This is a genomic window from Aeromonas sp. BIGb0405 (genome assembly GCF_024807335.1).
In the GTDB taxonomy this organism is placed as follows: Bacteria; Pseudomonadota; Gammaproteobacteria; order Enterobacterales; family Aeromonadaceae; genus Aeromonas; species Aeromonas rivuli.
The window spans coordinates 1-57,671 of sequence record NZ_JANUEP010000012.1 but is presented as its reverse complement, the minus strand read 5'-3'; the positions used below and the strand labels follow the sequence as shown (position 1 = coordinate 57,671).

General features: G+C 59.1%; 49 protein-coding genes, 1 tRNA gene and 2 pseudogenes (1 of these 52 running past the window's edge). 23 read left to right on the top strand and 29 right to left on the bottom strand.

The window, feature by feature from the left end; genetic code table 11:
• From M2366_RS17890 to M2366_RS17870, 5 genes are all read left to right on the top strand, one after another.
• A protein-coding gene (locus M2366_RS17890) for a porin (protein WP_259237780.1) crosses the window boundary here: on the top strand, positions 1 to 638 show its 3' portion. Its footprint begins 421 nt before the window's first position; only the last 638 of its 1,059 coding nucleotides appear in the window; its start codon lies off the left edge, out of view; the stop codon is at positions 636 to 638.
• Between the two features lie 298 nt (positions 639 to 936).
• Positions 937 to 1,455, top strand: a complete 519-nt coding sequence (gene hcp1, locus M2366_RS17885; protein WP_042040039.1) for a type VI secretion system effector Hcp1 — start codon at positions 937 to 939, stop codon at positions 1,453 to 1,455.
• Positions 1,456 to 1,630: 175 nt separating this feature from the next.
• Entirely contained in the window at positions 1,631 to 3,676 is a 2,046-nt protein-coding gene (tssI, locus tag M2366_RS17880) for a type VI secretion system tip protein TssI/VgrG (RefSeq protein ID WP_259270312.1), read from the top strand.
• Between the two features lie 14 nt (positions 3,677 to 3,690).
• On the top strand, positions 3,691 to 6,261 hold the full coding sequence (locus M2366_RS17875; protein ID WP_259270311.1) for a hypothetical protein: 2,571 nt from the start codon (positions 3,691 to 3,693) through the stop codon (positions 6,259 to 6,261).
• Positions 6,233 to 7,162: a M48 family metallopeptidase gene (locus M2366_RS17870; RefSeq protein ID WP_259270310.1), complete on the top strand. Its 930-nt coding sequence runs from the start codon at positions 6,233 to 6,235 to the stop codon at positions 7,160 to 7,162. The genes M2366_RS17875 and M2366_RS17870 overlap by 29 nt, the downstream gene beginning before the upstream one ends.
• Before the next feature lie 87 nt (positions 7,163 to 7,249).
• Here the strand turns inward: M2366_RS17870 and M2366_RS17865 are convergent.
• A pseudogene (locus M2366_RS17865) lies at positions 7,250 to 7,363 on the bottom strand (IS481 family transposase); the annotation flags it as partial.
• Between the two features lie 81 nt (positions 7,364 to 7,444).
• Here M2366_RS17865 and M2366_RS17860 point away from each other — a divergent pair.
• The 5 genes and pseudogenes from M2366_RS17860 to M2366_RS17840 all read left to right on the top strand — a co-directional run bounded on the left by M2366_RS17860 (position 7,445) and on the right by M2366_RS17840 (position 12,490).
• Positions 7,445 to 8,381, top strand: a pseudogene (locus M2366_RS17860) (transposase).
• Positions 8,382 to 8,725: 344 nt separating this feature from the next.
• On the top strand, positions 8,726 to 9,190 hold the full coding sequence (locus M2366_RS17855; protein ID WP_259270309.1) for a hypothetical protein: 465 nt from the start codon (positions 8,726 to 8,728) through the stop codon (positions 9,188 to 9,190).
• A gap of 33 nt (positions 9,191 to 9,223) precedes the next feature.
• The gene (locus tag M2366_RS17850) at positions 9,224 to 10,318 is read left to right on the top strand and encodes a hypothetical protein (protein WP_259270308.1); all 1,095 of its coding nucleotides are present in this window, start codon (positions 9,224 to 9,226) and stop codon (positions 10,316 to 10,318) included.
• Entirely contained in the window at positions 10,311 to 11,123 is an 813-nt protein-coding gene (locus M2366_RS17845) for a hypothetical protein (protein ID WP_259270307.1), read from the top strand. The genes M2366_RS17850 and M2366_RS17845 overlap by 8 nt, the downstream gene beginning before the upstream one ends.
• A gap of 269 nt (positions 11,124 to 11,392) precedes the next feature.
• Complete coding sequence (locus tag M2366_RS17840) at positions 11,393 to 12,490, top strand: calcium:proton antiporter (RefSeq protein WP_224431797.1); 1,098 nt, start codon at positions 11,393 to 11,395, stop codon at positions 12,488 to 12,490.
• A gap of 86 nt (positions 12,491 to 12,576) precedes the next feature.
• Here M2366_RS17840 and hutH read toward each other — a convergent pair whose 3' ends face one another.
• From hutH to ftsY, 11 genes are all read right to left on the bottom strand, one after another.
• Positions 12,577 to 14,109, bottom strand: coding sequence for a histidine ammonia-lyase (gene hutH / locus M2366_RS17835; protein WP_259270306.1), 1,533 nt, complete (start codon positions 14,107 to 14,109; stop codon positions 12,577 to 12,579).
• Between the two features lies 1 nt (position 14,110).
• On the bottom strand, positions 14,111 to 15,847 hold the full coding sequence (hutU, locus tag M2366_RS17830; RefSeq protein WP_224431795.1) for a urocanate hydratase: 1,737 nt from the start codon (positions 15,845 to 15,847) through the stop codon (positions 14,111 to 14,113).
• Between the two features lie 35 nt (positions 15,848 to 15,882).
• Complete coding sequence (gene hutG / locus M2366_RS17825; protein ID WP_224431794.1) at positions 15,883 to 16,806, bottom strand: formimidoylglutamase; 924 nt, start codon at positions 16,804 to 16,806, stop codon at positions 15,883 to 15,885.
• The gene (gene hutI, locus M2366_RS17820) at positions 16,799 to 18,034 is read right to left on the bottom strand and encodes an imidazolonepropionase (protein WP_224431793.1); all 1,236 of its coding nucleotides are present in this window, start codon (positions 18,032 to 18,034) and stop codon (positions 16,799 to 16,801) included. The genes hutG and hutI overlap by 8 nt, the downstream gene beginning before the upstream one ends.
• Positions 18,035 to 18,197: 163 nt before the next feature.
• Entirely contained in the window at positions 18,198 to 19,520 is a 1,323-nt protein-coding gene (locus M2366_RS17815; protein ID WP_224431792.1) for a YjiH family protein, read from the bottom strand.
• A 219-nt stretch (positions 19,521 to 19,739) separates the two neighbouring features.
• On the bottom strand, positions 19,740 to 20,444 hold the full coding sequence (hutC, locus tag M2366_RS17810) for a histidine utilization repressor (protein ID WP_042040051.1): 705 nt from the start codon (positions 20,442 to 20,444) through the stop codon (positions 19,740 to 19,742).
• 11 nt (positions 20,445 to 20,455) lie between these two features.
• Entirely contained in the window at positions 20,456 to 21,115 is a 660-nt protein-coding gene (gene can, locus M2366_RS17805; RefSeq protein ID WP_259270305.1) for a carbonate dehydratase, read from the bottom strand.
• A gap of 272 nt (positions 21,116 to 21,387) precedes the next feature.
• Entirely contained in the window at positions 21,388 to 22,242 is an 855-nt protein-coding gene (rpoH, locus tag M2366_RS17800) for an RNA polymerase sigma factor RpoH (RefSeq protein ID WP_224431790.1), read from the bottom strand.
• A gap of 443 nt (positions 22,243 to 22,685) precedes the next feature.
• Positions 22,686 to 23,639 carry a permease-like cell division protein FtsX gene (ftsX, locus tag M2366_RS17795; protein ID WP_259270304.1) on the bottom strand — a complete coding sequence of 318 codons (954 nt, stop codon included), beginning with the start codon at positions 23,637 to 23,639 and terminating at the stop codon, positions 22,686 to 22,688.
• A complete protein-coding gene (gene ftsE / locus M2366_RS17790; protein WP_005892754.1) occupies positions 23,639 to 24,307 on the bottom strand; it encodes a cell division ATP-binding protein FtsE in 669 nt (222 codons plus the stop codon). The genes ftsX and ftsE overlap by 1 nt, the downstream gene beginning before the upstream one ends.
• Before the next feature lie 80 nt (positions 24,308 to 24,387).
• A complete protein-coding gene (gene ftsY, locus M2366_RS17785; RefSeq protein ID WP_259270303.1) occupies positions 24,388 to 26,271 on the bottom strand; it encodes a signal recognition particle-docking protein FtsY in 1,884 nt (627 codons plus the stop codon).
• 112 nt (positions 26,272 to 26,383) lie between these two features.
• Between ftsY and rsmD the strand changes: the two genes are divergently transcribed.
• Both rsmD and M2366_RS17775 read left to right on the top strand, forming a co-directional pair.
• A complete protein-coding gene (gene rsmD / locus M2366_RS17780; RefSeq protein WP_259237804.1) occupies positions 26,384 to 27,010 on the top strand; it encodes a 16S rRNA (guanine(966)-N(2))-methyltransferase RsmD in 627 nt (208 codons plus the stop codon).
• A 97-nt stretch (positions 27,011 to 27,107) separates the two neighbouring features.
• A complete protein-coding gene (locus tag M2366_RS17775; RefSeq protein ID WP_259237806.1) occupies positions 27,108 to 27,407 on the top strand; it encodes a DUF1145 domain-containing protein in 300 nt (99 codons plus the stop codon).
• 48 nt (positions 27,408 to 27,455) lie between these two features.
• On the opposite strand, the gene M2366_RS17770 is transcribed toward M2366_RS17775, so the two are convergent.
• Complete coding sequence (locus tag M2366_RS17770) at positions 27,456 to 27,821, bottom strand: YijD family membrane protein (protein WP_042040062.1); 366 nt, start codon at positions 27,819 to 27,821, stop codon at positions 27,456 to 27,458.
• A 32-nt stretch (positions 27,822 to 27,853) separates the two neighbouring features.
• The gene (gene fabR, locus M2366_RS17765) at positions 27,854 to 28,474 is read right to left on the bottom strand and encodes an HTH-type transcriptional repressor FabR (RefSeq protein WP_042040063.1); all 621 of its coding nucleotides are present in this window, start codon (positions 28,472 to 28,474) and stop codon (positions 27,854 to 27,856) included.
• 136 nt (positions 28,475 to 28,610) lie between these two features.
• Between fabR and M2366_RS17760 the strand changes: the two genes are divergently transcribed.
• Positions 28,611 to 29,729: a fatty acid desaturase gene (locus tag M2366_RS17760; RefSeq protein ID WP_259270302.1), complete on the top strand. Its 1,119-nt coding sequence runs from the start codon at positions 28,611 to 28,613 to the stop codon at positions 29,727 to 29,729.
• A gap of 542 nt (positions 29,730 to 30,271) precedes the next feature.
• Here M2366_RS17760 and M2366_RS17755 read toward each other — a convergent pair.
• From M2366_RS17755 to M2366_RS17745, 3 genes are all read right to left on the bottom strand, one after another.
• The gene (locus M2366_RS17755; RefSeq protein WP_259270301.1) at positions 30,272 to 31,522 is read right to left on the bottom strand and encodes a phospholipase D family protein; all 1,251 of its coding nucleotides are present in this window, start codon (positions 31,520 to 31,522) and stop codon (positions 30,272 to 30,274) included.
• A 192-nt stretch (positions 31,523 to 31,714) separates the two neighbouring features.
• Complete coding sequence (locus tag M2366_RS17750) at positions 31,715 to 33,142, bottom strand: lytic transglycosylase F (protein ID WP_224431783.1); 1,428 nt, start codon at positions 33,140 to 33,142, stop codon at positions 31,715 to 31,717.
• Positions 33,143 to 33,261: 119 nt separating this feature from the next.
• Complete coding sequence (locus tag M2366_RS17745) at positions 33,262 to 33,558, bottom strand: YfcZ/YiiS family protein (protein WP_042040071.1); 297 nt, start codon at positions 33,556 to 33,558, stop codon at positions 33,262 to 33,264.
• A 298-nt stretch (positions 33,559 to 33,856) separates the two neighbouring features.
• Here M2366_RS17745 and M2366_RS17740 point away from each other — a divergent pair, with 298 nt between their 5' ends.
• Entirely contained in the window at positions 33,857 to 34,816 is a 960-nt protein-coding gene (locus M2366_RS17740) for a LysR family transcriptional regulator (protein ID WP_224431782.1), read from the top strand.
• 113 nt (positions 34,817 to 34,929) lie between these two features.
• On the opposite strand, the gene M2366_RS17735 is transcribed toward M2366_RS17740, so the two are convergent.
• Together M2366_RS17735 and M2366_RS17730 are read right to left on the bottom strand one after the other, a co-directional pair.
• Complete coding sequence (locus tag M2366_RS17735; RefSeq protein WP_042040073.1) at positions 34,930 to 35,523, bottom strand: YhgN family NAAT transporter; 594 nt, start codon at positions 35,521 to 35,523, stop codon at positions 34,930 to 34,932.
• A 109-nt stretch (positions 35,524 to 35,632) separates the two neighbouring features.
• A complete protein-coding gene (locus tag M2366_RS17730; RefSeq protein ID WP_042040074.1) occupies positions 35,633 to 35,878 on the bottom strand; it encodes a YecH family metal-binding protein in 246 nt (81 codons plus the stop codon).
• Between the two features lie 205 nt (positions 35,879 to 36,083).
• Between M2366_RS17730 and M2366_RS17725 the strand changes: the two genes are divergently transcribed.
• Positions 36,084 to 37,367 carry a dicarboxylate/amino acid:cation symporter gene (locus M2366_RS17725; RefSeq protein WP_042040076.1) on the top strand — a complete coding sequence of 428 codons (1,284 nt, stop codon included), beginning with the start codon at positions 36,084 to 36,086 and terminating at the stop codon, positions 37,365 to 37,367.
• A gap of 69 nt (positions 37,368 to 37,436) precedes the next feature.
• Here the strand turns inward: M2366_RS17725 and M2366_RS17720 are convergent, their stop codons facing one another.
• Together M2366_RS17720 and M2366_RS17715 are read right to left on the bottom strand one after the other, a co-directional pair.
• Positions 37,437 to 37,751, bottom strand: a complete 315-nt coding sequence (locus tag M2366_RS17720) for a DUF2007 domain-containing protein (protein WP_042040077.1) — start codon at positions 37,749 to 37,751, stop codon at positions 37,437 to 37,439.
• Positions 37,752 to 37,760: 9 nt separating this feature from the next.
• Complete coding sequence (locus M2366_RS17715) at positions 37,761 to 38,663, bottom strand: LysR family transcriptional regulator (RefSeq protein WP_259270300.1); 903 nt, start codon at positions 38,661 to 38,663, stop codon at positions 37,761 to 37,763.
• Positions 38,664 to 38,759: 96 nt separating this feature from the next.
• Here M2366_RS17715 and M2366_RS17710 point away from each other — a divergent pair, with 96 nt between their 5' ends.
• Both M2366_RS17710 and M2366_RS17705 read left to right on the top strand, forming a co-directional pair.
• Positions 38,760 to 39,821, top strand: coding sequence for an HlyD family secretion protein (locus M2366_RS17710; protein ID WP_259270299.1), 1,062 nt, complete (start codon positions 38,760 to 38,762; stop codon positions 39,819 to 39,821).
• Positions 39,821 to 41,377, top strand: coding sequence for a DHA2 family efflux MFS transporter permease subunit (locus M2366_RS17705; protein WP_224431780.1), 1,557 nt, complete (start codon positions 39,821 to 39,823; stop codon positions 41,375 to 41,377). Before M2366_RS17710 ends, M2366_RS17705 begins: the two co-directional genes overlap by 1 nt.
• Positions 41,378 to 41,500: 123 nt before the next feature.
• Here the strand turns inward: M2366_RS17705 and M2366_RS17700 are convergent, their stop codons facing one another.
• Positions 41,501 to 42,127 (bottom strand): lysoplasmalogenase, encoded by a 627-nt coding sequence (locus M2366_RS17700; RefSeq protein ID WP_042040083.1) that lies wholly within the window; start codon positions 42,125 to 42,127, stop codon positions 41,501 to 41,503.
• Between the two features lie 192 nt (positions 42,128 to 42,319).
• Here M2366_RS17700 and M2366_RS17695 point away from each other — a divergent pair, with 192 nt between their 5' ends.
• Positions 42,320 to 42,460 (top strand): hypothetical protein, encoded by a 141-nt coding sequence (locus M2366_RS17695; protein WP_198135217.1) that lies wholly within the window; start codon positions 42,320 to 42,322, stop codon positions 42,458 to 42,460.
• Positions 42,461 to 42,685: 225 nt separating this feature from the next.
• Here the strand turns inward: M2366_RS17695 and M2366_RS17690 are convergent, their stop codons facing one another.
• From M2366_RS17690 to M2366_RS17665, 6 genes are all read right to left on the bottom strand, one after another.
• Complete coding sequence (locus tag M2366_RS17690; protein WP_259237833.1) at positions 42,686 to 45,238, bottom strand: TRAP transporter permease; 2,553 nt, start codon at positions 45,236 to 45,238, stop codon at positions 42,686 to 42,688.
• 121 nt (positions 45,239 to 45,359) lie between these two features.
• Complete coding sequence (locus M2366_RS17685) at positions 45,360 to 46,331, bottom strand: TAXI family TRAP transporter solute-binding subunit (RefSeq protein WP_259237835.1); 972 nt, start codon at positions 46,329 to 46,331, stop codon at positions 45,360 to 45,362.
• Positions 46,332 to 46,739: 408 nt separating this feature from the next.
• Positions 46,740 to 48,905, bottom strand: a complete 2,166-nt coding sequence (locus M2366_RS17680; protein ID WP_259270298.1) for a S9 family peptidase — start codon at positions 48,903 to 48,905, stop codon at positions 46,740 to 46,742.
• Positions 48,906 to 49,112: 207 nt separating this feature from the next.
• Positions 49,113 to 49,556 carry a DUF411 domain-containing protein gene (locus M2366_RS17675; RefSeq protein WP_259237838.1) on the bottom strand — a complete coding sequence of 148 codons (444 nt, stop codon included), beginning with the start codon at positions 49,554 to 49,556 and terminating at the stop codon, positions 49,113 to 49,115.
• 66 nt (positions 49,557 to 49,622) lie between these two features.
• Positions 49,623 to 49,946 (bottom strand): hypothetical protein, encoded by a 324-nt coding sequence (locus tag M2366_RS17670; RefSeq protein WP_224432918.1) that lies wholly within the window; start codon positions 49,944 to 49,946, stop codon positions 49,623 to 49,625.
• A 176-nt stretch (positions 49,947 to 50,122) separates the two neighbouring features.
• Positions 50,123 to 50,845 carry an SDR family oxidoreductase gene (locus tag M2366_RS17665; RefSeq protein WP_042040092.1) on the bottom strand — a complete coding sequence of 241 codons (723 nt, stop codon included), beginning with the start codon at positions 50,843 to 50,845 and terminating at the stop codon, positions 50,123 to 50,125.
• A 129-nt stretch (positions 50,846 to 50,974) separates the two neighbouring features.
• Here M2366_RS17665 and M2366_RS17660 point away from each other — a divergent pair, with 129 nt between their 5' ends.
• The 5 genes from M2366_RS17660 to M2366_RS17640 all read left to right on the top strand — a co-directional run bounded on the left by M2366_RS17660 (position 50,975) and on the right by M2366_RS17640 (position 56,004).
• On the top strand, positions 50,975 to 51,817 hold the full coding sequence (locus M2366_RS17660) for a LysR family transcriptional regulator (RefSeq protein WP_259270297.1): 843 nt from the start codon (positions 50,975 to 50,977) through the stop codon (positions 51,815 to 51,817).
• A 39-nt stretch (positions 51,818 to 51,856) separates the two neighbouring features.
• Positions 51,857 to 52,453, top strand: coding sequence for an NAD(P)H-dependent oxidoreductase (locus tag M2366_RS17655; protein WP_259237844.1), 597 nt, complete (start codon positions 51,857 to 51,859; stop codon positions 52,451 to 52,453).
• On the top strand, positions 52,453 to 54,309 hold the full coding sequence (locus M2366_RS17650; protein ID WP_259237846.1) for a monovalent cation:proton antiporter-2 (CPA2) family protein: 1,857 nt from the start codon (positions 52,453 to 52,455) through the stop codon (positions 54,307 to 54,309). The genes M2366_RS17655 and M2366_RS17650 overlap by 1 nt, the downstream gene beginning before the upstream one ends.
• Positions 54,306 to 54,692 carry a SirB2 family protein gene (locus M2366_RS17645; RefSeq protein ID WP_259270296.1) on the top strand — a complete coding sequence of 129 codons (387 nt, stop codon included), beginning with the start codon at positions 54,306 to 54,308 and terminating at the stop codon, positions 54,690 to 54,692. The genes M2366_RS17650 and M2366_RS17645 overlap by 4 nt, the downstream gene beginning before the upstream one ends.
• A gap of 331 nt (positions 54,693 to 55,023) precedes the next feature.
• The gene (locus M2366_RS17640; protein ID WP_259270295.1) at positions 55,024 to 56,004 is read left to right on the top strand and encodes a YafY family protein; all 981 of its coding nucleotides are present in this window, start codon (positions 55,024 to 55,026) and stop codon (positions 56,002 to 56,004) included.
• Between the two features lie 1,581 nt (positions 56,005 to 57,585).
• On the opposite strand, the gene M2366_RS17635 is transcribed toward M2366_RS17640, so the two are convergent.
• Positions 57,586 to 57,662: transfer RNA gene (locus M2366_RS17635), tRNA-Asp, on the bottom strand.
• Between the last annotated feature and the right edge of the window lie 9 nt (positions 57,663 to 57,671).

Here is a 57,671-nt window from a genome sequence, read left to right as displayed (position 1 = left end):
ACGTCTCCCTCTCCGATGGCTATGGCAACGAGGCCCTCGGCGCCACCACCGATAACTTCGCCGTCAACCGCGCCGGTTCCGTGCTCAAATACTCTGGCCTGTTCAACGGCTTCCAGGTCGACACCAGCTACAAGTTCGATGGCGGTGACACCGAAGAGACCACCAACAAGAACAGTGATGCCGCCTACGGCGCCGCCGTGGCCTATACCTTCCCGTTCAACCTCTCCCTGGGTACCGCTTACAACGTGGGCCTGCGTGACAAGAGCGGTGAAGCCGACGCCAAACTGTGGCTGCTCTCTGCCAAATATGATGACAAGAGCATCTACGCGGCCCTGAGTTACGCCGATGGCAACGACTTCCTGGCTACCGACAAGGATCACAACGGTTGGGAAGCCGCGCTGGGTTACAACTTCAGCAACGGCATCGGCCTGATGGCCTTGTGGAACAAGCAGGAGGTCCAGCAGAAAGGCAAGGATGACGTCGACTCCATCGACTACTACACCCTGGGCGCCCAGTACAAGTTCAACAGCAACTTCCGGGTGATAGGTGAATACCGTATCAACAATCTGGATAGCCAGCCGGATCAGGCCGTCGCCAACCAGGATGACTTCCAGCTGGCCGCTCGCTACGACTTCTAAGTAGCCCCTCCCCAGCGACCCAACAGGCGATGAGCGATCATCGCCTGTTTTATTTTCTGGCAACCAAATAGGGGATGCATCTACCTCAGGCAAGTTTTTGCGCCATTTGATAGCAATAAACGCTGCCATGGCAATGATTTGCAGACCAATCGGGTGGCGGTGCGCAACTTATTGCTCAACCGGTTCCATTTATAACGACAGCCGCAGGTAAGACATTGAAAAATAACTAATTTAACTTATGGCACGCTCCCTGCTATCTCTTGCTGAATCTTACTACTATTCGCAAAGGAGCATTTCCATGCCAACACCGTGTTATATCAGCATTGAAGGTAAAACCCAGGGCAACATCACCGCCGGTGCCTTCACCTCCGACTCCGTCGGCAACATCTTCGTGCAGGGTCATGAAGACGAGATGCTGGTACAAGAGTTCCAACACATCGTCACAGTCCCGACCGATCCGCAATCCGGTCAGCCTGCGGGCCAGCGTGTCCACAAGCCGTTCAAGTTCACCGTGGCCCTGAACAAGGCCGTACCGCTGATGTACAACTCCCTGGCCTCCGGCGAGATGCTGCCGAAAGTGACCCTGAAGTGGTACCGCACCTCGGTGGAGGGCAAGCAGGAGCACTTCTTCTCTACCGTGCTGACCGATGCCACCGTCGTCGACATCGACTGCCAGATGCCCCACTGTCAGGATCCGGCAAAATCCGACTTCACCCAGCTGATCCAGGTCTCTCTGGCCTACCGCAAGATCGACTGGGAGCACACCGTCGCTGGTACCTCAGGTGCTGACGACTGGCGCGCCCCGATCGAAGCTTAATCTCTTCGATGTCCTTTCTTATCCGCCTGCGTGGCAACAGGCTTTGGATTTCGTGTTGAGATCTGTGCAGTTTACCCCGGCTCTTCCCGTAAGGGATGGCGCCGGGGCTTTTGTGTTTTCTCATCCGGCCTGGCGACAGGCCCGATCATAAAATACAAGGGGAGTCTAAGTTCCTATGGCCAATCAGACCGGATTACAGTTCACCGCCCGGGTGGGGGCCTTGCCCGAATCCACCTTCGCCCTGGTCGAGTTCAACCTCGATGAGCAGCTGAGTCGCCCCTTCAGCCTGCGGCTCGATCTCGCCAGCCATCAGGCCGATCTCCCCTTCGCCGACCTGCTCGACCAGCCCTGCGAGCTGCTGGTCTGGTACAACGGCGAGTTGCAACGCCGGGTCAGCGGCGTGGTCAGCGACGCAGCCCAGGGAGACAGCGGCTTTCGCCGCACTCGCTACCAGCTGGAGGTCAAACCGGCCCTGTGGCGCCTGGGCCTTCGTCGCAACGCCCGCATCTTCCAGGCGCAAAAACCCGATGAAATCATCAGCATCTTGCTGCAGGAGGCGGGCATCACCGACTACGCCTTCGCCCTGAAAAACGACCATGGCCAGCGGGAATACTGCGTCCAGTACCGGGAATCCGACCTCGACTTCGTCAACCGCCTCGCCGCCGAAGAGGGCATCTTCTACTTCCACGAGTTCGAGCAGGGCAAGCACCGCATCGTCTTCGCCGACGATGCCGCCGCCCTTGTGGCGGGCCCCGAGCTGTTCTTCAATCTCGGCAACCGCTCCCTGGAGCAGGGCCCCTATGTGCGCCAGTTCCACTACCGCGAATCGGTGCGCACCAGCGATGTGGAGCTCAAGGACTACAGCTTCCAGACCCCGGCCTATGGCCTCTCCCATCAGGCGGTGGGCAGCGCCCTCGACCATCAACGGGATGCCTATCAGCATTTTGACTACCCAGGCCGCTTCAAGGCCGACCCCAGCGGCAAGGCGTTCAGCCAGTACCGGCTCGATGCCCTGCGCAATGACGCCGCCATCAGCACGGGCCAATCCAACTGCGCCGCCTTGCAGCCGGGCCAGCGCTTCGCCTTGAGCGAGCACCCCAACGCGGCTCTCAACGACGACTGGCAACTGGTCAGCATCCAGCACACCGGCAAGCAGCCCCAGGCCCTGGAAGAGGAGGGGGGCAGCGAGCCCACCGTCTATTACAACCAGTTTGCCGTGGTGCACGCCAAGCAGAGCTGGCGCCCGGCGATACCGCACAAGCCGATGGTCGATGGCCCGCAAATCGCCTTCGTGGTGGGGCCGGCAGGCGAGGAGATCTATTGCGATGAACATGGCCGGGTGAAATTGCAGTTCCCCTGGGACCGCTATGGCAGTTCCAACGACATGAGCTCCTGCTGGGTGCGGGTCAGCCAGGGCTGGGCCGGTGGCCAGTACGGCATGATGGCCATCCCCCGTATCGGCCACGAAGTCATCGTCAGCTTTTTGGAAGGGGACCCGGATCAGCCCATCGTCACCGGCCGCACCTTTCACGCCACCAATAGGCCCCCTTACGAGCTGCCTGCCCACAAGACCCGCACCGTGCTGCGCACCGAGACCCATCAGGGCGAGGGGTTCAACGAGCTGCGCTTCGAAGACCAGGCCGGGCAGGAAGAGATCTACATTCACGGTCAGAAAGACCTCAATGTGCTGATAGAGAACGATGCGGCCTGGCACATCAAGCACGACCAGCACAGCGACATCGACAATGAGCGGGTGACCCGCATCAAGGCCAATGACCATCTCACTGTGAATGGTGAGAAGCGCGATCACATCAAGGGCGATCTGTCGCTCAGCGTGGATGGCGCCATGCATCAGAAGCTGGGGCAATCCCTGCTGGTGGAGGCAGGCTCCGAGGTACATATCAAGGTCGGCGACAAGCTGGTGCTGGAGGCGGGCAGCGAGATCACCCTCAAAGGGGGCGGCAGCTTCATCAAGGTGGATCCCAGTGCCGTGACCCTCTCAGGCCCCGGCATCAAGCTCAATGCCGGTGGCAGTCCCGGATCAGGTTCTGGCTGGGCGGGCAAGACTCCCGTGGTGCCCAAGCCGGTTGCCGCTGTTCCCGCACCTGCGGAAGCCGAGTTTACCCCCCCTCCTCCCAGTCAGCTTGGCATGGAAGCCCTGCTCAAGGAGCAGGAGCTGGTTCCACCTAAGCCCAAGGCTTTCTTCTTGTTTTCTGAATAGTGGAGCTCGCCCCCATGAAGTACGCATTTCCCATACTGACCCAGGACGGCAAGGAGTTTGCCGATAGCAAGGCGCTCAATGGCCTGCTCAAGGGTGAATCGGGTGGTCACTATCTGCTGGGTGGCCACAGCAAATGGCATGGCGGCATTCACATCAGTGAACAGACGGCGCCCTGGTGCAAGGACAAACATCCGGTGCGCTGCATCGCCGATGGCAGGGTCGTCGCCTTTCGCATGATGCCGGACTACCTCAGCTCCACCTTTCAGGATCAGACGCTCAAATATTCCAACTGTTTCTGTCTAGTCGAGCACGCTTATTGTGAAACCAACCCTGATACGAAGGAGAAAAACGAATTTACGTTTTACTCCCTCTATATGCATCTGTTGCCCTGGGATCACCATCAGCAAGGGGACAAGCTGGTCCTGAAAGTGGGGCGTAATGTGCGCAATTCTGTGCCTCATCTGCATCCAACGCCAGAGGAGCTGTTGTCTGACGAGCATCTGCCCTCCCTGACCCTGCCCGCAGGTACAGAATTCGAACGGGTGGCAGGCACGCCAACCAAACGGGGAACCCTGGGAAAAACGGATTACGACTTTGTCCTGGTCAAGGTGCTGAGCCCGGGCAGGCAGAGTCAGCAGATGTTGGCGGCTCAGGGTGATAATGTCTGGCTTGCCATGGATGAGAAGGCGGTGGCAACCATCAAACCTCAGCTACCCAACTGGCTCTATGACCAGGTGGAGGCCGAGCTGGCCACCGCCATGGCAGGTCGCGCCGATCCCATACCGGGTGAAGCTGGCGAGTTGCCCAAGTCAGGGGCACACTCCGTCTCTCTGCCCGCTGGCACCCGCATCCGCTTCGATGCGCATCAACAGGAGTTCCAGCAGAGCAACGGCAAATCACGCAAGATGGCGCGCTGCTCCTTCGAGACCCCAGCGATTCAAGGCGGCTCAGCCGCTCTGTGCGGCATGGCTTGGGTCTGCGTCGAAGATGAATATATCAAGGTGCAAAACAAGTCGGCCAGCCACCTGGGTGAGCTCTATGTGCTGCCCAGTCCGCAGCCCATAGCGGCTGGTGACACCATTGGCTATCTGGGTCTGGTCGAGACCCCAACCAGCCTGGTAGAAAGAGATGCAAAAAAGAGCATCCATCAGCTGCATCTGGAAGTCTTCAGCCAGGATCCCAAGCTGGCCGATGTACTCGCCAACAAGGCCCAGACCAAAGGTGGCACCAGTTATGCCAAGGTGCCCGCAGGCCTCACTCTCGCCAAAAAATCGCAGCAAGCCAATGCTATCAGCTTCACCCCGACCGAGACCCTGAGTCAGGAAGTTCTGCTCGACTCCCCCAAGCAAGCAAAAGATAATGCCGATATCGACTGGATAGAGGTGACGACAGGGCTATTTGTGCAACAGAGCAAGGTGGAGATGCTGAGTCAGCATGACTGGCTCAAAATTGGTTTTCAGCAGGTTGATGGCAGCGGCTCGGACGGCCACCTGGATCCTGAAGCCCCCTCCCCCTTTTTCCTGACACTGGCAAAGGCGATTGATCCCAAGCGCGAGGGAGAATGGACTAGCGCCGATGTCCATAAGATCCTGCAAGACAAGGCCAAGGCGGAGACTATCCAGAAGCTGATCGTCAAACATCCGAGCGAGTGGTACGAGAAATCAGCCTCGCCCAGCTACCAGTGGCTGGATAAATTGATGGCGGAAGTGGGTCTGCCGGAATTCGACAAGCTGGTTGATCATGAGAAACAACGCATCGACAGCCTGGAATGGATGCAGAGTGCCGCCAAATTACAGCTCGGCCCGGATCTGTGGCATATTTATCCGTTGTCTATTATTCCTGTTACGAGTAATGCATGTGCATGCGATAGGAATTTATCAGTTAAAGAATTGACTGATATTGTAAGAAAACTTCGTGAAGCTGATAGCATTCCATCGAGAGAGCTATTCAGTGATTCTAGATGCACACTCAATAGTTCCGAGCGAACATATGAGAGCTTGACCGATGAGTTGAACTCTACATTCAAAAAGTACAACATATCCACTTGCATAAGAAAGATACATTTCATAGCTCAAGCTTTCCATGAAACGGACCGATTTAGAACAACAACTGAATATAATGCTTCGCATAAGCCTTATGCCCCATATATTGGACGAGGGTTAATGCAGCTAACACATAAAAGTAATTATAAGATATATGATACCTATAGTAATTCAGGTTGCCTAGATGATGTAAATATCGTTAGCGATAGCCTGAAAATAAGTGTTGACTCTGCTGGCTGGTTTTGGCGAAAAGGAAAGGTATTCAGTACATCTGCTACATGGAGACCATTGTCATCTTCAATTGTATCTCAGTTTCATGATGAAATATTGATTGAGAAGGAGCTGGTGACTGTTACTTTCCCCAATGGGGACCAAGTGAAGTATGGAACTTTCGATTTAGGGATCCTTGCTGATGGTGATTATACTGATGTGATTAGCTATCTGGTTAATGGCGGTTCAAATGGGTTACAAGAAAGAAGAGATTACGTAAAGAACCTCAAGGCGGCATTTAATTATGATTACTGTAAAAGCAACAAAAAGTAACACTTTATTATATTTCATGATGTTACTTATAACACCACAATTTGCTTTATCTAACACGCTAATGCCAATAGCATCCGATGCTAGAACATATGCTATAGACATAGACAATAATGGTGTAGCGGAAAAAATAATCACTGAAGAGAATGGAGAAAAACTCTATATCACTAACAACGCAGGTGAAGTAATACTCACAGGCTCTAACTTGACCGTGGATGGGTATTCTGTTCTAGATGAGATAATTAAACCACCAAACAATGAAAAAGGCTTCATTATAATAAATAAAGGAAGCAACTTTGGTGCATATATTAAAAATACTATATCCATATACAACAATGAGCTATTTCTAACCAAAGTCACCGCTACATCTGAAAATAACATTGATGGTGTCTTATATAACAAGATAAATTGCAGCCTGAATCTACACGTTTTATTCAGAAATATTTCTTCTGATGACGTACAGCAAACTCTATTATCACCTGATGATGAAAACTTTCCTGATCAATGCAATAAAGAGGAGCTGTCTTACTTTAAATTCACAGAGTTGGAAGCCTTAACAAAATCGGGAAAAATATCATGGACAATCCAATCAGCTGATTATTTTTTAAAAAACAACCCAATAAATAAAGGGAATGTTACAGCATACAATAATATTGCATACTATATTTTAAAATTCTCTCCAGATAATCCTGCGTCATTATACTTTTTAAATGAAATATTATCCAAGTACCCTGAACGTGCCGTCGCTAATCTAAATGCAGCAGATTATTTATGGGCAAATTCGAAATGCAGCGAAGCGAAAGAACTCTATAAAAAATACATTCAATTAATGAAACGAGATGGAAAAGAAAAAATGATCCCTACAAAAGTCTTTGATTTCCAATCTATGGGTACTTGTGAATAACCGGTTAATTAATTACTGTATGTACAGATCTAGTTATTTGTACAGATCTAGTTATCACCTGACACCGGCCTCAAACCGGTGTCTTGTTTACGCTACGTTATCGCGTACTTCCTTCGGTATCAATTTCAGTCCCTTCTTGAACATGCTGTAGGGCGTCTGCCCTTCCATCATTCGGCCCTGATGAGGCCGCTTGGTGTTGTACCAGGATTCTGGGACACCCATCATTTTGACTGAGTGGTTGCGGTCTGCTTGGCTTGAAGCATCACTGCCGAGGAACTTGCCATGACTATCGCCCGTTCACGTCAAATCAGTTTGCAGGATACGCCTTATTACCATGTGGTCAGCCGCTGCCTGCGGCGGGCCTTCCTGTGCGGGGAAGATGTCTATTCGGGACAGAGCTACGAACATCGCCGTCAGTGGGTGGTCGACAGGCTGGGCCAGTTGTCGCGGCTCTTTGCCATCGGTATCTGCGCCTATGCGGTGATGAGCAACCACTACCACCTGGTGCTCAAAGTCGGCTCAGTGCAAGCACAGGGCTGGAGTGAGCGGGAGGTAGCCGAGCGCTGGGCCGGGCTGTTTCAGTGGCCGCTGCTGGTGCGACGCTGGTATCAGGGGGGTGTCCTGATTGAGCCAGAGCTGGCCGTGGTACAAGAGTTGATAGAAGAGTGGCGCGGGCGGCTCTACTCCATCAGCTGGCTCGTGCACCTGCTCAACGAAGGGCTGGCTCGCCAAGCCAATCAGGAAGGCAGCTGCAAGGGTCACTTCTGGGAGGGACGCTTCAAGAGCCAGGCCCTGCTGACGGAGTCGGCGCTGCTCGCCTGCATGGCTTATGTGGAGCTCAATCCCATTCGTGCCAAGCTGGCCGACCGGCCCGAGGAGAGCGATTACACCAGCATCAGCCAGCGCCTTGGAAGAGCCCAAGCCACTGAGCTGCTGCTCCTGTTTGCTCAGAAGAATGGGCCTAATGCGTTGCCTTACATCTTTGCCGACTATCTGACTCTGGTCGACTGGACCGGCCGCGCTATTCGCAATGACAAGCAGGGACATATTCCCGAGTCACTTTCCCCCATCCTGGCGCGGTTGCAACTCGACAGGGATGACTGGCTCAAGCAGGTGGGACTGTTCAAACGAAGCGGGATCCGGGCTATCGGCCAGCGCGGCTCGAGAACGCTATGCCTACCACTGCGGACAGCGACGGTGTCACCAGCCTGCTGACTGAATTCGCCTCGATAAGGTGTTTGCGCAAGGTGTTTACGTTCGCCAGGATATTGGCTTTGTTCAAACCAGCATGTTATGAGAAATCAACTCCATTCGATCCATATTCTTGATTGTTTTGAGCGCGATTAACTCAAACAACCTTGGTTGGATGAGCCAGAGAACGGCCTTACCAAAATAGTGGGCGTCCATATTTTTTCTATGGTTCTGGCTAAAGTACAAGGTATATTTACGTGATAATGGTAAGGGACTTTCTGATGTGCCTGGTGTAACCCAAAGAGTCAATGGCGGCGATATGGGTTTATCTGAAAGAAAAGAAGCATATAAATCAATTGAGAAGATTTTAAAATGAAAAAAACTCACATTTTGATACTTGCATCGTCTGTATTATTATCTTCGCATGTAAATGGTACAGAGGCTAATCTGTGTTCCTCCGACGAAACTGAAATTGCTGCATGTCAATTAAATGAACCCAAGAAAAGATTGTTTTCGTTTTGTACTAAAAGAAATAGCGATGTTGTATCCTACAGGTTAGGAACAGCAAGAAGTATTGAACTAGAGATTGATTTCAATAAAGAGAATAGAGTCCAACGTTGGACGGACTTGGCTACTTATACTGTGTACCTTGGTTTTAAGCGTGGCGATTACGCATATTCGTTTGGGATTCCACAAGAAACATTGAATGCAAAGGCATTTCTTATAGTAAAAAAAGGAAACGAACAAATAGGTCATGACAAAACATGTACAAGCAATTCTTTTGGGGAAAAAATATACCTAGCAATGCCATTTTGGATGTTAATGATGAAGCAATAAGGAATAACCGATTTAATTTCCCATATTGATGGTATGTGCAGGTCTAGTTATCACCTGACACTGGCAAAGGCGATTGATCCCAAGCACGAGGGAGAATGGACTAGCGCCGATGTCCATAAGATCCTGCAAGACAAGGCCAAGGCGGAGACTATCCAGAAGCTGATCGTCAAACATCCGAGCGAGTGGTACGAGAAATCAGCCTCGCCCAGCTACCAGTGGCTGGATAAATTGATGGCGGAAGTGGGTCTGCCGGAATTCGACAAGCTGGTTGATCATGAGAAACAACGCATCGACAGCCTGGAATGGATGCAGAGTGCCGCCAAATTAAAGCTCGGCCCGGATCTGTGGCACTTTCACTCACTAACATTCTCTCCTCAGAAAGGCAATCAGTGTTTGTGTGGACGAGATATTGAGCTGAAACACCTGGAAATTGCAATCGAAGGAAAAGCTTCAGTGAAAAACTTGTTTTCCAGGTCAGGATATACAGGTGTCACTGGTATTTCTGCAAAAATCCTTCTCAAAGAACTTAATTCTGCAATGAATTTCTTTGGTGTCTCTACATGTCTTGATAAAATACATTTCTTGGCTCAACGCCTTGTCGAGACTGACTTTTTCAAAACCACAGAAGAATATAAAAACAGAGATGGATCTACACCTTCTAATTGGAATGACTATGGCGGCGGAAGCTTTTACCATGGCCGAGGGTTAATACAGATAACTCATAATAAAAACTACAAAAAATATTTATCGTCAATTAATCAGCTGCCTATTGATAATGAGAAAGTGGAGATGCTTGCAAAGAAAGTCCATCATGCCGTTTATTCTGCAGTGTGGTATTGGGTCTCTGGTTCTGCATGGGGAGACATAAGGAACTTCACTAAAAGTAACGACTTCTTGAAAGTAACTATTACTGTAAATGGCGGTTTTAATCATGTAAAAGAGAGAAATGAGTCACTACTGAGACTAAGCAAGAGCATCAACTGTAGCAATGTTGATTTTTCAAAAATAAAATTTTCAAAGTTTGATTTCTCTCAGAGTGCACTTAAAAATTCGAAATGGTATGACTTAAATAAAGATGGTTCAATTGTTAGGAAAGCAAAAAAAGATCTGGAGTCAGTTGATGAATAACTTATCGAAGTGTTTTCTGTTGGCGTTTTATGGTCTCGTACCTGCATGGGCATATGCTGATGAGGTATGTCTGAGTGAGCTTTCTCATCAAGTTGACACCAAGTTAGAAAATGGTGAACCCATTAGTGTTCTTTCAATAAAATATCACAGTAGTAAGCTGGCGCTGACAGTTCCGTTTAGCGCAGAGAACAGCTCATGCAAGAGAATAAACAATAAGGGGCTTATCAAGATAACTGTCCCTGCCGATAGACCAAGACTAAAAGCAATCTACTATTTCAAAAGCGGTGATGAATTCCGTTACATTGGTAATGCATCTATTACAACAAGCTCTGGTGAGGAGAGAGTAAGTGGTGTAGGTGAAATTAATAAAGGTGATAAACTTTCCAACATAAATTTGGAAGGGGTAGCAAGTGAGGACGCCGCAGTAATAAGCAGAATAATCAATCTTCTTTTTAATGTTGCAAGTGATAATGTGCCAGATTTATATCATGATATGAGATACATCGAAATTGATGCACTATCAGAGAGTACTGGAAACAAAATTTGTGATAGTACAGAAAGTGTATTCTATTATTGCAAAACAAAATCAGGAAAAAACCTTAATTTATGTTACTCCCCTTTTTCAGGGGATATAACATATAATTATGGAAGACAGGGGCGGGAACTATCTATTAATAACTTTTCATTGATGGGCGATATATTTAGCTTTAAAAATAAAAATACGACATACAATGTATCGCCTAGTAAAGGTGAGATATCAGTCATTCAGAATGGTAAACAATTATCTGTCATTTCATGCACATGAAACGACTCTTTTTGTACAGATTTCGCTATTCCCCGACACCGGCATCAGCCGGTGCATTTCTTAAACCTCCCCCACGTCATAGCGCCACGCTGACTAGGGGTTGTCTGAAGGTACTCCACATCGTCACGTGCCATCTCTCCGCTGATGGATAGCAGCCAAATGATTTTCCCCGAATCAGGCACCAGCCTTTATCATTGACCAATCCGCCATGGCCCATGGCGGATTGGTCCCCGTCGGCAAACGCCGCCCTGAGATGAGAATTACCGCCTATGAAGTCATTTATCCGACAAGAGATTGCCCTGCCCGCTGGTCTGCTCACCCTGGTTTTCTTCAAGACGTTAGGCAGCGACCTGCTGACAGAAGCGACTCCGCTCGCGATCTACCTGCCGGTGTCACTAGCCCTGCTCGCCATCGTCACCTGGGCCATCTTCTCGGTGGTGCGCCACTCGGATGCCCTGGCCATCAAGCTGGGTGAGCCCTTCGGCACCCTGATCCTGACCCTGTCGGTCATCTCTCTGGAAGTGGTGATGATCTCCTCCGTGATGCTGACCGGCGATCCCAACCCTGTGATGGCCCGCGACACCATGTTTGCCGTGGTGATGCTGGTGATAAACGGCCTGGTGGGCTTCACCCTGCTGTTTGGCGGCTGGCGCTATCACACCCAGAATTTCAATCTGGATGGAGTGAAATCCTATCTGGTCGCCATCATACCGCTGGCGCTCCTCTGTCTGGTGCTGCCCAACTTTACCCAAGGCGGCACCCAAGGCAGCATGTCCAGCGCCATGTCCTGGATGCTGATCATCATCTCCATCCTGCTCTACGGCGTCTTCCTGCTGATCCAGACCCGCAGCCATAGCCACTTCTTCGTCGACAGCGATCATGAAGATCATGAGGAGCACCACGGCATACTGCGCAGCAACGTCTATCACACCCTGCTGCTGCTCGCCTACCTGGTGGTGGTGATCCTGCTGGCCAAGACCCTGGCCATTCCCATCAACCATGGGGTACAGGTGATGTCGGCTCCGCCCGCCCTCGGCGGTTTTATCGTCGCCTGTATCGTGCTCTCCCCCGAGGCGGTCGGTGCCATCAAGGCGGCCTTCAACAACCAGCTGCAACGCGCCATGAACCTCTACTTCGGATCCGTGCTGGCCACCATCGCCCTGACGGTACCCGCCGTACTGTTTATCGGCGCCCTGATGGGGCAGGAGGTGCGCCTGGGCCTCTCCGGCGCCAACATGGTGCTGCTCGCCACCACGCTCATGGTCTGCAAAGTGACCTTCAGCAGCGGTCGCACCAATGTGTTGCACGGTGCCACCCATCTGGTGTTGTTCGTGGTCTATCTGTTCCTGATGTTCGAGCCCTCCTGACAGGCACTGTTCTTGAGACGAAAAAAGAGCGCCTGGTGGCGCTCTTTTTGCTTTCTTGACGAAAGTTCTCTCGCGGGAATAGCCGCTTACAGGCTCGGCAAGATACCGGCCGGGATCAGATCGTTGTAGCTGGCGGCCCCCAGCAGGGCGGCGGCGGCTTCGATGTCCGGCGAGAAGTATCTGTCCTTGTCGTAGAAGCTGACCTCTTCACGCAGTCGTCCCTTGGCCAGCTCGATGAGTTCGGTGCTGCGCAGGGGGGCGCGAAAATCCAGCCCCTGGGCCGCAGCCAGCAACTCGACCGCCAGGATACCGCGGGTGTTCTCCGCCATGTCGGTCAGGCGACGCGCGGCGAAGGTGGCCATGGAGACGTGATCTTCCTGGTTGGCGGAAGTGGGCAGGCTGTCCACCGAGGCAGGATGAGCCAGGCTCTTGTTCTCGGAGGCGAGCGCCGCCGAGGTGACCTGGGCGATCATGAAGCCGGAGTTGACGCCGCCGTTGTTGACCAAAAACGCCGGCAGACCCGACATCCGCGAATCGATCAGCAGCGCCATGCGACGCTCTGACAGGGAGCCGATTTCGGCGATGGCCAGCGCCAGGTTGTCGGCGGCGAAGGCCACCGGCTCGGCGTGGAAGTTACCACCCGACAGGATCTCCTCATCCTCGGCGAACACCAGTGGGTTGTCGGAGACCGCATTGGCCTCGCACACCAGAACCTCGGCGGCCTGACGGATCTGGGTCAGGCAGGCGCCCATCACCTGGGGCTGACAGCGCAGGGAGTAAGGATCCTGCACCTTCTCGCAGTTGTGATGGGACATGCCGATCTCGCTGCCCTCCACCAGCAGCTGGCGATAACAGCTGGCCGCATCGATCTGGCCGCGCTGACCGCGCACCGCATGGATGCGGGCATCGAACGGGCGACGGCTACCGAGCGCCGCTTCGACGCTCATGGCGCCGATAGTGATGGCACCGGCAAACAGATCCTCGGCGTGGAACAGTCCCTCCAGCGCGAAGGCCGTGCTGGCCTGGGTGCCGTTGAGCAGCGCCAGCCCCTCTTTTGGCGCCAATGAAATAGGCTCGAGACCGGCAATGTTCAGGGCCGTGGCGGCATCCATCAGCTCACCTTTGTGACGGGCCTTGCCCTCACCGATGAGCAAGCAGCTCATGTGGGCCAGGGGTGCCAGATCGCCGGAGGCGCCGACGGAGCCTTTTTTGGGCACCACAGGATAGACTTCGGCATTGATCAAGGTGATCAGGGCATTGAGCACCTCCAGCCGGATGCCGGAGAAGCCGCGGGCCAGGGAGTTCACCTTGAGCACCATCATCAATCGCACCGTGGCGTCATCCATGTAGGTGCCGATACCGGCGGCATGGGAGAGCACGATGGAGCGTTGCAGCTCGTCGAGCTGCTCCACCGGAATGCGGGTATTGGCCAGCAGGCCAAAGCCGGTGTTGATGCCGTAGACGACGCGGTTTTGCTCTATCACTCGGGTCACCACCTCGGCGGAGGCGCGAATGCCAGGAATGGCGCTCTCGTCCAACGAGAGGCACACCGGCTCGCGGCTGACGCGGCGCAGGGTGGCGAGATCCAGTTCGCCCGGTTTCACAGTCAATGCAAACATCTTATTTCACCTCACCAGTGTGGGAACCCTGCGACTCGAGCATGGGCAGATCCAGTTTCGCATCGAAGGCACAATCGATGGCAATCTCGTAGCCCGCGTCCGCATGACGCATCACGCCGGTGGCCGGGTCGTTGCGCAGCACGCGGCCAACCCGCTTGGCGGCATCATCCGTGCCATCACAGACGATGACCACCCCGGAGTGCTGGGAGAAGCCCATGCCGACCCCGCCACCGTGGTGCAGGGAGACCCAGGTCGCGCCGCCGGCGGTGTTGAGCAGGGCGTTGAGCAGCGGCCAGTCGGAGACGGCGTCCGAGCCATCCATCATGGATTCGGTCTCCCGGTTCGGGCTCGCCACCGAGCCGGAGTCCAGGTGATCGCGACCGATGACGATGGGGGCTTTCAGCTCACCATTTTTCACCATCTCGTTGAAGGCCAGGCCGAGCCGCACCCGATCCTTGACCCCGACCCAGCAGATCCGCGCCGGCAGGCCCTGGAAGGCGATGCGCTCACGGGCCATGTCGAGCCAGTTGTGCAGGTGTGCATCGTCCGGGATCAACTCTTTGACCTTCTGGTCGGTTTTGTAGATGTCCTCCGGATCGCCAGACAGCGCCACCCAGCGGAAGGGGCCTATGCCCTGGCAGAACAGCGGGCGAATGTAAGCTGGCACGAAGCCGGGGAAGTCGAAGGCGCTCGACACCCCCTCATCCAGCGCCACCTGGCGGATGTTATTCCCGTAATCGAGGGTGGCTGCGCCACGACTTTGCAGGGTCAGCATGGCCTCCACCTGTCGCGCCATGGAGTGACGAGCCGCCTGGTTCACCTCCTGGGGGGCGGATTTTTGCAGCTCACGCCACTGGGCAACGCTCCACCCTTGCGGCAAATAGCCGTGGATGGGGTCATGGGCCGAGGTCTGGTCGGTCACCACATCCGGGGTGATGCCACGGGCCACCAGCTCGGCGAACACATCGGCGGCGTTGCCGAGCAGGCCGACGGAGACGGCGGTGCCGCTCTGCTTGGCTTCCTCGACCATGGCCAGCGCCTCATCCAGGCTGTGGGCCTTCTTGTCGACGTAGCGGGTCTTCAAGCGGAAATCGATGCGGGTCTCGTCGCACTCCACGGCGATCATCGAGAAGCCGGCCATGGTGGCGGCCAGGGGCTGGGCGCCACCCATGCCACCCAGACCACCGGTCAGGATCCAGCGCCCCGCAGGCTCGCCGTTGAAGTGCTGATTGGCCACCGCGAAGAAGGTCTCGTAGGTGCCCTGCACTATCCCCTGGGTGCCGATGTAGATCCAGGAACCGGCCGTCATCTGGCCGTACATCATCAGCCCCTTCCTATCGAGCTCGTTGAAGTGCTCCCAGTTGGCCCAGTGTGGCACCAGGTTGGAGTTGGCGATCAGCACCCGGGGCGCATCCTTGTGGGTCTGGAACACCCCGACCGGCTTGCCCGATTGCACCAGCAGCGTTTGATCGTCCTCGAGCCGGGTCAGCACCTCGACAATCTTGTCGTAGCAGGCCCAGTTGCGGGCGGCGCGGCCGATACCACCATAGACCACCAGGGACTGGGGGTGCTCGGCCACTTCCGGATCCAGGTTGTTCATCAGCATCCGCAGGGGCGCCTCGGTCAACCAGCTCTTGGCGGTCAACTGGGTACCACGGGCGGCGCGGATGACCCGGCTGGGATCATGGCGGGGATCCTGCTTCTGCTGCGGTTCTTGCTGCTGATTGTGCTCAGACATTTGACTCTCCTTGTTCACTGTGGGGCTCGGCCCGCTTATCTTGTTAATTGGTGAATGAGACGGGCGGCCACACGGGCGCTGATGCCGTCCCTATCCAGACTCGGGTTCAGTTCGGCCAGATCGGCGAGACGCAGCTTGCCGCTGGCACGGATCTCGGCGATCAGGGGTTCTATCAGATTCAGGGCCACCCCATGGGCGGCCGGGGCACTGACCCCAGGCATCTGGCCTGCGGGCAGCACGTCGAGATCTATGGTCAGGTAGAGGTGATCCACCTCGGCGATAAAGGCCTCCAGGCCCAGGATCACGCCAGGTAGCTCCCGCTCCGTCATCTCTTCATCCTTGACGATCCAGACATTCAAATCGTCGGCGCGGGCGAACAGCGCCTGGGTGTTGGCCGTCTCGGCCACACCCAGGCAGGCATAGCGAAATGCCGTGCCCTGCAGTTGGCACTGCTCGGCGATCTGGAAGAAGGGGGTGCCTGAGCTCGCCTGAGGCGCCTTGCGGCGCAAGTCCAGGTGAGCATCGAAGTTGATGATGCCGACGCGGCCACGGCCAGCCAGATGGCGGTTGAGGCCACTCCAGCTGCCGAACGCCACTTCATGCCCGCCGCCCAGTACCAGGGGGAATTGGCCATCGGCCAGCAAGGCCGCCACCCGTTCGGCCAACTGCTCGTGGGCCAGCTCAAGCTCGCCATCCAGACACGCGACATCCCCCGCATCCCAGGCCGGGCGGCGACCATGCCAGGCGGTATTGGCCAGCGCCTTGCGGATATGCAGGGGCCCCTCGGCGGCGCCGACGCGGCCCTTGTTGCGGCGCACCCCCTCGTCACAGGCAAAGCCGATCAACGCGACGCCCTTGGGGGATCCTGGCTGCCAGGGTTGGACCCGGTCGTGCCAACGCAGGGCCAGCTCACCATCTTCCGGATCCTGACGACCCTGCCAGACGCTCATATCAACCATGAATAGTCTCCTTGCCATTGACGACGCGGCACACCGGCTGCTCGACACCGACCAGATAACTGAGCTCGGCGGGATGGGTGCAGCTCCAGACCACGAAGTCCGCCAGCATGCCGACCCGCAACTGACCGAGCCGCTCCTGCTCCCCCAGGGCACGGGCGGCGTGACGGGTCACTCCGGCCAGGGCCTCGGGGGGGGTCAGGCCAAACAGGGTGCAGGCCATGTTCATGGCCATGCGAAGGGAAACAATCGGAGCCGTACCCGGATTGATGTCGGAGGAGACCGCCATGGGCACATGGGCGCGGCGCAGCGCCTCGACCGGCGGCAGCTTGGTCTCCTTGAGGAAGTAGAAAGCGGTGGGCAGCAGGGTGGCGACCACGCCACGATGGGCCAGGGCATGGATGCCGTCGGCATCCAGATATTCGAGATGATCCACCGACAGGGCGCCGAAGTTGGCGGCCAGGGTGCTGCCCCCCAGGTTGGAGAGCTGATCCATGTGCCCCTTCACCGGCAGGCCATACTGGGCAGCGGCGAGGTAGACCTGCTCGGTCTGGGCCAGGGAGAAGCCGATGTGCTCGCAGAACACATCCACCGCATCGGCCAGTCCGGCCTCGGCGGCGGCCGGAATGATCTCCTGGCAGATGGTCTCGACCCAGGAGTCAGGATCATCCTTGCATTCGGGGGGCACGGCATGGGCCGCCAGCAGTGTGGTCTTGACCCGGATAGGCAGAGACTGACCGAGGCGGCGGGCGACCCGCAGCATCTTGAGTTCATCCACCAGAGTCAGGCCATAGCCGGATTTGATCTCGACCGTGGTCACCCCTTCACGCATCAGCGCCTTCACCCGTGGCAGGGCGAGATCGTAGAGCTGATCCTCGCTAGCGGCACGGGTCGCCTTGACGGTGGAGAGGATACCGCCGCCACGCTTGGCGATCTCGGCATAGGGCACCCCTTTGAGGCGCTGTTCGAACTCTTCGGCCCGGCTGCCGGCGAACACCAGGTGGGTATGGCAATCGATGAGGCCCGGCGTCACCAGCTTGCCCTTCATGTCCTGCCAGTGAGCGGGGAAACTGCCCTTGAGTTCATGCATGGGCACCAGCGCCTGGATGACGCCATCCCGCACGCCGATGGCATGAGGCTCCAGCAGGCCATAATCGGCCAGATCGGGCCGCATGGTGGCTGGTAATACGTTGAGCCAGACCCGCTCGCAGTTCAACAGTTCCTTGTTCATATCGCCCCCACAAATGTATATACAATACGTTATAGCCGATCTCTGACAGAAAATACAGCGACGAGATCACATCTTGATAACAGTGGATTTACTTGAGTATAGCCATGAAAAAGCCCACCTGAGGGTGGGCTGATATCACACAGATATGTATATACAATTAAAATCAGGCGAGCCAACCCATGGCGATGGCCAGATGGCCCACGCCCCCGGCCAGCAGCAGGCCCAGCAAGGTACGAATGAGCCAGATCGCCAGCAACTGACCCACCCCGAGCGGGATCTTGGTGGCGAGGATGCAAGGGATGGAGGCAGACAGGAACAGCACTGAGCTGACCGACACCACGGCCGCCACGAAGCGCACCAGCAGATCCGCATCCTTGAGCAGGATGGCAGGCAGGAACATCTCCGCCAGCCCAGCAGCCAGGGATCGCGCCGCCACCATGGGTTCATTCATGTCGAGCAGCCAGGTGATGGGCAGGAAGATCCAGCCGATCACATCGAACAAGGGGGTGTGCTGAGCCAGCAACAGCCCCATCAGCCCCACCGAAAGGATGGAGGGCACCACGGCCGCCGCCATCTGCACCCCATCACGCAGGTTATCCAGCAACTGTCGCCAGGTGGCTGGCGCTTGCCGGGACTGGTTCAGACCCGCGGCCATGGCCGCCTGCCAGCGATTCATGCCGACGGGCAGAGGATCGTCCTGGCTACCGGCATCATCGAGGCGCGAGATGGGGGGAATGCGGGCCGTGATGGCGGTGATCAGGAAGGTGATGACCAGGGTCGACCAGAAGTAGAAGTTCCAGTAGGGCATCAGGTTGAGGGTCTTGGCGACGATGATCATGAAGGCCGCCGACACCGTCGAGAAGCCGGTCGCGATGATGGCCGCTTCGCGCAGGCTGTACTTGCCCGCCAGATAGACCCGGTTGGTGATGAGCAGACCGACCGAGTAACTGCCGACGAAGGATGCAACCGCATCGATGGCGGAGTGACCGGGGGTGCGCCAGAGGGGACGCATGATGGGCTGCATCAGGACGCCAATCAGCTCCAGCAGACCGAAGCCAAGCAGGAAGGTGAGCGCCAGGGCACCGATGGGGACGATCAATCCCACCGTCATCGCCAGCTTGTCGAACAGGAAGGGCAGACGATCCGGGGTCATCAGCCAGGCCGGGCCCACCCCGGTCAGGTAGACCACCGCCAGTCCCAATCCAAGCAGCTTGAAGACGGTCAGCACCCTGTCGATGGGACGGGCACGCCAGCTGCCATTAAACAGAGGCGCGCAGGCACCGTAGAGGATAAGCGCCATCACCAGGCTGACCGCCAGGGTGCGCTGCGCCACGAGCTGACTCGCCAGATGATCCACCAATATGGTGCTCTTGCCCCCCAGCTCGAAGGGCACGAAGAAGCTGCCGATGCCGATGATAGCGGTGATGATCAGCTTGAGGGCCGCACCGGCCCCCGTGCTGGGTGCCATGACCTGTTCCCTTTCCATCTTGTCTCTCCCTGTTGTCTTGACTCAGTGTTGACTCACCCTGGTGGGTCGTCTGCGTGGACGACCTTAAATGTATATACATATCTACACCAGTTCACCGAGAAGGACAAAACAAAAAATTAACAGGTTTGAAACATTGGGATCCCCGTTGGATCCCGGCAGGATCCCAGGCCAAAAACAACAAAGGCCCACGAGGGGCCTTGTTGTCGAGCCTTGGGCTCAGGACATGCGGGTCTGGGATCTCAGCTTGTAACGGGATCCCGGCGACAGCAACCGGGCGTAGGAGACCAGTGCCCCTTCCGACCAGGTGCGTCTGTGGAGCAGCAGACAGGGAATATCGACCCGGATCTGCAAGAGCCCCGCCTCCCCCGCACTCGGCAACACTGCCTCGACCACGTGCTCCATCTCGGAGAGCGGGCAGACCTCCATCAGGTAACGGTTCGGGGTCTGGCGCGTGAAGTCCTGCTCCCCGTAACCGGGCAACTGCCGGGCATCGACGAAACGCTCCTCAAGCTGCAGCGGCTCCCCATCGGCCTGATGGACGATCAGGCTGTGAAAAATGGGGGCACCGACTCGCAGACCCAGCTGCACCGCCACCTTCTCATCAGCGGCCTGACGTTCGAGGCGGATCACCCTGGCGCTGTACTCGGCACCCTGCTCCGCTATCTCGTCCGCTATGTTGCGAATGGCGAGCAGGGTCGACTCGGTGCGCCTGTCTGCCACGAAGCTGCCGGAGCCGGCGGTGCGGTTGAGCCAACCCTCGGCCACCAGTTCGCGCAGCGCCTTGTTGACCGTCATCCGGCTCACGGCAAACTGCTCGCACAAGGCGGCCTCGGTCGGGATCCTGTCTCCCGCCTCGTAGTGGCGCGAGCGAATGCCGTCGAGCACGTGTTGCTTGATCTGCAAATAGAGCGCGGGGGCCAACGGCAGCGTCCTCAGCGACGGCGATGGGGCGGACGCTTGTCCGGCCAGGCGCGATAGACATCGGGGATCTGATCCGGCCCGCTGATGCAGAGATCGAGATCGTGCAGCAGACCATCCTTGATGCCGTAGATCCAGCCATGCACCGCCAGCTCCTGACCCTTGCGCCAGCCGTTCTGGATGATGGTGGTGTAGCAGACGTTGGCAACCTGCTCGGCCACGTTCAGCTCGCACAGGTAGTCGAACCGCTCGTGCTCATCCTCGATGGCCTCGAGCTCTTCGCCGTACTTGAAGTAGACGTCTTTGATGTTGCGCAGCCAGTTGTCGATGAGCCCCAGCTCCTGGTTCTGCATCGCCGCCTTGACGCCGCCGCAGCCATAGTGGCCGCAGATGATGATGTGCTTCACCTTGAGCACCTCGACCGCATATTGCAGCACCGAGAGGCAATTGAAGTCGGTGTGCACCACCAGGTTGGCGACGTTGCGGTGGACGAAGACGTCTCCTGGCAGCAGTCCCATCAGCTGGTTGGCGGGTACCCGGCTGTCGGAGCAGCCGATCCAGAGGTATTCGGGGGCCTGCTGGGCGGAGAGGGTAGCGAAGAAATTCGGATCCTCGGCCTTGATCCGCTCCGCCCACTCGCGGTTGTTGGTAAACAGGTCGTTCAACAGTTTCACTATCTGCTCTCCCTACTGTGGCAATGGCGGCAACATAACATACACAAGGGTAACCAAGGCAAGGCCGACCAGATGCTCTCGAAACAAAAACAGGGCCATCAGGCCCTGTTTTGTCGATGAAGCATCACGCCACCATGGCGTCTTTCAGCTTCTTGAGGTCGTTCTTCTCAAGCTGACGGATCCGTTCGGCGAATTCCATCAGGCATCCATGGCGTCTTTCAGCTTCTTGAGGGTATTTTTCTCAAGCTGGCGGATCCGCTCGGCGAATTCCATCAGGCATCCATGGCGTCTTTCAGCTTCTTGAGGGCGTTCTTCTCAAGCTGACGGATCCGCTCGGCGGAAACACCATAGCTGTCGGCCAGCTCCTGCAGCGTGGTCTTGTTGTCATCATCCAGCCAGCGTGCACGAATGATGTGCTGGCTACGCTCGTCCAGGGTCGCCATGGCCGCACTCAGACGACGGGTGGCATGTTTGTCCCAGTTGTCGTTCTCTATGGTCGCGGCCAAGTCGGAGGACTTGTCTTCCAGATAGTGAACGGGGGCGAAGCCAGCTTCGTCATCTTCGTCACCGACCAGGTCAAACGCCTGATCGTAGTTGCTCATCCGCGCTTCCATCTCGGTCACGTCGCTGACCGAGACACCCAGCTCATCGGCGACAACCCGCGCCTCATCATGACTGAACCAGCCCAGACGCTTCTTGGATTTGCGCAGGTTGAAGAACAGCTTGCGCTGGGCCTTGGTGGTGGCCACCTTGACCATGCGCCAGTTACGCAGCACGTATTCGTGAATTTCGGCCTTGATCCAATGCACGGCGAAAGAGACCAGGCGCACGCCGACACTGGGGTCGAAGCGCTTGACCGCCTTCATCAGACCTATGTTGCCTTCCTGTACCAGGTCTGCCTGGGGCAGACCGTAGCCGGCATAACTCTTGGCAACGTGAACAACAAAGCGCAGATGCGACATGACCAGCTGACGGGCAGCCTCGAGATCGCCACCCTGCTGCAACCGCATCGCCAGCTCACGCTCCTCTTCCGCGCTGAGCACGGGGATAGCGTTAACGGCCTGGACATAACCTTCCAGACTGCCTTGGGGGATAAGGGCCATAGTGCGTTGCAATGAAGTTCCCATCTTTTACCTCTTACTCTTCAGTCGCGCCAGTCTAGCATCCTCACCGAGGCTGTCTAGAAAGCGACGACTATTCTGCGGCCTGAATCAAGTACTGAACCAAGTCAGAACCCGACACATATTAGGAATGCGGGATGAATCAAAAATGAACAGCCAAAAAAAGGGGGTCACAGTGAAGGACCCCCGAAAAGTAGCATGCTAAGTCCATTGTTGCGGAGCTCGCAACCTTCACATGCTTGCCAAGTCTGACGAGCGGGGGTCTTACGCCACACCCGTATAAGTTCGATTTTAAGACTGCGTCACTTCAAAAAGGTTCCACGGATCTTGAGAAGATCCTGGCGATCATTGACGTCCAGATTACTCGCTGAACGCCTCCTGTGCCAGAAAGGGTCACTTTTTTACTTGATCCAGCTCGCAAAATCCAGCGAGTCTTGTCTAAAAATGGGTCAAGAAGGCTCGATATCACGAATGTGACGGTGGACCGAAAACCAGGAAGCGATGAGTCCAAGCAGTGCCCCGAGCAGTATCAGGTTGATACCGTCTATCCCGCCCATGCCAACCAGGCGGAAATGGCTGTTGTAGAGACCGGCCAGCTCCTTGACCACCCCCTCGCTCCAGATCACCATCACCTCGGTCAGCCACCAGGCCAGCATGCCGCCGATGACGCCGTACCAGATGCCGGTATAGAGGAAGGGTCTGTGGATGAAGGCATCGGTCGCCCCCACCAGCTTGAGCACTTCGATCTCGGATCGCTGGTTGAGGATATTCAACCGCAAGGTGTTGCCGACGATGAGCAGCACGGCGGAGAGCAGCAGCACCGCAATGCCGGTGATGGTGTGGCGCAGCAGGTTCATGATGCCCTGCAAGCGGGTCAGCCACTGCAGGTCCAGCTTGCCCTGTTCGATACCGGGTTCATTCTCCAGCTTGGCGAGCAGCTCGGCCGCCCCGTCCGGGTTCTGCCAGCGCGGATCCGGGATCACGCTCAAGACAGGTGGCAGCGGGTTGCTGTCCAGATAGTCGAGGGCATCGCCAAAGCCCGAGATCTCGCGAAACTCCTTGAGCGCCTCATCCCGGTTCATGTAGGTCACCGACTCCACCTCGGGGTAGAGCTGAATGCGCTGCTTGAGCTCCTGAATGTTCTGCTCCGGCAACTCTTTGCGCAGGTAAAGGGAGATCTGCGAGCTGTTCTGCCAATTGCCCTCCACCAGCTCGGCATTCTTGAGCAGCACATGGAAGCAGGAGGGCAGCGCCAGGCTCACACCAAGCACGGCCAGGGTCATCAGGGAGGCGAGCGGGTTACGCCACAGCTCGCCCAGACTCGCGAACGCCTGGCGCAGGTGATCGACCCAATACATGACGAAGCGGCGCAGCAGGGGCTGCTTGTGACGCACGATAGCCATCAGTAATCCTCCTGCTGGGAGTGCATTCGTCCCGCCTTGAGCGTGAAGGTGCGATAACGCATGCGGGCGATGAGCCCGAGATCATGGGTGGCGATGAGCACAGAGACCCCGAAGCTGTTGAACTCCTCGAACAGGCGCATGATGTCCATGGAGAGTTGCGGATCCAGGTTGCCGGTCGGTTCATCGGCCAGCAGCAGCGGTGGTTTGTTGACGATGGCGCGAGCGATACCGACCCGTTGCTGCTCCCCCCCGGAGAGCATGCGCGGCTGGTAGCGCTCCTTGCCGAGCAGCCCCACCTTGTCCAGGGCCGCCGCGACCCGCTTGTTGATGTCCCCATGGCTGTAGCCATCGATCACCAGCGGCAGCGCCACGTTGTCGAACACGGTTCTGTCCATCAGCAGTCGGTGATCCTGGAAGATCATGCCTATTTGACGGCGCACATAGGGGATCTGGCGGCGCTGGATCCGGCTCACATCCTCCCCATGAAAGAAGACGCGGCCATCTGTGGGCCGCTCCATCACGCTGATGAGTTTGAGCAAGGTGCTCTTGCCTGCCCCGGAGTGACCGGTCAGAAAGCCCATCTCCCCCTTGCGCAGGTGAAAGTTCACCTTCTGCAGCGCCTGATGGCCACCGCTGTATACCTTGCTGACCTGATCAAAACGAATCATCTCTGGCCCCTGAAGCTGAACGGGCCCCTTCTGCGGGGCACTGGAGAGAGCAAGAGGCCGCCCAAGGCGGCCCGGCTTGCTTATTCGTCGCGGCTAAACAGCGCCTCGATGAAGTCATTGGCAACGAAGGGACGCAGATCGTCTATCCCCTCACCCACTCCGATGAAACGGATAGGGATCTGGAACTTGTCCGCCACCGCGAAGATGACGCCACCCTTGGCGGTACCATCGAGCTTGGTGAGGGTGATACCGGTCAAACCCACCGCCTCTTTGAACAGCTTGGCCTGGCTCAGGGCGTTCTGGCCCGTGCCCGCGTCCAGGGTCAGCATGATCTCGTGAGGGGCCTCCTCGTCGAGCTTCTTCATGACCCGCACCACCTTCTTGAGCTCCTCCATCAGGTTGCTCTTGTTCTGCAGGCGACCGGCGGTGTCGGCGATCAACACATCGGCGCCACGGGAACGGGCGGCCTCGATGGCATCATAGATGACGGAGGCAGAGTCTGCGCCGGTGTGCTGGGCGATGACCGGCAGGTTGTTGCGCTGGCCCCACACCTGCAACTGCTCGACGGCGGCGGCGCGGAAGGTATCACCGGCGGCCAGCATGACGCTCTTGCCCTCGGCTTGCAGCTGCTTGGCAAGCTTGCCGATGGTGGTGGTCTTGCCCACCCCATTCACGCCCACCATGAGGATCACATAAGGCTTCTTGCTGGTATCGATCACCAAGGGCTGCTCGACCTTGGCCAGCATCTCGCCCATGTCCTGCTTGAGCAGGCCATAGAGGGCTTCGCCATCCTTGAGCTGCTTGCGGCTGGCGTGCTGGGTCAGGCTGTTGATGATGCGGGTAGTGGTATCGACCCCGAGATCCGCGGTAAGCAACTGGGTCTCCAGCTCCTCGAACAGCTCATCATCTATCTGCTTGCCACTGAACAGGCTGAAGAAACCAGAGCCTATGTTCTCCCTGGTACGCACCAGGCTGCGCTTGAGACGGGCAAAGAAGCCCTCCCGCTGCGGCTTGGCCTGAGTATCATCGGCCACATCCGCCGCCAGAGGGAGCGCGGCCAGGGCGGCAGCTTCCTGCTCGGCGGCAACGCGGGCAGCCTCCTGCTCGGCGGCAATGCGGGCAACTTCCTGCTCGGCGACAACGCGAGCCGCTTCCTGCTCGGCGGCAACCCGGGCAGCTTCCTGCTCGGCGGCAACACGGGCGGCCTCCTGCTCGGCGGCAATGCGAGCGACTTCCTGCTCGGCGGCAACGCGAGCGGCCTCCTGCTCGGCGGCAACCCGAGCGGCCTCCTGCTCGGCGGCAACGCGAGCGGCCTCCTGCTCGGCGGCAATGCGAGCAGCCTCCTGCTCGGCGGCAATGCGAGCGGCCTCCTGCTCGGCGCCAATGCGGGCAGCCTCCTGCTCGGCGGCAACGCGAGCGGCCTCCTGCTCGGCAGCAACGCGAGCGACTTCCTGCTCGGCGGCAACGCGAGCCGCTTCCTGTTCGGCGGCAACGCGGGCGGCCTCCTGCTCGGCGGCAACGCGAGCGACTTCCTGCTCGGCGGCAACCCGGGCGACTTCCTGCTCGGCGCCAATGCGGGCAGCCTCCTGCTCGGCGGCAACACGAGCCGCTTCCTGCTCGGCGGCAATGCGAGCAGCCTCCTGCTCGGCGGCAACCTTGGCCGCGTCTTCCTCCGGGCTCAGCAGCTCAGGATTGACGATGACGGGCTCCAGGGAGCTGGCGCACTCTTCGATCACCAGGGGCGCTGTGTTGAGATCCTCAGCCAAAGGATCGAGCAGGGGGTCTGCGTGCGGCAGGGAAGTCTCGCCGGACTCAGCGGAGATGACGTCGGTCGATGGGGAAGACGTGGCGCTGGCGCCATCTTGGGTGCTGACAGTCTCGGATTGGGGTGTCTGTGGTTGGACAACCTCAGCCTCTTCTTTCTTGCGGCCGAACCCCAGCCAGGAAAACAAACCTTTTGCCATTTTTAAAAATACTCACTTCGTTGGCTGACTGCTAAGATAGCCGTCCCTCGGTGGGTCGGCATAAAAATGAACCGCCTTATACTATCACTTTATTTTCTGACGACGAAACGCGATGCCCAGAGTGAAATCCAGTCAAAACAGCCCGGCCCAGCGCCCGGGAGCCAAGGGTAAATCCGGCTTTGTCCGTATCATCAGTGGCCAGTGGCGTGGTCGCAAGCTGCCGGTGCAGGATGTGGAGGGACTCAGACCCACCACGGACAGAGTCAAGGAGACCATCTTCAACTGGTTGGCCGCCCATGTCCGCGGCAGCCGCTGTCTCGACCTGTTCGCCGGTAGCGGGGGTCTGGGCCTGGAGGCGCTGTCGCGCTACGCCGAGCAGGTCACGCTGGTCGAGATGGACAAGGGTGCCGCCGATCAGCTCAAGAAGAACCTGGCGGCGCTGGGCAGCAGCCAGGGTGCGGTGATCCAGTCCGACGCCATCCACTGGCTGCAAGGCCCCGTCACCCCTTTCAATCTGGTGTTTCTCGATCCGCCCTTTCGCCGTGAGCTGCTGCCGCAAGTGTGCGAGCTGCTGGAGCAACGGGGTTGGCTGGCAGCGGATGCGCTCATCTATCTGGAGCGGGAGAAGGAGTTCGACGATCTGGTGCTGCCCGGCAACTGGCAATGTCTCAAGGACAAGCAGGCCGGTCAGGTCTGCTATCAGCTCTATGCAAGGAGCACCCCGGAGGCCTCTGCCTAAACGGTGTCTCATTTGGCGCGAGTGACTATGGTTGAACCACTGGGCCGCCTCTGCGTAAGATCTGTTCGATATTGGTGCTATTCAAGGGAGTTATACGATGGGACGTCTGCTTAATCTGCTGGCCATGGGCCTCACCCTCTTCTTCTGGTTTGGAGTCATCGTCAGCCTGGTGGTGACCCTGCCCGGCAAGCTGAGCAGCTTCTTGCCCATCTGCGGCGTCATAGTGGCGCTGATGCACTGGGTACAGGCCAGCATGATCCGCGCCGCCTGCAAGCCCCACTTCTTCGTGACCAACGGTGAATTTGTGCAGGTGCTGATCTTCGGCGTCTTCGGCATGCGCGACATCCGCGCTCGGCTCAAGGCCATTGTGGAGGCGGGCAGCAAACCGCAGTCATAAAAAAACCGGGTTGCCCCGGTCATCAATCTTGTCTGGAAGGCCTGCTTGTCAGGCCTTCTCTTTTTTACCGACGCTGAGACCCAGCTTGATGGAGAGCGCGGCCAGCAACAGCAGCATCATGATCAGCGAGAAGAAGTTGCTGCCAAGCTCGGGGTACTGCACTTTTTGCAGCGCCGCATGACCAAAACCGCCGATAAAGAAGCTGAGCCAGACGCAGACCGGCGTATTGCCTTCCATGGGTTCGCTCACATAGCAGCGATAGAGCTGATGGGCCGCCAGCAGGAAGGCGATGATGGGGAAGAAGGAGAAGGGCACGGGATCCGATACCAGCACAGCGAGGCTGGCGTCACCACAGATGCCGACCAGAAGGGCCAGCAGCAGGGGGCGTTTGGGAATGGTGTTGATGTCATGCATGGGGAAACTCCTGTTGGCTCCTGACGGTTGACTCAAGACATGGCCTCGCGGCGGCGCTGATGCTGCAGCTCGGCGCCCATGGCGATCATCCGCAGCTGGCGCACGGTGCGATCGGCCAGGGCCCGGCACTCTTCACTGCTCATATCCAACGCATCGGCACCGGCGCTGAAGACGATGGTCACCATGGCCTCGGCCTGGATATAGGCCTCCTCCCGTGGCGCCCCCGACGTGGCTTCCAGATAGTCGGTCAGCTCGGCGATGAAGTGCTGTATCTCCCGGGCGACCGCCTGACGAAAGGCAGCCGACGTGCCGGAGCGCTCGCGCAGCAGCAATCGGAAGATATTGGGATTGTTTTCGACAAATTCCATGAAGGTCGAGACAGAGGTGATGATCACGCCACCGCCACCGGCGATCCGTTGTCGCGCCTGACGCATCAGTTGGCGCAGGGTCAAGCCCCCCTCATCGACCAGGGTCAGCCCCAGCTCTTCCATGTCACGGAAGTGGCGATAGAAGGAGGTTGGCGCTATGCCTGCCTCCCGCGCGACTTCTCGCAGACTCAGGTTGGAGAAGCTGCGGTTGGCACACAGCTGGCTGAACGCAGCGTCGATCAGCGTACGCCGGGTCTTTTCTTTTTGCTCTGCGCGAATACCCACGAAAACAGTCACCTTCCACGTATCGAGGCCAAATGATAACCCGAAGGCGGGTCAGGCTGTCACTTTTTTACCATTGACCCGCCGCCGGGTTGCACAGAGAATAGCGCACAGCTGTTAGCTGAAAAGGACACTCCGAATGGAACGCCCACCCATTATCATCTCCAACACCCTGCTGTTTGCCCTGACCGGGCTGACGGCTCTGATTGCCGTGCCCTGGTACGGTCTGACCCATGGCTTCGATGGCTGGCAATGGGCCAGCTTCCTGGTGCTGTTTTGCTATTGCGGCATCTCAATCACCGCGGGCTATCACAGACTCTGGTCCCACAAGACCTACAAGGCGCACCCGGCGCTGCAGTGGCTGTTCGCCATCGGCGGCGCCCTCGCCCTGCAGAACTCGGCCCTGCACTGGTCCTCGGATCACCGCCGCCATCACCGCAACGTAGATGACGATCATCAGGATCCCTACTCCGCCAGCCGCGGCTTCTGGTACTCCCACATCGGCTGGATGCTGCGGGAATACCAGGGGGATCGCTATCACGACTACAGCAATGTGCGGGATCTGCAGAACAACCCCGTCGTTGCCTGGCAGCACAAACACTATCTGGCGCTGACCCTGGCCACCAACATCGGCATCCCGCTGCTGCTGGGGCTTATCCACGGCGATCTGCTCGGCATGTTGTTGCTGGCCGGGGTGCTGCGCATGGTGATGACCCACCACACCACCTTCTTCATCAACTCCCTGGCCCACATCTGGGGCAGCCAGCCGTTCACGGATCGCAACAGCGCCCGCGACAACGGCATCCTCGCCTTCTTCACCTTCGGTGAGGGCTATCACAACTACCACCACCTGTTCGAGAACGACTACCGCAACGGCATCCACTGGTGGCAGTTCGATCCGACCAAGTGGTTGATCCGCTGCTCCGCCTGGCTGGGGCTGGCCAGGGATCTGCGTACCTGCCCGGAGGAGCGCATCGAGCAGGCACGGCTGCAGATGCAGCTCAAACGCGCCCATGCCAAGCTGCAAAAACGCGACGACATGGAGATGTGGCAGACGCTGCTGCAGGAGGAGTACGACAAGCTGAGCCAGCAGTTGCAGCACTACTACGCCAGCCGCAAGCGCCTGCTCGAAGAGCGTAAACGCAAGGCTCTGGCCCGCTACGATGCCCTCAAGCTGCAGCTCGAATACCGCAGCCTCAAGGGCGGCTTCCGGGTCAGTCGCCGCAACTGGAATCGCCTGCTGGCCAACCTGGCCTGAGCGCGCAATCGACAATAAAAAGAGCAGGCCCCAACACGGGGCCTGCTCTTTTTCATGGCATGGATGACTGCCGGGCACCCTGGTCCCAGCTATCGACGAGAGGCTCAGCTCGGGTCAATGGCCAACGGTGGCGGGAAAATCCCATAAAAAATGGGGCGACATCTGCATGTCACCCCCTCGCAAATAGCATGTTCCATATTGGAATCCAATTCATCAATCACGCACCTGACTCCCGGGTTTCCGCTCCCTCGAGACGAGTGCCCACAGGAGCGATCCCATGGGGTTGAATTGACGTTTCTTCTTCCACAACCCGGCGAACCGGGCTGTTTGTCCTTGCGATTGAAATCTTACTCAGTTCGTCATCGAAAAAACGTTTCGCCAGCGTCCCGCCCCCCCGCATATCCCCACACTCATCCGCTCCATGTTTTTATTTATGTTTAAAAACAGATGGTTGAAATCTAGCCTATGGCATTATTGCTGCCTGCCTCGCCAAATGGCTTACAAGGCTTTGCGAGATCTCGCACAAGGGAGGGGCGAAAGCGCTACAGCCAGGGACGCAGCGGCAGCCAATGGCTCAGGCGGGCGATCAGGCGCCGCCACCAGGGGGAGGCGGGATCGGGCTCGGCGGTCACCCCTTGCCAATGGGTCAGCCAGGCCTGCAGCTCGGCGCAGAGCGGCCCGCTATTGAGGCGCAGCATCAGTTCGGTGTTGAGGTGAAAGGAGCGCGGATCCAGATTGAAGCTGCCGAGCAGGGCCTCCCGCTCCCCCAGCAAGATCAGCTTGGCATGCAGGCTGAGGCCGCTGCTGGCCGGCAGCTCGGCCAGTCCGATACCCTGGCGCAACAACCAGGGTCTGTGGCGATAATAGGCACCATGCACCAGGGGCACGTCCGTGCTGGCCAGGGAGTTGGTGAGCAGCCTGATGGCGATCCCCTGTCGGCGCAGACGCTGCAATTCACGGCGCAGGCCCCGGGTCAGGATGAGGTAGGGGCTCACCAGTTGCAGCATGCCCTGACACTCCCCCAGCCGTCGCCACAGGTAGCGGGCCGTGCCAGGCCGGGAGACCAGCCCCTTGCCAGGCCGGTCGAACAGCACCTCGGCCCGGCCCGGATGCCAGGTCAGCGGAGCCGGCGCCTCAAACAGATCAGCGGGCAGGTCGTAGATGGCAGCAACGGTGGGCTCGGTGAGGCTGAGCAGGAAATCGTTGATCACTCCCGCCACCATCCGACCGGGACGACGGCGCAGCAAGCGGCGAACAGGTTGGCTCCAGCGGCTACACCAGAACTGATCGAATCCCTGCTCCAGGGACTGGCAGAGGGGGCCCCGGCAGCCAATGTCCAGATCGAGGAAGTGGGGGCCGGCGCCCAGGCCGAAGTAGGCATCGCCGATGTTGCGCCCCCCCAGAATGCCGGTATTGCCATCCACCAGCAGCAGCTTGTTGTGCATGCGGTGGTTGAGGCGACGGAAGCTGAAACAGGCCTCCAGCAGCAGCGCCAATGGCCGCCAGCCCCTCAACCAGAACGGATTGAACAGCCGCACCTCGATGCCGGGCTCGCAGGCCACCATCTCCAGGAAGCGATTCTCCCCGGCGTAGAGATCGTCGATGAGCAGCTGCACGCGCACCCCGCGCCGGGCGGCGCACAGCAACTCGGCCAGCAGCAGCTTGCCGCTGCCATCCTCGGCCCAGCTGTAATACTGGGCCTGGACTCGGCTACGGGCGGCGCGGATCAGGGCCAGACGCTGTTTCAGGGCCAATGACGGCTCGGCCAATAGCACGAATTCCCCTTCCTTCACCCTGCCCCCTCGTCATCGCCTTGTCATGGTCATGGCCCATATAGTGACAGAACTGGTCGCCATAAGGAGCCCCCATGAACCTCAGCCAGCAGGCGTCACATCTTCCCGCTTGTCCGCCCCGCCATCAGCCTGAATGGCCATTGCCTCCCTGGTTCCTCCACCATCCGGACCCGGACCTCAGAGAGACCCGCATCAGTGCTGAGCGGTGGTGGCTTCAATCGCTGCGGCCTTGCCCTCTATCTGGGGCAGGCTGAACCGGTAGGCGACATAGTATTTGTAGATGGTGCCCACATAGTTGATGGGGCCCTGTCCCACCTCCTTGGCCACCAGCTGTTCGACGTTGCCAAACCAGACATCGGGATCCAGTCCCTGGCCTGCGGCCTTGTCCCGCAAACTCTGCAACCGGTTAGGTCCGGCGTTGTAGGCGGCCAGCGCCAGCAGGTGACGGTTGAGCACATCTATCTTGGGATCCTGGAAATAGGTGTCGAGCAGGAAGCGCAGATAACGGCAGGCTGCCTCCACATTGCCCTCCAGGGTGGCCAGCCTGGCGCCATTGATGCCCACCTCTGCGCCAGCCACGGGCCGCAGTTGCATCAGGCCTATGGCCCCTCCCGGGGAACGGGCGCCGGGATCCAGGCCAGACTCCTTATAGGCCAGCGCCGCCAGCATCAGCCAGTCCAGCTGATACTGCTTGGCATACTTCTCCAGCACGGTACGAATGCGGGTCAGACGGGAGAGCCGTTCGGTGGCAAGCAGGTTGCTCATGGGATCGCTCTGACTCAGCAGGCGCCGCAGCATGAGATCGCTGTAGAGGCGCCGGCTGTCGGTCTTTGCCAGGTAGCGGTTGGCGGCATCCAGCAGCCCGGTGCTGTGCTTGGGCAGCGCCCAGGCACTCTTGCCGTTGTCACGCAGGGGCACCAGCTTGTGCGCCTTGAGGCCGGGCAACATGTCGAGCCAGATCCGCCCCTTGAAGCTGTCGGTCACCGTCAGCGGCACCAGACCGGCGGCCACCATCTCCAGCAGATCGCCATCCTGCAGGTATTCGGGCACGGTCTCGATATAGACGGGGGGCAGGCCCAGCTCCCGCAGCAGACGATTGAGATGCTGCAGGCTCTCGTAATAGCTTGAGCTTTCGCGCACCCAGATGCGTCTGCCGGAGAGTTGGGTGATGCGGTTGAAGGCGGGCAGATCTTTCTGACTCACCACCCACTCCTCGATGGGCGCTATCACCGGCTGGGTAAAGCTGACCTGTTCCAGGCGCCCCTGGGTCACGGTGAGGTTGGCCGCCACCATGTCGCCACGCCCCTCGGCCAGATAATCGAGCAGCTTGTCCTGGCGCACCGGCACGTAGACCACCTTGAGCTTGATGGGATCCTTGGCCAGATAGGTTTGATTGAGCCAGCGTTCGAAGCCTTGCAGCTGATTGACCAGCACCCCGCGCTCCAGCCCCTTGTCAAAGAAGAAGAAGCCGCGCTCATAGACCACCAGGGCCCGCAACTCCTTGCGCTGCAAGATATTGTCGAGATCCCCTGGCTGAGGGAGCAGGTGCGGCTTGAGATCCGCCGCCAACAGGGGGAGAGAGAATAACCAGGCCAGCAGAGCCCATAACCATAGCCGCATCTATTCGCCTTCCTTGACCGGTGCACGCCGGATGGCCCCAATAATGATGAAAGATAGAACGAGACCCGGGGCAGAGGGGCCGACACGGCAGCATCCCGCTGCCGTGATCGAGGGGCACCCTAGAGTGAACGGGCCCGCAACTCGAAGATCAGCTTCTCGGCGGTGCAGGTAAATTGCAGACGCACCTTGAGCTCGACCCCGTCAGCCACCTGGCTCAGCTCGCAGCTCACGTCCGCCGCTTCGCTCACCTGCCTGGCAAGGGTCTCATAGCTGACCAGCTTGGCACGAGCAGCCTGCTCGGTCGGCGCCGCTATCACCAGATCCAGCACATCATCGCCTTCGCCAATGATGGTACCTATCTCGGCAAAACAGCCGCAGCTGTCACAGGTCTCTTGCACTTTATCTTCTACCGACATGATGACACTCCTACTTCAATAAGATGATTTCAAGCCCGAGGTATCGGGATGTCAGTTGTAACAGACGAGAGGGGATGACGGGTTGGGCGAAATCAAGAGTGAGCCAAATAAGGCGGCAACACCACCAAAAAATACGGCGACCCAGGGCCGCCGTATCAAGTTGGTGCTACTCGTCCCCTCAACCGTCACCTCCTGTGACAGCTAGCCTTCGGCCAGAGACGGGACTCAGGATAGGGGGATGGAGATATGAATACAAATGGTATAAATTCATCTTAGAATTGAGGGAGATTCATAATACATGTTTCTGGAACAGCTGGTCCGCACCGATCTCAACCTGCTCATCATCTTGCAAGTGCTGCTGGAGGAGCGCAACGGCAGCCGCGCCGCCCGTCGCCTGCACCTCAGCCAATCCGCTGTCAGCAAAGCCCTTGGCCGGTTGCGGGACGCCTTCGCCGATCCGCTGTTTATCCGATCCGCCTATGGTCTTGAGCCCACGCCGCGCGCCCTGGCCTTGCAGCAACAGTTACAGCCAATACTGCTCAGTCTGGACACCTTGCTGCAACCGCCCGCGTTCGACCCCTCGAGCTCGGAGCGCGAGTTCGTCATCGCCAGCATGGACAGCGCCTTCACCCTGTTTGCACCTCTCTACCTGCGCGAGCTCAAGCGTCGCGCGCCCAGGGTGCGGTTGCGCTACGAGGAGTGGACGGAGCACAGCCTGACCGAGATGGGTCAGGGCCAGGTCGATCTTGCCATCACGGTACGGGAGAACTGCCTCACCTCCGACTTTCGCCAGGACACCCTGCCCGGCACCATCTGCCAGCGGCTGCTCGCCATCGACAACCTCACCTGCCTGGTGCGGCTCGATCACCAGGCCCTGACCGAGCCCGACTGGGATCTGGCCCGCTACCTCACCTATCCCCATGTGCAAACCTATTGCGAGGGACGGGATCGCTGGATGCTGGATCACAAGCTGGCGGAGCAGGCGTTGCAACGCCGCATAGAGGCCACGGTGCCCTCCTTCGAAGCGGCCCTGCGCATGAGCATGCACTCGGACATGATAGTGACCCTGTCACGCCTCTATGCCCGCCACGCCACCCAGGTCTACCCCTTGACCCAGCTGCCGCTGCCCATCGCCCTGGACAGCATCTCCCATCTGCTGATCTGGCATCAGAGCCACGAGGCCGACCCTGGCCATCGCTGGCTGCGGGAGACCCTGCTCGAGCTGATCCTCGCCGGGTTGGCGGAGGAAGCGGCCTGAGCGCTGGCGAATAATGAGCAAGCCCCTCTCAGCCCGCCACAAACAAGGAGCCCGGCACTGGGCCGGGCTCCGTCTATCGTCCATGGGGTGACGTACCCGGGCTTAGCTCACCCTTAGCCCACGACCAGCAAGTAGTGATGCACCCCATCGAGCAGCATCTGCACCGCGATCATCACCAGCAGCATGCCCATCAGCCGCTCCACCGCCGTGAGTCCTCGCTCACCCAGCAGCTTGTTGAATACCTCGTAGAACATCAGGATGACGGCGCTCGCCCCCCAGGCCATCAGCAGCGCCAGCGACCAGTCGGTCATGCGACCCGGCGCCTGGTTGGCAAGCAGCAGCAGGGAGGCCAGGATGGATGGCCCCGCAATCATGGGGATCGCCATGGGGACCAGGAAGGGCTCCTCCCCCGCGGCCAGCCCGGTCACCCCGCCGGGGCCCGGGAAGATCATCTTGATGGCGATGAGGAAGAGGATGATGCCCCCCGCGATGCTCACCGCCTCCTGACGCAGATTGAGGAAGCTCAGGATCTGCTGACCGGCAAACAGGAAGCCCATCATGATGGCCAGGGAGAACAGCAGCTCGCGCATCATCACCTTGCGGCGCCGCTTGGGGTCGATATGGCGCAGGATCGAGAGGAACACCGGCAGATTGCCGAGGGGATCCATGATCAGAAACAGCATGACGGCGGCGGAAAAAGTATCCATAGCGCTTCCAGGGGAACAAGAACGAAGAGAGGGGCGAATATAGCAAAGGGAGGGGGTCTCTGCGAGCCCATGAGCGGGCTCGCAGTCACGCAATCATCGAAGCAGGTTGCTAGCCGTGGCGGCAGATCTTGTCGGCACGGGTCTGAAAACCCTGCTCACTGTCGATGAACTTGCCTCGCTCGCGCAGGAAAGCGATGAGACCATCGGCATCCAGGTCGCTCATGCGGCACGTGTGGTAACGGGCATCGACACCAAAGTGACTGGCCATTGCCTGCTTGAGGCTCCCTTCGCTAAACGGACCCCCCTCGGACAGCATCATCTCCATCACCGCATGACCATGGATAGACTCGGACATCTTTCACCTCCAAATGACCCTCATGAGCATCCATTACAACCTGCCCCAGGCGGGGACTCCTTGATATATGCCAATAAATGCGCAATTAACCGCACGTCAGGCTGGCCCCGATGGTCTCTTTGTCGATAATGTGGCAACCGGATGAGGGGATGGCTACACTGGCGCCCTTTTCGCCACCACGACTGAAAATAAGGACATTGGCGTCATGCTGTTCCATGGACGGGCCTTCAAGCCCTGGCGGATCTGGACCCGCCGCCCCCTCTGGCTGAAGACCTTGATCGGCATGCTGACTGGCATCGCCATCGGTCTGGGCTGGAGTGAGCAAGCACTCCTGCTCAAACCCATAGGCACTCTGTTCGTCAACACCATACAGATGCTGATGGTGCCCCTCATTTTCTGCTCCATCATCGCCGGCCTCACCGGCCTGCTCAAGGGCCAGACCCTCGACCGCGTCGGGATGCGCGCCATCGGCTACTACCTCTGCTCCACCGCCCTGGCCATCTGTATCGGCCTGATGATGGGCTGGCTGCTCGAGCCCGGGGTCGGCGCCGATATGGGCCCCTACCAGCGGCCAGCGGCGATCCAGGATCTGACCCTGGCCACGGCGCTGACCCAGCTGGTGCCGCGCAACCCCATCCAGGCCATCGTCGATGGCAAAATACTGCAGGTCATCGTCTTTGCGGTGGCCCTGGCTCTGGCGCTCAATGCCAGCGGTCGCCGTGGTCGTCCGGCCATACGTGCCTTCACCTCCCTGGCCGATGGCATGTTCACCCTGACCCAGATGGTGATGTCCCTCGCCCCTTATGGGGTCTGCGCCCTGATGGCCTGGATGACGGGCAAGTATGGCGGGGCCATCATGCTGCCCCTGTTCAAGGTGATTGGCGCCGTCTATCTCGGCTGCCTGCTGCATGTGCTCGGTGTCTACAGCAGCCTGTTACTGCTGCTGGCACGGCTCAACCCGCTGCACTACTTCAAGAGCATCATCGATGCCCAGGCGGTGGCCTTTACCAGCAGTTCGAGCGAGATCACTCTGCCCATCAGCCAGAGCTGTGCCGAGCGCAGGCTGGGGGTGTCGCCCCGTATCGCCGCCAAGGTGCTGCCCATAGGCGCCACCATCAACATGGATGGCACCGCCCTCTATCAGGGGGTCACGGCCCTGTTCGTCGCCCAGGCCTTTGGGGTGGATCTGCACCTGTTCGACTATCTAATCATTATCAGTATCGTCACCCTGGCCAGCATAGGCACCGCCGGCACCCCGGGCACGGGTCTGATGCTGCTGACCCTGACCCTGACTGCGGTGGGCTTGCCTCTGGAAGGGGTGGCGCTGATCGCCGGCATAGATCGCATCCTCGACATGGCCCGTACCACGGTCAACGTCTCGGGCGATCTGCTGGTCTCAGTGTTGATCGGCCGCCGTGAAGATGAGCTGGATCTGGCGATCTACCAGGATCCCAGGGCCGGGGAAGAGAGTGATTTCAGCGCCCGCTGAACCCGGCGCCGGATACCGCCAACCAACAGGGGCCCAATCAAGGGCCCCTGTTTATTGATGGATGCCTCGTCAGGCATCGTGGGGATCATGGTGGCAACGCCAGCAGATCTCGAAGTTGGCCTCGTTTTCCTCCCCGCACTGGCCACAGAGCCAGCCATTGCCCTGCCGCTGCTGGTAGCGCTCTATCACCCGCCCGGCCCGGCTGCGATCCTGCTCGCGCACCAGCAAGGTTACCTGCAACAAGTCCACCGGCAGCTCACCGATGGCCCCGGCCAGCCCCTCACCGCTGAGCCTGACCGGGATCCCTTCCACTTCCAGCGCCCCCTTGAGGGCATGGGCCTCCAGAGTGTGAGAGGCGCGATACAGATTGAACCAGTTATCCATCTTGCTCCTTCATAACAGCTTGTCGATACCGAATTCTTCCCCGTGTTGCACCATGAAGTCGATGAAGACGCGCAACTTGCGCGGCATCAGCTGACGCTCAGGAAACAGCAGGTAGAGCGAAACTCTGGGTTGGCGCCACTCGGGCAACAGCGACACCAGACTGCCGGCCGCCAGTTCATCCTGACAGAGCATGGCGGGCAGAGAGGCCAGACCGAGCCCCACCTTGGCCGCCTCCCTGGCACAGGTAATATTGTTGACCACGAAGCGGGAGGGCGGATCCACCAGCACCTCCTCCTCCCCACGCTCGAAACTCCAATGGTTGGTGAGAAATCCGCTGCTGACCTTGATCCGCTCATGGCTCGCCAGATCCTCGGGCCGCAGAATGGCCCCATGACTCGCCAGATAAGCGGGACTGGCACAGAGGATCCGCTCCGTGCCCCACAGCCGGCGAGCTGCCAGATTGGAGTCTATCATGTCGCCGACCCGCACCACGGCATCCAGCCCCTCACTGATGGGATCCACCACCCGGTTGGTCAGCTCCAGCTCGACCTTGAGCGCGGGATAAGCCTGCAGAAAGCGGGCAACCATGCGGGCCACCACCATCTGCCCCGTCTCGATGGGCACCGCCAGCTTGAGCACTCCCGTCACCGCCTGCTGGCTGGCACTGAGCATCAGCTCGGCCTGGGCCAGCTCGTTCACCGCCTTGCTGCAGCGCAGGTAATACGCCTCCCCCGCCTCGGTCAGGGTGAGCTGACGGGTAGAGCGATAGAGCAATCGCACCCCGAGTCGCAGCTCCAGCTCGGCGATGCGACGACTGACGGTCGCCTTGGTCATGCCCAGCTCTTGCGCGGCCGCGGTGAAGGAGCCCTTGTCGACGATCCGCACCAGAATGAGGGCTGCGTTCAAGTCCATTGTTGCACCAGTGAAACTGTATTTCTCATGGAACGATACTAATCGAAACAGTGACAGGATGTTAGCCTGTTCACCTTAAGTTCAGGAATAGACCTCATGAGTCAACAAAAGAAGATCCCCCTGCTGGTCGCCATGATGCTGCTGCTCCTTGGCCTGCTGTTCGCCCTGTATTGGTACGGTTACGCCCGCTACTTCGAGCGCACCGACAACGCCTATCTGCAGAGCGAGATGACGGGCATTGCCACCAAGCTGCCCGGCTACATCAGCGAGGTGCTGGTCACCGACAACCAGACCGTCAAGGCGGGCCAGCTGATTGCCCGCCTCGATGACAGGGAGTACCGCGCCCAGTTAGCCGAGGCCGAGGCCAACGTCGCCCTCAACCGGGCGGATGCCGCCAATCTGGAGGCCAACCTCATCCAGCAGCACAGCGTGATCCGCCAGGCCGAAGCCAAGGTGAACGAGTCCAGGGCCGAGGTGGTGCGGGCCCGGCAACAGGTCAGCCGAATTGGTCGGCTCAACACGGCTCACTACAGCTCCCAGGACAATCTGGATGAAGTGCGCGCCAACTTGCAGGTCAGCCAGGCCCAGCAGCAGGATGCCGAAGCCGGGGTACAAGCGGCGCGGGATCGCCTGGCCGTGCTCACCTCAGAGCGTGATCAGAGGCAGGCGCTGATCGATCTCAGCCTGGCTCAGCTCGCCAAGGCCGAGTTGAATCTGAGTTACACCGAGATCAAGGCCCCCGCCGACGGGGTCATCGGCAAGCGCAGTCTGCGCGAGGGGCTCTATGTTCAGTCCGGCATGCAGATAGCCAGCCTTGTGCCCCTGAGCGGAGTCTGGGTCGAAGCCAACTTCAAGGAGACCCAGCTCGCCAACATGGTGCCTGGCCAGAAGGTGGAACTGATCCTCGATGCCTATCCGGACCAGCCGGTCGAGGGGATCATTGACAGCCTCTCCCCGGCCACCGGGGCCAAGTTCGCCCTGCTGCCGCCGGAGAACGCCACCGGCAACTTCACCAAGATAGTGCAGCGGGTGCCGGTCAAGATCCGCATCCCGGCGCCGGGGACCCTGACCGGCAAGCTGCTGCCCGGTCTCTCCACCGAGGTGATAGTGGATACCCGCAGCCCCGGTGACACCGAGTCCCAGCTGGCCGCCCACTGATGGAAGCCGTACCGCGTCGCAACTGGATCGCCGTCATGGGGGGCCTCATTGGCGCCTTCATGGCCATCCTCGATATCCAGATCACCAATGCCTCCCTCAAGGACATTCAGGGGGCCCTCTCGGCCACCCTGAGCGAGAGCTCCTGGATCTCCACCTCCTATCTGGTGGCTGAGATGATAGCCATACCGCTCAGCGGCTGGCTCAGCCGTGGCCTGAGTGTGCGCCGCTATCTGCTGTGGACCACCGGGGCCTTCATCTTCTCCTCCGTGCTCTGCTCGTTCAGCTGGAACCTCACCAGCATGATAGTGTTTCGCGCCATGCAGGGCTTCACCGGCGGCGCCCTCATTCCCATGGCCTTCTCGCTGATCATCAGCCTGCTGCCGCTGCACAAGCGGGCCACCGGCATGGCGCTGTTTGGCCTCTGTGCCACCTTCGCCCCCGCCATAGGCCCGACCCTGGGGGGCTGGCTGACCGAGCAGCTCTCCTGGCACTACATCTTCTACCTCAACGTGCCGCCCGGTTTGCTGGTGATGGCCATGCTGGCCCATGGTCTGGACAGAAAAGCCATCGACTGGACCATCATGCGTCAGGTCGATCTGGTGGGCATAGCCACCATGGCTGTGGGACTCGGCCTGCTGGAAGTGGTGTTGGAAGAGGGCAACAGGGAGGACTGGTTCGGCTCTAGCTTCATCGTCAAGCTCACCCTCATCTCCGTGGTGGCGCTGATCTTCTTCGTGATGAGTCAGCTGCTGCGCCGCCACCCTCTGGTCAACCTGCGGCTGCTGCACAACCCGCGCTTCGCCCTGGCCTGCTTCGCCTATCTGGTGCTGGGCATGGCGCTGATGGGATCCATCTATGTGCTGCCGCTCTATATGGCCCAGATCCACAATTACAATGCCCTGGAGATTGGCGAGGTACTGATGTGGATGGGGCTGCCCCAGCTGCTGGTGCTGCCCCTGGTACCCAAGCTCATCCAGAAGATAGATCCGCGCTATCTGGTCAGCTTTGGCTTCCTCATCTTCGGTCTGAGTTGCTTCATGAACGTCAACATGAGCGCCGACTACGCCGGGCCCCAGCTGATCCAGTCCTTGATTGTGCGGGCGCTGGGGCAGCCTTTCGTCATGGTGCCCCTCTCCCTGATCGCCACCGCCAGCCTGACCCAGGATGAGATCCCCTCCTCCTCCACCCTGCTCAACGTGCTGCGCAACCTGGGGGGCGCCTTCGGCATCGCCATCATCGCCACCCTGCTCGACAACGACACCCGTGTGCATGTCAGCCAGATCACCAGCACCCTGGCCGCCAGCAGCATCGAGGGGCAGGCCTATCTGATGAACCTGGCCAGCGCCATGCAGGCCCAGGGCAGCGACCCCGCCATCGCCTATCAGCAGGCCCAGGCCAGACTGGCGGGCACCATAGAGCGGGATGCCGCCATCATGGCCTACAACAAGGTGTTCTATGTGATGGGCATCTTCCTGCTCATCGCCAGTGCCCTCGTCTTGTTCCTCAAATCCCCCGCCCCCAGGGCGAGCGACGCCGAACCCCTGGAGGCGCATTGACGAGAAGAGAGAGCCTGAAGCCTGCGCAGGCTACACACCGCCATCCGCTGACCGCGCATTGACGACAGAGGGGCCCTTGGGGCCCCTTCTGCTATGTGCTGTGATAATGCGTGGATGGCTGGCTTAACTCGCCAGAGAGGCGGCAATCAGGAACTGGGCGGCAAAATAGCTGCTCATCACCCAGGCACTGGCATGGGGGAAGGGGCGGCGGAAGCGGTTGAGAGCCAGCAGAGCATCGGAGCAGAGGAACAAGAGTGCGCCGACCAAAGCGGCGGCACTGCCCGCCGTGAGAGAGGCGCGCCAGGCGGCGGCCGCGACCCAGACCAGCCCTATCATCATCAGGGTGTAGCAGAGCATGGGCCAGCGCATCGACCCGAGGTGAGGGCGCAGCAAGCCGAAATAGAGCCCGGCCACCAGGATCAGCAGCAAGCCATCCACCAGGTTGAGCACCAGTGGCCCCTGAGCCAGCCCGACGATGTAACAGAGGTGTGCGACAAGAAATGCCGCCAACCCCTGCAAGAAACGATCGACCGGCAACATCAGCATGACGTCGCCAAGCAGGGAGAGACAGAGGCCGAGCAGGATCCAGGCGTGGGAGCCATTTTGATCGTCCCCGTGATAACCGAACGCCAGGGCCACGATCAACAGCATGGTCAGCGGCTTGCTCAGGTAGAACTGACGGGTATCTGTGCCGTAGGCGGCCTTGATATGCCACCAGGCGGACGCGATGATCAACACACTCAACCACATGCCGGATACCTCTTCCCCATGACGATGCTTGCCTGGCGAAGTGAAGACCCAGTGCCGCGCTAGGGTAGCAAATTCCCGCTCTCGGGGGCAGGGGTGAGACACGAATGAGCTGGCTACGCCTAAAGTCTAATTGCCCTCTCCCCTGCCGATCAGGCATAAGGGTGTCTCTGGAGGAACACCATGGAAGAGCCAATGAAAAACTATCTGCCCGCCATCGATATCATGATGTGCCACCTCGGCATCAGCTTCGAGCAAGCCTGTGAGCAGCTCGGCCTGACTCTGACCGAGCAGCAGACCCTGAGCTCAATGCAGAGCCGGGAGCTGCAGGACTGATGTTCCTGCCCTGTCCTGGAGAGCCCAGGAGATGAATGCGACCAGGCGCCTGCGGGCGCCTTGTCTTTTCTGGCAAATCACTCGGGCCCTCACCTTCGCAGTCCCTCATTCACCCCCTCGGGCCCCCGCTCCCCGCCACCCCCTTGTCGCCATGGCCACAGCGCCATGCCCCATAAAAAAAACGGCGCCGAAGCGCCGTTATCATGATGGGGGTTGCTGCCTTGTTCAGACGGCCTTTTGCCGTCTGCGTTGCAGCATCACTATCAGGCCAAACAGCAGGAAACCTGGCAGCCACATCAACTCCTTGCGCCAGCCTTCGGTCGGGGCACTGACGGCGACTATCTGCTGATCAAACTGCAGATTGGCATCGGCCGCCGGGCTGCCGAAGGCCACGTTGTCGATCAGCGTCTTGCCGTCCTGCTCATAGAGACTCAGCCCCAGCTTGGCCAGGCGCTCCTCGCCGGTGGCGCCCTGCGGCACCCCCAGCAGCAGGCTGTACTCTCTGTGCTTGCCGACCGCATCTTCCCCGGCGATACGCAGCCGCAGTGTGCTTTCGGCCGCCACGTCACCCAGGGTCTGGGTCAGCTGGGCCGGCGGCGTATCACGGTAGGGGTTATGCACCATGTCCATCCAGAAGCCGGGGCGGAACAGGGTAAAGGCAACCAGCAGCAGGGCCAGGCTCTCGTACCAGCGGCTCTTGACCAAGAAGTAACCCTGGGTCGCCGCGGCGAAGATCAGCATGGCGATGGTCGCCACCACGAAGATCAGCACCCCGTGGCTGAAGTCAACATCGATCAGCAGCAGATCCGTGTTGAAGATAAACAGGAAGGGCAGCGCCGCGGTGCGCAGGCTGTAGTAGAAGGCCGTGATCCCGGTCTTGATGGGATCCCCCTTGGAGACGGCGGCCGCTGCAAACGAGGCCAGCCCCACCGGCGGGGTCACGTCCGCCATGATGCCGAAATAGAACACGAACAGGTGCACAGCGATGAGCGGCACTATCAGGCCGTTCTGCTGCCCGAGCGTCACCACCACGGGGGCCAGCAGGCTCGAGACCACTATGTAGTTGGCGGTGGTCGGCAGCCCCATGCCGAGGATCAGGCTGAGCACGGCGGTCAGGATCAGCATCAGCAGCAGGTTGCCCATGGAGAGCACCTCCACCAGATCCGCCAGTACCAGGCCAACCCCGGTCTGGGAGACGGCACCCACTATGATGCCGGCCGTCGCCGTCGCGATGCCGATGCCAATCATGTTGCGGGCACCGGCGATCAGCCCCTCCCGCAGATCCACGACCCCATCCTGGACGCTGCCGTAGTCATGCTTGCCATCGGTGCGCAGCCAGTTGAGCAGTGGCCGCTGGGTGAGCAGTATGATCACCAGCATGACGGTGCCCCAGAAGGCGGACAGACCCGGCGAGAGCCGCTCTATCATCAGACACCACACCAGCACCACCACGGGCAGCAGGAAGTGCAGGCCGGAGAGCAGCACGGCGCGGGTCTGGGGCAGTTCGGTCAGGGGTTTGTCCGGATCTTCGGCCGGCAGGGGTTCATTGCTGGCGGCAATCTTGAGCAGACCCACATAGGCCAGTGCCAGCAGCAGACTGACCCCCTCGAGGGCATAGTCACCCAGGGCAGGTTTGAGCCAGCCCAGACCATAGTAGACCGCGAGCGACAAGCCGCTGATCAGGACGGTACCAAAGGCAAAACCGGTCAGGCGACGCAACCAGGTCTTGGGCTGCTGGCCACCGATAGGCTCCATGCCCAGCTTGAGCGCTTCCAGATGCACGATGTAGAGCAGCGCTATGTAGGAGATGGCTGCCGGCAGGAAGGCGTGCTTGATGATCTCCACATAAGGAATGCCTACGTACTCGACCATGAGGAAGGCCGCGGCCCCCATCACGGGCGGCATGATCTGGCCATTGACCGAGGAAGCGACCTCCACGGCCCCCGCCTTCTCCGCACTGAAGCCGACTCGCTTCATCATGGGGATGGTGAAGGTGCCGGTGGTGACCACGTTGGCAATGGAGGAGCCGGAGATGAGCCCGGTCAGGCCCGAGGCAACCACCGCCGCCTTGGCGGGGCCGCCGCGCAGGTGGCCGAGCATGCTGAAGGCGAGCTGGATGAAATAGTGACCGGCACCGGCTCGCTCGAGCAGGGCACCGAACAACACGAACAGGAACACGAAACTGGTGGAGACACCCAGGGCGATGCCGAATACCCCCTCAGTGGTGATCCACTGGTGGTTGGCCAGGGCGGTGAAGCTGACCCCGCGGTGGGCAAGCAAGCCCGGCATATAGGGGCCGGCCAGGCTGTAAATCAGGAAGACCAGCGCAATCACGGCCAGAGCCGGGCCCAGGGCGCGGCGAGCGGCTTCCAGCAAGAGCGGAATGCCGATACAGGCGGTGATCAGATCTGCCGTGGTGAGATTGCCGGGGCGCTGGGCCAGGTCCTGATACATCACAAACAGGTAGGAGGCGGCGCAGGCGGCAATGATACCAAGCACTATGTCCGCGACCGGCACTCTCTCTCTGGGGGAGCTGCGAAAAGCCGGAAACACCAGATAGGCCAGCAGCAGTGCAAACGTCAGGTGAATGGCGCGAGTCTCGGTGTCATTCAGGACGCCGAAGCCGACCAGAAAAGGCAAGGGGGACGCTATCCAGAGCTGGAACAGCGACCAGGCCAGGGCCAGGGTAGTGATGAGCCAGCCCATGGGACCTATGGGCAGACGAGCCCCTACGTCCTGGGCGATGAGTTCTTCGGTAGAGAGTTGTTTTTCTTGCATAGGGTGTGTTTTTGCCAAGGGTTACAACAAGAGCAACACTCGTCAGCCCGCTGGTAAACCAGGCGCTGACGAGTGTCGATGTACAACTACAGTGACCCGGCAGGGTCCCTAATCACCGCAATTACAGCCAGCCACGCTCTTTGTAATAGCGAACTGCGCCTTCATGCAGCGGAGCAGACAGACCGACCTTGATCATGTCTTTCTCGTTCAGGTCGGCAAAAGCCGGGTGCAGGCGCTTGAAGCGGTCCAGGTTGTCAAACACGGACTTGACCAGCTGGTAGACCACTTCAGGATCGGCCTTGGCACTGGTAGAGAGCACGGCTTTGCCACCGATGGACGGGGTCGGCTTGTCGTTACCCTTGTAGAGACCACCGGGGATCTCAGCCTTGGTGTAGTAGCTCTTCTCGGCCAGCAGCTTGTCGATGTCAGCGCCGCTCACCGGTACCAGTACGGCATCGGTGGTGGTGGTCGCTTCCTGGATGGCACCGTTCGGGTGGCCCACAAAGTAGCTCATGGCGTCGATGTTGTTGTCGCCAAGGGCAGAGGCCTGCTCGGCGGGTTTCAACTCGGAGACCAGGCTGAAGGCAGACTTGTCCCAGCCCTTGACGGCCATGATCTCTTCCATAGTGTCACGCTGGCCGGAACCCGGGTTGCCGATGTTGACGCGCTTGCCTTTCAGATCGTCGAAGCTGGCAATCTTGGCGTCACGGCGGGCGAGAATGGTGAACACTTCGCTCTGCAGGGAGAAGACGGCGCGGATGTCATCCATGGCACCTTCGGCCTGGAAGGGGGGCAGACCTTTCATCGCCTTGTACTGGTGATCCGACTGCATGATGCCGAAGTTGAACTCACCGCTGCGAATACCGTTGACGTTAGCGACACCGCCGCCGCTGGCCGGGGCGTTGCACTTGATGTTGTGCTCGGCGGCGCCGCGGTTCAGGAAGCGGCAGATTGACTGACCCGCCACATAGTAGACGCCGGTCTGGCCGCCGGTGCCTATGGTCACGAAACGCTCTTGCGCCTGCACGGCACCACCGAAAGAGGCAGCAGCCAGCACGGCAGACATGGCGCACGCCAAGGATAATCCTTTCATGTTTTCCATCCTTTTTTTCATTGGTTTTTACATCACCCGACTCCCGGGTGAAATCAAAGGAGCGGCCCTCAGCACCAGGCTGGTCCGTCTCGACCCCGATTAGGAGATGGCGTCTGCCAGGCATGGCAGCACCAAGATTGTCGCAACCCTGCGAATAGACGCCAGCATCCTGCCGACCGAAGACGATTTACCTGTTTTATCAAGCAAATCAAAAATAACGCACTCAGATTTTAACCACACACCGTCAACATAAATCAAACAGGAGTGCAAAAATGGCGCTAGAAATAGCGTAATTTATGACAGAAGTCATCCTATTCTCTCGCTCAGTAGCGAACTTGGGATTCCCATGAGTCATAAAAATTAACAACTGTCGCGGCCCGACCCAATAGGGCCGCGACTGGCTATCCCTTAGCCCGGCTTGACGGTTTCCGGCTGAGACAGTTGCAGCAGGAAGGCAAACTCCAGGGCGATGTCCTCATAGGCTTTGAAACGACCGGATTTTCCACCATGGCCCGCCTCCATGTCGGTATGGAGCAGCAACTCGTTATGATCCGTCTTCATTTCCCGCAGCTTGGCCACCCACTTGGCGGGCTCCCAGTACTGTACCTGGGAGTCGTGCAGACCCGTGGTAACCAGCAGGTTGGGATAGGCCTGTGCCTTGACCTGATCGTAGGGGCTGTAGTCGAGCATGTAGTCGTAGTAGCGCTTCTTGTTGGGGTTGCCCCACTCGTCATACTCCCCGGTGGTGAGCGGGATGGATTCGTCGAGCATGGTGGTCACCACATCGACGAAGGGCACCTGGGCCACCACGCCGTGATAGAGCTCGGGCGCCTGATTGATGACGGCCCCCATCAGCAAGCCGCCTGCGCTGCCGCCCATGGCGTAGACCTGATCCTTGGCACCATAACCCTGCTCCACCAGCGCCTTGGTGACATCGATGAAGTCGTGGAAGCTGTTCTGTTTGTTGAGCAGCTTGCCATCCTCGTACCACTGGCGGCCCAGCTCCTCACCGCCCCGCACGTGGGCGATGGCGTAGACGAAACCGCGATCCAGCAAAGAGAGCCGCGCCGAGCTGAAATCGGGATCCATGCTGGCGCCATAGGAGCCGTAGCCGTAGACCAGCAAGGGGGCCTTGCCCGCCTTGAACAGATCCGTGCGATAGACCAGGGAGACAGGTACCTTGACGCCGTCCCTGGCCTGCACCCAGAGCCGCTCGCTCTGGTAACGCTCTGCCTTGAAGCCCGCCACCGCCTGCTGCTTGAGCAGGGTGCGTTTACCGCTCGCCATATCCAGCTCATAGGTGGTGGTCGGCGTGGTCATGGAGCTGTAGCCGTAACGCAGCAGTTCGGTGTCCGGCTCCGGATTGTAAGAGAGGCCGGTGACATAGGCGGGATCGTCGAAGCTGATCTCCTTCTGCTCGCCGCTCTGCCAGTTGATCTGACGCAGCCGGGTCAGCCCCTGGCTGCGCTCCTCCACCACCAGCCACTGCTTGAATAGGGCATAACCCTCGAGCAGCACATCCGCTTGCGGTGCCACCACGGGACGCCAGCGATCGACCGGGCTCTCCTTGGTTTCGTAGAGGCCGAAGTTCTTGCCGTCCTTGTTGGAGCGCACATAGAAGCGGCCCCGGTAATGATCCAGCGTGTATTCATGATCCGGCTGGCGCTTGAGGAAGAGCCGTGGCGCCTGCTGCGGATGCTCGGCATCGATGAGCCAGGCCTCGTCCGTGGTGGTGCTGGACAGAGAGATGACGATGAAGTCTTCCGAGGTGGTGGCCCCGATGCTGACGTAGAAGGTGTCATCCTTCTCCTCATAGACCAGCTGATCCTTGGCGGGATCCGAGCCCAGGGTATGGCGGTAAACCTGATAGGGCAGCAGGGTCTGCGGGTGCTTGCGCACATAGAAGAGCGTCTTGTTGTCCGCGGCCCAGACGATGTTGCCCGAGGTGTTGTCCAGCTTGTCGCTGGCCCACTGACCACTGTTCACGTCCAGGAACTGCACCTGATATTGGCGACGGGAGAGATAATCTTCCGCCACCGCCAGCCAGCGATTGTCCTGACTCACTTCCAGGGCCCCCAACTCGTAGAAATCATGGCCCTCGGCGCGCTCATTGCTGTCGAGCAGGGTCACCGTCTCCCCCTTCTCCACTCCCTGACGGGTATAGATGCCGTACTCCTTGCCCGGCTCATAGCGAGTCTGATAGCGATAGCCATTCTTGACATAGGGCACAGAGGCATCCTGCTGGGGAATACGCGCCACCATCTCCTGGTAGAGCTGGGCCCGCAGGGGGGCACTCGGCGCCAGCCGCGCCGCCGTATAGGCATTCTCGGCATTGAGATAGGCCAGCACGGCCGGATCCTTGCGATCGTCATCGCGCAGCCAATAGTAGTTATCGGTGCGGCTCTGCCCGTGCTTCTTGAGGATCTTGGGGTGTTTGGCAGCCAGAGGCGGCTGGGGGGCGGCATCTGTCATCGGCACGTCTTTCATCGGCATGGGGGACTCATCATTGGCATATGAAGCTGTGCCTGCGGCCAGCGCAGACAGCAACAGGAGGCAGCGAGAAAAGCTGAACATGTCGCATCCTTTGCGATTTATTTAAGGGTTAACACGGGGGACTGACGCCCCCTTAATCGGTCATCAATCTGCCCCTTGTGACGCCCGGTTGCAAGAGGCACCCATGAAAAAGGCCGTTCTGCGAAGAGAACGGCCTGATCCAGGTCCTGGGTGAGGCAAGATTCGCTCAGGTGTGCCTCACATGGGGGAAATCCTCACCCAGAGCCATTAGCCCGGGTAGCTGGCCCAGAGTGCGGTCTGACCCGCCTCATCGATGGCCAGCACCTGATAAGGCTGACCCGGGATATCCATGCCGGGGGCACTCTGCGGCATGCCAGGGACAGTCAATCCCCGGATGGCCGGTTTCTGTTCCAGCATGCGCTGCACGTCGGCGGCCGGCACATGACCTTCCACCACATATCCACCCACCAGGGCGGTATGGCAGGAGGCCAGCTGCGGCGTCACCCCATGTTGCTGCTTGAGGGGGGCTAGCTGCTCGGTGTCGACCACCTTGAGCTCGAAACCACTCTCCTGCATGTGCTTGACCCACTGCTCGCAGCAGCCGCAATACTGGGACTTGTAGACCGTCATCTGCTCGGCGGCCAGGGTAGACAGGCTGGTGAGACCCGCCATCAGCGCCAACCACAGGGCTGGGATCTTGTGTGTAGACATAACGACCTCGACTGATGTTATTTCAGCTGAATGGAAACAAAGGACCCCGGCTGGGGTTAACCATCATCAGGTCGCAGTGCGAGGTGGGCGTTCGAGTCGCGCCAGCGGCGGCGAAGGCATATAAAGGGAAGGCGCAATGAATTCGGGGTCGGCCGGACTCAACTCGGCCAGGGTCAGGCTGTCGCTACTGACCAGGCTCATGGCCAGTACGGCGGTGAAGCTGCCGCAGGGCATGGCTTTCTCCAGGCTGCGCTCGGCTTCACTGCAATGGGGCGTCAGGGTACAGAGATCCGCGGCGGCCCGGCTGCCAAACGACATCAACACCAGCAGCAGACCCCAGAGGGGCAGCCAGCGGCGGGCATGGTCGAATTGGCGAGGGGTCAGCAGCATGGTGCGGGTCAAGGTACACTCTGGGAAAACAGGCCCTCATGCTAACCCGCCCCCCTGGGGTAAGGTCAAGGGTGCCGGCGGGGCAACCCTTGATCGGGATCAGCTTGATGGCCGATCCGCTTGCTCGACGAGCGGTGCCTGTCGGTCACTGCGAGGCAGCTGGCCCTTCGCACCACTCAAGGCTGCTGACGGGTGGCGGCCAGCACTATCTCGCGCACGCAGACACCGGCGGGCTGACGCCAGGCATAGAGCACGGCCTCGGCGATCACCTCGGGGGATATGACGCCACCCATGCTCTCCTTCCAGCCGTGATAACCGGCCTTGATGTCTTCATCCGTGGTGTGGCTGAGCAGCTCGGTCTCGACCGCCCCCGGCGCTATGGTCACCAGGCGCACCCCCAGATCGGCCACCTCTTCGCGGATATTTTCGGTCAGGGCATGTACCGCAAACTTGGTGGCGCAATAGGCTGCATGGTTGGGGAAGGTCTTGCGTCCCGCAATCGAACTGATGTTGATGATGGTGCCACTGCGCCGCGCCTTCATCCCGGCCAGCACCGCATGAATGCCATTGAGCACCCCCATCACATTGATGTTGAGCATCTGCTGCCACTCGGCGGGATCCTGGGCATCGGCCTGGCCGAGCAGCATGACGCCAGCATTGTTGACCAGACAGCCCACCGGGCCGAAGCGCGCCTCGGCCTGAACGATGGCGGCTTTAAATGCGGCACTGTCCGTCACATCGAGGGAGAGGCAGAGGCAATCGGGTAAATCGAGCGCCACCATGGGCTCGACCCGGCGGGCCAGCAGCAACAAGGGATGACCGGCCGCCGAGAAGGCGCGGGCAATGGCGGCACCTATGCCTGCGGAGGCACCGGTCACGACGACAAGGGAGTTGGACATGGTATTTTCCTTACCTTGATGGAAGAGAAGGGCTGGTCAGCACCGAGTCCAATCACTATAGTCGCGCTATCTATCAGCGATAAATATAGATTTCCGCTGGTTATCATCTGAAATAACTATGGTAATGCCATGTTGGACCTGAGACTGCTGCGGTTTTTCATCGCCATCTATGAGCAGAAGAACATCACGGCCGCCGCCGAACGCTGCCATGTCAGCCAGCCCTCCCTCTCCGCAGGCCTGCGCCAGCTGGAGGAGAGCCTGGGAGACACCTTGTTCCTGCGCGGCAAGAGAGGGGTCGAGGCCCTGCCCCCTGCCCACTATCTCTACCCCCATGCGGTGAAACTGGTTGAAGAGGCGCGCCGCCTGCCCGAGCTATTTCGCCAGAAGGCGAGCCGGGCCCGCCTCAACCTCGCCGTGATGCCGGACCTGAGCAAACGCCGTCTCGCTACCCTGCTGCAACGGATCCAGCGGCATCTGCCCTCCCTGGACCTGACCCTGTCAGACCCTGAGACGCCAGCCGACTGCCGCTTGACCCTGGATGTGCTGCGCCGGGAGGACGAAATCTTCCTGCCGCTCTGGGAGGAGGACTATGTATTGTGCGTGCCCATCGACCACCCCCTGGCCCTGCGCGAACGGGTCGAGCTCCATGAGCTGCAGGCCCATGACTTCATCGAGTGCCCCCCCTGCGAGGCCCATCAGCAGACCCTGGGGCTACTCGCCTGCGACAGGATCACCCTCAATCTGGTCGCCAAGGCCCAGAGCAAGGGGCTGGTGATGGCCCTGGTACTGGCCGGGGCAGGCATCAGCTTCCTGCCCGATGGCCTGATCGAGGAAGAGCCGGCCCTGCGCGCAGTTCCCCTCGCCGGGCCGCGGATGTTTCGCCGTATCGGGCTCTGCTATCCGGTACGTCAGACCCTGAGCCCGGCCCTGTCCGCATTGATCCCCGAGCTGGCCGCAGGGCCCACTTCTTGATAAGTTTCCCGCTAACTCCATGCCCCAGGTCATGACCCTATGAAACGCATTCTGGTGATCTTCTCTCACCCCGCCCTGCAGCGCTCCAAGGCCAATCGCGAGCTGCTGCAAGCCATCTCGGATCTGGAGGGCGTGACCATTCACGACCTCTATCAGCACTATCCCGACCTGTTCATCGATGTGAAACAGGAGCAGACCCTGCTCGCGCAGCACGACATCATCGTCTTCCAGCACCCGCTCTACTGGTACTCCTGCCCCGCCATCATGAAGGAGTGGCTGGATCTGGTGCTCGAGTACGGGTATGCCTATGGCCCGGATGGCAACGGTCTGGGGGGCAAGCAGTGGTTGAGCGCCATCACCACCGGGGGGGCTCCCGAGTCCTATTGCCAGGAGGGTTACAACAAGAGCCCGCTGATCGACTTCCTGCGCCCCTTCAGCCAGACGGCCCGGTTGTGCGGCATGCAGTGGCTGCCGCCCTTTGTGTTGCACTCCTTCCACAAACTCAATGACCCCGAGGCGCTGCGCCGCTGCGGCCATGAATATCGCCAGCTGCTGCTCGCCTTGCGCGACGAACGGCTCAGCCCGACCCAGCTGGACGGGGTCGACTATCTGCGCGATCTGCTGGAGGTTATCTGATGGGACACGGCATTCTGTTTGACGCCTTTATTTACCTCTCGGCGGCGGTGATCGCCGTGCCGCTGGCCAAACGCTGGGGGCTGGGCTCAGTGCTCGGTTACCTGCTGGCGGGCATAGTGATAGGTCCCTTCCTGCTCGGTCTGGTCGGGGAGCGTCAGGATGTGATGCACTTCGCCGAGTTCGGGGTAGTCCTGATGCTGTTTCTGGTGGGCCTGGAACTCAAGCCCGCCCTGCTTTGGCAGCTAAAGGGCCCCATACTGGGCACAGGCGGCCTCCAGGTCGCACTGTCAACCGCCGCCCTGACTGGCTTTGCCTGCCTAATGGGACTGCCCTGGCAGCAAGGGGTGGCCATTGGGCTCATCCTGGCACTCTCCTCCACCGCCATCGTCCTGCAAAGCCTGCAGGAGCGCAAACAGATGCAGAGCGAGAGCGGTCGTTCCGCCTTCGCCGTGCTCCTGTTCCAGGATATCGCCGTCATCCCCATACTGGCGCTGCTGCCCCTGCTCGCCATGGCGCCCGTGGCCCAGAGTGATCAGAGTGAGCTGGCAGGCTGGCAACACGGCCTGCTGGTCGCCGCCGCCATCGCGGGCATCATTTTCGGTGGCCGCTACCTGATGCGCCCGGTGTTTCGGGCCATTGCCCAGTCGCACATGCGGGAGATCTTCGTCGCCGCCGCCCTGTTGCTGGTCATCGGTATCGCCGTGCTGATGGAGTCGGTTGGTCTCTCCCCCGCCCTCGGTTCCTTCCTCGCGGGAGTGGTGCTGGCGGATAGCGAGTATCGCCACGAGCTGGAGGCGGATATCGATCCCTTCAAAGGATTGCTGCTCGGGCTCTTCTTCATGTCGGTGGGCGCCGGTATCAACTTCGGGCTCTTCGCCGAGCACCCGGTGCTGATCCCGACCCTGGTGATAGGTCTGATGACACTCAAGTGGCTGGTGTTGATGGCGATTGGCCTGGTGCTACGGGTATCCCCCAGCCAACGCTGGACCTTCTCCCTCGCCCTGGCTCAGGGAGGGGAATTCGCCTTTGTGCTGTTCTCTTTCGCCAGCCAGAACCGGGTCTTGCCGGAACCCATGATAGGCCTGCTGACGCTGGTGGTGGCGCTCTCCATGGCACTCACCCCGCTGCTGCTGATCCTCAACGACAAGGTGATCCAGCCCTGGTTCGATTATCGCAGCCAGCCGGAACGCCCTGAACATGAACAGCCCCAGGCCCTGGATAACCCGGTGATCATTGCCGGTTTTGGCCGCTTCGGTCAGATAGTGGGCCGTCTGCTGCATGGACATGGCATAGGCACCACCATCCTGGAGCAGGATGCCAGCCAGATAGAGACGCTGCGCAAGTTTGGCTATCAGGTGTTCTATGGCGACGCCAGCCGCATCGATCTGCTCCATGCCGCCGGGGCGCACAAGGCCAAGCTGCTGGTGCTCTCCATCAATGACCCCGTCACCTCGCTGACCGTCATCGAGATGGTGAAGAAACACTTCCCGCACCTTAAGATACTGGCGCGCGCCCAGGACAGACCCCATGCCCACAACATATTGCGCCTGGGTGTCGATGGCGTGTTTCGTGAGACCCTGGGGTCGGCGGTGGATCTTGGGGTGGAAGCCCTCACTAACCTGGGATTTCGTGCCAATCAGGCCTGGCGTGCCGGCCAGATGTTCAAGCGTCATGACAACTGGCTGCTGCGCGAACAGATAAATTATCTGGATGACGAACACACCTATATCAACAAGAGCCTGCAATACAGGGACATACTCTCGGATCTGTTGCGAGACGATCAGCAGGGTCAGGAACATGTCCATGCCCATAACTGGGATAGCGGCCTCCCCAACCAAGACAAGGAAGCAAAATGATTGCCTATTATCCCCTGCTCAAACACCTGCACATGACCCTCGCCATCGTCAGCATACTGCTGTTCATCTATCGCTGGGCCCTCGCCATCAACGAGAGCCCTCGCCTGCAACAGCGATGGCTCAAGATAGTGCCTCATCTCAACGACACCCTGTTGCTGCTGGCCGGCATCATGCTGGCCGTCACCCTGCAGATGAGCCCGGGTGCCCAACCTTGGTTGCTGGCCAAGCTGATTGCGCTGGTGGTCTATATTGGCCTCGGCGTGATGGCACTCAAGCGCCCCGACCGCAAACAGAAGGTGATCGCGGGCATCGCCGCCCTGTTGGTGTTCAACTACATCATCGGGGTCGCCGTCAGCAAGTCGCCCTGGGCCTGGTTCGCCTGACAATAGGGGAGGCATCTGCCTCCCCCTTTTCTTTGACAGTACCCGCCTAACCAGATTTTCCGCGCCTTTTGCTCCCCCATAGTTGAGATCTCAACGCCCGGTTTACCCTCATGCCCTCAAGTACGGCCGGTGAATGACCCCGTCTCTCCCCTCACCACCAACTAATTCTGAAGTAATAACAGCAATTTAAATTCAATTAATCACTCATAATCAACGACTTAACTGGAGCTGTATGAAAATGGCGACACTTGTCGCAGCAAAACTTGCGACATAGACTGTCGCAACTACTGACTAGGATAGACTCAACGCTAATCCAGTGAAGGCAAGCACCATGAGCAAGAAGCTGTTACGACAACTGACCTTGGCGCGTTGCATCCCGCACCGCCCTTACAAACTGACCGCCAGCCAACTGCAAGTTAAGTTGGAAGAAGAAGGCATACATGTCAGTCTGCGGACCGTGCAACGGGACCTGGAAGAGATGTCTGGCATGGGGTTGTTTGACTTGACCTCTGATGAGCGCAGCAAGCCTCACGGCTGGTGTTTCGAGCGCCATGGCCTCAACGACTTTGCCAATATCATGCCGCTCTCCCTCGCCGTCGCCCTCAAAACCTGGAGCGACCAGGCCAGCCAGCTACTGCCGGCGAGCGTCCTGACGGAATTGAACCCGCTGATCGACAAGGCCAGCCAGGTTATCCGCGACAGCCAGAGTGAACTGGCCGAACGCTGGCTCGAGAGCGTGCATCAGTCACCGCGTCCATTCGCCGGTAACCCGGAAATTCGCCGCAGCACCCTGATCCGCGATGCCCTCTGGCGAGGCCGCAAGTTCAGCGCCGAGATCCAGCGTGTCATCAAAGAGCGCACCGTGTGGCTCTGCTATGACCGTATCAATCCGCTCGGTATCTTGAACCAGGCCGATGGCCCCATCCTGCTCTGTACCTTGTCCGAGCTTGACCCCAAGGTGTATGGCATACCGTTCGACCATATCAAAGATGTGGAGTTGACCAACTTCAGCGCGACTCAGCCCAAGGACTTCAACGTTCAAAAACTGATCCGCGAGCAGTCTTACCAGGACGTCAGCGGTCCCATCCGCTTCGTTGGCCGTATAGATGCCAACAGCGCCACCCTGACGGATGGCCAGATCCCGGGCCACAACCCACGCATGACACGCTATGACAAGCGCAGCGTGGTGGTTGAGACCGAAGTGCAGGACACCCCGGAGTTCCGCAACTGGCTCAATAACATGGAAGGCAATCTGGAAGTCTTGGCACCAGAATCCCTTCGCAAGGCCTACCCCACCAGTCGGGCCAACTGATAATAGAAAGCCGGGCCTAGCCCGGCTTTTTCAGGCATAAATAACAGAGAAGGTGGAATAACAAGCAGAAAGCTTCAAAAAAATTTGATTACAGCTAGTGAATATTAAGTTCCTCTTGAAACCAAAAATACCCTTCTATCTGCTTGTGAGAGATCGTCCATACCCCCTGTAAGAGCCCGCTGTTTCGTATCGTAGGTCAGGCCACTTCCAGCACTACTCGCTTTCAGATGTAACGAATTAACTCCATGATTTATATGTGAAAAAACACAATAAAGACGCTATGTAAAATCGTTTTCCAGATTTAACTCTTTCGCCCCCCTCTTGTAGCCTCATCTCTATCCCTTATTATCTATCTCACAAGGACGGCGCGGGCATCTACAGGATGCATGCCCACAAGAATAAAGGACTAGCCACAGGACACCTCAGGATGAGGTTGGATGACCAGGAGGTTATCCGCCAGGACGGCCAGGAACACCACAGGATGTGGTTATGGACACCTCCAGGATGGAGAAGCATAACCCGGATGGTTATTAGTCTGGACGACCCAGGATCACCACAGGATGTGGTTAGGACGAGCTTCAGGATGAAGACGAGATAATCAGGATGATTGTCTGTCAGGATGACGCAGGAACACCACGGGATGTGGTAATGGACACCTCCAGGATGGAGACAGTGCAGCAATCAGGATGGATTGCTGGGTCAGGATGACATATGGACACCCCAACGGATTGGGAAGGGGAAATCCAACGGATTTGGATACAGTCAGGGAATGCAGGGAGCATTTGCAGTTCAAGGACTGGACGACACGACTTAAGGGGACGGCTCAGCCGTCCCCTTTTCTTATTCTCGCGCTTCATAACCTCTATCCCCCGATGTCCCCCCACATGCATCGTTCCCTGCAGAGTGGAACGCCTCATGGCGCTACACAGCTGACCCACTTGAGGCATCCAGGAGAGCATGAGAACCCAATAGCGCTGAGCACACCATCGCTCAACTCGTCATGCATAAAGCAGTCAATGCGCCTGGTGGGGATGGCTAGGAGCTGTGGCTTCTTACGAACCCTCTCTTAGGTCCAAGACGCAATCAGCTCAAGATCCTGACAAGCCCGGCTGACGCGCTTACGGATCCGCATCAATCCCCAAGCATTGGGCATTGGGCATTGGGCATTGGGCATTGGGCAACATAGAGAGTACAAAGACCAAAACGCAATTGCGCTGGATGATCGCAGCGATCAATTCGCCATGAGTTAATTTTCCTCCGCAAGCACGATCTCAATCACCTCCCCCTAGACACCTAGCAGCCCGACAGGCCTCAGCGATGAAGTCCCCCTACTCAAATGCTAGGCACTACACCGGCAGTGCGGCTTAAAAATGCACAAAAGCAAAAAGGCCTTCTCTATTTATTGGCGGAGCGGACGGGGAGACGGACACGGTCCGGCTCAAGCACAAGGTGCCACAGGCAGGGGCCGAGTTGCCAGTGGCAAGTCGCAGCCCTGTCTGTGGTCCCTTGTTTCCTTAATCCCGTTCGCGAATATCCAAAAGCAAAAAGGCCTTCCCGATTGGGAAGGCCTTCTCTATTTATTGGCGGAGCGGACGGGACTCGAACCCGCGACCCCCGGCGTGACAGGCCGGTATTCTAACCAACTGAACTACCGCTCCGCAATTTGG

What these genes read in the sequence shown, in the direction of transcription:
- hcp1 (WP_042040039.1), top strand. Translation starts at nt 937, where the DNA reads ATGCCAACACCGTGTTATATCAGCATTGAAGGTAAAACCCAGGGCAAC.
- tssI (WP_259270312.1), top strand. Translation starts at nt 1,631, where the DNA reads ATGGCCAATCAGACCGGATTACAGTTCACCGCCCGGGTGGGGGCCTTG.
- M2366_RS17875 (WP_259270311.1), top strand. Translation starts at nt 3,691, where the DNA reads ATGAAGTACGCATTTCCCATACTGACCCAGGACGGCAAGGAGTTTGCC.
- M2366_RS17870 (WP_259270310.1), top strand. Translation starts at nt 6,233, where the DNA reads ATGATTACTGTAAAAGCAACAAAAAGTAACACTTTATTATATTTCATG.
- M2366_RS17855 (WP_259270309.1), top strand. Translation starts at nt 8,726, where the DNA reads ATGAAAAAAACTCACATTTTGATACTTGCATCGTCTGTATTATTATCT.
- M2366_RS17850 (WP_259270308.1), top strand. Translation starts at nt 9,224, where the DNA reads ATGTGCAGGTCTAGTTATCACCTGACACTGGCAAAGGCGATTGATCCC.
- M2366_RS17845 (WP_259270307.1), top strand. Translation starts at nt 10,311, where the DNA reads ATGAATAACTTATCGAAGTGTTTTCTGTTGGCGTTTTATGGTCTCGTA.
- M2366_RS17840 (WP_224431797.1), top strand. Translation starts at nt 11,393, where the DNA reads ATGAAGTCATTTATCCGACAAGAGATTGCCCTGCCCGCTGGTCTGCTC.
- hutH (WP_259270306.1), bottom strand. Translation starts at nt 14,109, where the DNA reads ATGTTTGCATTGACTGTGAAACCGGGCGAACTGGATCTCGCCACCCTG.
- hutU (WP_224431795.1), bottom strand. Translation starts at nt 15,847, where the DNA reads ATGTCTGAGCACAATCAGCAGCAAGAACCGCAGCAGAAGCAGGATCCC.
- hutG (WP_224431794.1), bottom strand. Translation starts at nt 16,806, where the DNA reads ATGGTTGATATGAGCGTCTGGCAGGGTCGTCAGGATCCGGAAGATGGT.
- hutI (WP_224431793.1), bottom strand. Translation starts at nt 18,034, where the DNA reads ATGAACAAGGAACTGTTGAACTGCGAGCGGGTCTGGCTCAACGTATTA.
- M2366_RS17815 (WP_224431792.1), bottom strand. Translation starts at nt 19,520, where the DNA reads ATGGAAAGGGAACAGGTCATGGCACCCAGCACGGGGGCCGGTGCGGCC.
- rpoH (WP_224431790.1), bottom strand. Translation starts at nt 22,242, where the DNA reads ATGGGAACTTCATTGCAACGCACTATGGCCCTTATCCCCCAAGGCAGT.
- ftsX (WP_259270304.1), bottom strand. Translation starts at nt 23,639, where the DNA reads ATGGCTATCGTGCGTCACAAGCAGCCCCTGCTGCGCCGCTTCGTCATG.
- ftsE (WP_005892754.1), bottom strand. Translation starts at nt 24,307, where the DNA reads ATGATTCGTTTTGATCAGGTCAGCAAGGTATACAGCGGTGGCCATCAG.
- ftsY (WP_259270303.1), bottom strand. Translation starts at nt 26,271, where the DNA reads ATGGCAAAAGGTTTGTTTTCCTGGCTGGGGTTCGGCCGCAAGAAAGAA.
- rsmD (WP_259237804.1), top strand. Translation starts at nt 26,384, where the DNA reads ATGCCCAGAGTGAAATCCAGTCAAAACAGCCCGGCCCAGCGCCCGGGA.
- M2366_RS17775 (WP_259237806.1), top strand. Translation starts at nt 27,108, where the DNA reads ATGGGACGTCTGCTTAATCTGCTGGCCATGGGCCTCACCCTCTTCTTC.
- M2366_RS17770 (WP_042040062.1), bottom strand. Translation starts at nt 27,821, where the DNA reads ATGCATGACATCAACACCATTCCCAAACGCCCCCTGCTGCTGGCCCTT.
- M2366_RS17760 (WP_259270302.1), top strand. Translation starts at nt 28,611, where the DNA reads ATGGAACGCCCACCCATTATCATCTCCAACACCCTGCTGTTTGCCCTG.
- M2366_RS17750 (WP_224431783.1), bottom strand. Translation starts at nt 33,142, where the DNA reads ATGCGGCTATGGTTATGGGCTCTGCTGGCCTGGTTATTCTCTCTCCCC.
- M2366_RS17745 (WP_042040071.1), bottom strand. Translation starts at nt 33,558, where the DNA reads ATGTCGGTAGAAGATAAAGTGCAAGAGACCTGTGACAGCTGCGGCTGT.
- M2366_RS17740 (WP_224431782.1), top strand. Translation starts at nt 33,857, where the DNA reads ATGTTTCTGGAACAGCTGGTCCGCACCGATCTCAACCTGCTCATCATC.
- M2366_RS17735 (WP_042040073.1), bottom strand. Translation starts at nt 35,523, where the DNA reads ATGGATACTTTTTCCGCCGCCGTCATGCTGTTTCTGATCATGGATCCC.
- M2366_RS17730 (WP_042040074.1), bottom strand. Translation starts at nt 35,878, where the DNA reads ATGTCCGAGTCTATCCATGGTCATGCGGTGATGGAGATGATGCTGTCC.
- M2366_RS17725 (WP_042040076.1), top strand. Translation starts at nt 36,084, where the DNA reads ATGCTGTTCCATGGACGGGCCTTCAAGCCCTGGCGGATCTGGACCCGC.
- M2366_RS17720 (WP_042040077.1), bottom strand. Translation starts at nt 37,751, where the DNA reads ATGGATAACTGGTTCAATCTGTATCGCGCCTCTCACACTCTGGAGGCC.
- M2366_RS17715 (WP_259270300.1), bottom strand. Translation starts at nt 38,663, where the DNA reads ATGGACTTGAACGCAGCCCTCATTCTGGTGCGGATCGTCGACAAGGGC.
- M2366_RS17710 (WP_259270299.1), top strand. Translation starts at nt 38,760, where the DNA reads ATGAGTCAACAAAAGAAGATCCCCCTGCTGGTCGCCATGATGCTGCTG.
- M2366_RS17705 (WP_224431780.1), top strand. Translation starts at nt 39,821, where the DNA reads ATGGAAGCCGTACCGCGTCGCAACTGGATCGCCGTCATGGGGGGCCTC.
- M2366_RS17700 (WP_042040083.1), bottom strand. Translation starts at nt 42,127, where the DNA reads ATGTGGTTGAGTGTGTTGATCATCGCGTCCGCCTGGTGGCATATCAAG.
- M2366_RS17695 (WP_198135217.1), top strand. Translation starts at nt 42,320, where the DNA reads ATGAAAAACTATCTGCCCGCCATCGATATCATGATGTGCCACCTCGGC.
- M2366_RS17690 (WP_259237833.1), bottom strand. Translation starts at nt 45,238, where the DNA reads ATGCAAGAAAAACAACTCTCTACCGAAGAACTCATCGCCCAGGACGTA.
- M2366_RS17685 (WP_259237835.1), bottom strand. Translation starts at nt 46,331, where the DNA reads ATGAAAGGATTATCCTTGGCGTGCGCCATGTCTGCCGTGCTGGCTGCT.
- M2366_RS17680 (WP_259270298.1), bottom strand. Translation starts at nt 48,905, where the DNA reads ATGTTCAGCTTTTCTCGCTGCCTCCTGTTGCTGTCTGCGCTGGCCGCA.
- M2366_RS17675 (WP_259237838.1), bottom strand. Translation starts at nt 49,556, where the DNA reads ATGTCTACACACAAGATCCCAGCCCTGTGGTTGGCGCTGATGGCGGGT.
- M2366_RS17670 (WP_224432918.1), bottom strand. Translation starts at nt 49,946, where the DNA reads ATGCTGCTGACCCCTCGCCAATTCGACCATGCCCGCCGCTGGCTGCCC.
- M2366_RS17665 (WP_042040092.1), bottom strand. Translation starts at nt 50,845, where the DNA reads ATGTCCAACTCCCTTGTCGTCGTGACCGGTGCCTCCGCAGGCATAGGT.
- M2366_RS17660 (WP_259270297.1), top strand. Translation starts at nt 50,975, where the DNA reads ATGTTGGACCTGAGACTGCTGCGGTTTTTCATCGCCATCTATGAGCAG.
- M2366_RS17655 (WP_259237844.1), top strand. Translation starts at nt 51,857, where the DNA reads ATGAAACGCATTCTGGTGATCTTCTCTCACCCCGCCCTGCAGCGCTCC.
- M2366_RS17650 (WP_259237846.1), top strand. Translation starts at nt 52,453, where the DNA reads ATGGGACACGGCATTCTGTTTGACGCCTTTATTTACCTCTCGGCGGCG.
- M2366_RS17645 (WP_259270296.1), top strand. Translation starts at nt 54,306, where the DNA reads ATGATTGCCTATTATCCCCTGCTCAAACACCTGCACATGACCCTCGCC.
- M2366_RS17640 (WP_259270295.1), top strand. Translation starts at nt 55,024, where the DNA reads ATGAGCAAGAAGCTGTTACGACAACTGACCTTGGCGCGTTGCATCCCG.